The following is a 57,671-nucleotide window of genomic DNA, read 5'->3' as shown; positions in this document are numbered from 1 at the left end:
AAAGTTAGAGCAAGAAATTAAGCTAGCATATTTAACACAGAAGTATCAATATTTCTCTAATAAATTTTCTGATAATTTTAATTATGGAAAATCGAGAAGAGTAATAGCGTCTTACAACCTGAACTATAAACTTCCTAGAATTAAAGCAAAGATTTCGTCTTTTTCAGAGTATGAATCTGCTTTTGGTAGTACAGATGTAATTAAAGAGAAAAATAGAGAACAGTTTTCTCAGTATCTTGTTTATACTCAAGATGTACATAAAAATATTTCCTTCAATGTTAAGTTAAGAAAGGATTTTAATTCTGATTATAAGGTTCCGTTTGTTTATGCTGCTGGTATAAAAGTAACGCCTATTTCGAAATGGTATGTAAGAGTTAACGGATCGAAAAATTATAGAGTACCAACATATAACGACTTGTTTTGGCCAGGGCAAGGAAATGAAAATTTAATCCCAGAAACCTCTATTCAAGGAGAGGTAGGGTTAGGCTACTCAAACAAAGGTTTAAACTTCGATGCAGGTGCTTACATGATTAACACAGAAGATAAAATTGTTTGGACTCCTTCTGGCGATCCAAATAGACCAGGAGTTTGGACTCCAATCAATTTAAATGAAACTCAGAACAAAGGTATAGAAGCTAGTTTGAGTTATAAAGTTCAAATAGGAGAATATAAATTTAATGCAAGCTCTAACTATTCTTATGTTTTAGCTAAAGATAGTGAGACAGACAAGTATTTAACTTTTGTGCCTAAACATTTATTGAATAGTAACTTATCGGCAAACTATAAAAAAGTGAATTTGTTTGCTCAGTCACTTTTTAATGGAGCTGTGTATACTACAGAGGACAATTCTAATGATTTTATTGTTCCTAGCTTTTTTATAGTTAATGTGGGAACTGAGTATGAAATCTTTCAAAACCACAAAAAACAATTACTGTTAGGTGTTAAGGTAAACAATGTATTAGGAGAGAAGTATATGGTTATGTCTAGGAGGCCTATGCCACAAAGAAATTTTAACATAAACATCAATTATAAATTTTAACAAATGAAAATAACTAAATTATTAGGAGTATTATTCTTAGGAGGTATCCTTTTTACATCATGTAGTGATGATGAAGCACCTAGTTCACCTAAAGTAGATTATGGAAACGGAATTTTGATAAGTGGTGAAGGTACTCAATCTGTTTCAGGGTCTGTTACTTTTGTGTCTAACGATTTATCAGTTGTAGAAAATACAATTTATAAAAAAGTGAATGATGCTGAGTTTGGAGAGTATGTTCAGTCTATAGCATTTGACAATGATAGAGCTTACATTGTAGCTGATAACCAAAATACAGTAACAGTAGTAGATAAAAATACTTTTGATAAAGCTGGAACAATTACAACAGGTTTGTCAACACCAAGATATATGACTATAGTAGGTAATAAAGGTTATGTAACTAATTGGGGAGCTACAGATAACGATAACGATGATTTTGTTGCAATTGTAGATTTAAACTCTTTAGTAGTAGAAGAAAAAGTAGAAGTAGCTTTAGGGCCAGAAAGAATTATTGCTAAAGACGGGAAATTATATGTTTCTCACTTAGGAGCATTCGGATCTAACAACAAAGTAGTTGTAATTGATATCGCTACAAAATCAGTAGTAAAAGAAATAACAGTTAAAGACAATCCGGATGAATTGTATTTAGATAGTTTAGGTAATCTAGTAGTTTTATCTCAAGGAAATACTGTTTATGATGAAAACTGGAATGTAATAGAAAATACATTAGCAGCTATTTCTTTTATAAGCACAGCTAGTAATGAGGTTGTCTCAGAATTAGTGTTCAATGAAGGAGAGCACCCTTCTCAAATGGTTTTAGAAGGTAATGATATTTATTACAATTTAGGAAATAGCATTTATAAAACAGATGTGAATGCTACTACTTTACCAGCATCTGAATTATTCACTACAGATTCAGGATACCTTTATGGTTTAGGGGTAAGAAATAACGAAATTTTTGTATTAGACGCTAATTTTTCAGGTAATAGTAAATTGGATATTTATGATTTATTAGCTAAAACTAAAAAAGAAACGAAAGAAGTTGCTTTAGGAGCTTCAAAAATTTATTTTAATTAAGTCGTCCCCCAAAAAAAGGGAAATATTGCTATGTGTAAGCTCACCAAATTGGTGAGCTTATTTTTTTATAAAAACTTTTCTTGTATTTCTTTAGAAGGTAGCATACAAGCTTCTTTTTTTCCAAACCACTTGTAACGATTTTTAGCAATGTAATCGTATACAATGTTTCTGAGAGCCTCTGGAAAGACCAAAACAACTTGCGTTAACTTCCATATTCCGCCAAAATCATTCATAATTTTTAAGGCAGCAGTAGACTTAATATAATAAGCAACATTTGGCTCGTATAAAATAATAGAATCAACCTTGGAAGTGTCTATCCCTAAATATTGTGTTATTTCCTTTCCTATATCCGATTGAAGAGAAGTAAAAACAAACTGATTTTTGACATCATATTTTATAACTTTTAGCACACTATCGTTGCATAAATTACACACACCATCAAATAAAATCACTTTTTTATTGCTAGGTATATTGTTCATTTATAGGTTTTTGTGAAAAAATAAAAGATTATATTGTAACATTATTCAAAAGTAAGCGTCTTGTAAGAAAGTAAATAGCGATTTAACAATAATTTAGAAGTAATTATGTAAATCACTATGTGCTTTTATTTAAAAATTAACTAAAACTATGATTCGAATAGAAAATCTTCACAAATCTTATCCTATAGGAAAAGACTCACTTCATGTTTTAAAGGGATTGAATTTACATATAAAAGAAGGAGAATTTGTATCTATTATGGGATCTTCAGGTTCTGGTAAGTCTACCTTATTAAATATTGTAGGTTTATTAGATACACATGATGAAGGAAACTACTACTTAAACGGACAGTTAATTGAAAACTTAAATGAAAAGAAAGCCGCAGTATTGCGTAATAAGTTTTTAGGTTTTGTTTTTCAATCATTTAACCTAATTTCATATAAAACTGCTTTAGAAAATGTTGCTTTACCATTATATTATAAAGGTATAGGAAGAAAAGAACGTTTAGAAATAGCTATGGAATATCTAGAAAAAGTTGGTTTAAAAGACTGGGCAAATCATTTACCAAATGAACTTTCTGGAGGACAAAAGCAGCGTGTAGCTATTGCGAGAGCATTGGCAACAAAACCTAAAGTTGTATTAGCTGATGAACCAACAGGAGCATTAGATTCTGCGACAACCGATTCTGTAATGGATTTGTTAACAGAGATTAACAATGAAGGAATGACTGTTTTTGTAATTACTCACGAAGAAGAAGTAGCTGCACAAACCAATCGAGTTGTTCGTTTAAAAGATGGAGTTATCATTAGTGATGAATTAACAGAAATGGCAACCAAAGCAAAAAACTCTAAAGCGGTATAATATGTTTGATATAGATCGTTGGAGAGAAATTTTTCAAAGTATAAGCAAAAACAAGCTACGTTCTGCTTTATCTGGTTTTACAGTAGCTTTTGCAATTTTACTTTTTACCCTATTATTTGGAATTGTATCAGGATTACAAAATCAGTTTAAAACTGCTTTTGCTGATGATGCAACCAATGCGATGTTTGTAAGAGTATGGAAAACTTCAAAACCGTATAAAGGCTTACAAACAGGAAGAAGAATACAGCTAAAGAACAAAGATTTTGATTATGTTAAAGAGGAGTATGAAGATAAAATTCAACATTTAACTGCACGAATATTTAAGAGCGTAAACATAACGTACAAAAACAATCAAAATAATTATCAGTTACGAGCAGTTCATCCAGATCATCAGTTTTTAGAGAAAACAATTATTGATGAAGGAAGATATATTAACGAGTTAGATTTAAAAAATAATGCAAAGGTTATTGTTATAGGTCGTCTTGTTAAACAAGATTTATTTGGAGAAAAACCAGCTTTAGGAAAAAGAGTGAATGTTGATGGGATTTCATATAAAGTAATCGGTATTTTTTCTGATGAAGGAGGAGATAATGAAGAGCGTTTAACCTACATGCCAGTTACTACTGCTCAAAAATTATATGGTAACAATGATTATATCAATCAAATAAATATAGGATATGATCCAAAATTAAATCTTGACCAAGCAATTACGTTTGGTAATAGGCTAGAAAGAGATTTACGTAAAAAGTTAGATATTCACCCGGATGATCAAAGTGCTTTATCGGTTAGAAACATGGCAGAAGCAAACAAAGGAATTAACCAGTTTATGTTTGCCTTGTATTTCATCGTAATTTTTGTGGGATCTGGAACTTTAATTGCAGGAATTATAGGAATTAGTAACATCATGATTTTTGTGATTAAAGAACGTACTAAAGAGTTTGGAATCCGTAAGGCATTAGGAGCAAAACCATCTTCAATAATTGGTATGGTAATTCAAGAATCAATCTTAATTACAACCATTGCAGGATATTTAGGTTTAAGTTTAGGAACTTATATATTAAGAGCTATAGGTGATAGTCTTGAAAAATACTTTATCAAAGATCCAAGTGTGAGTCCTGGTATTGTAATAGGAGCTACTATTATTTTGATTTTATCAGGATTAATTGCTGGATACTTACCAGCAAAAAAGGCAGCACAAATTAAACCAATTGTAGCACTAAGAGCAGACTAATTATGAAGTTTTTATTTGATTCAGACACTTGGCAAGAAATTTACGGAAGTATTCGTAAAAATAAATTAAGAACAGGTATTACTATTGTAGGGGTACTATGGGGAATTTTCATATTAGTAGTCTTATTAGGCGCTGCTCGTGGTATGGAAAATAACTTTAAAAGAATTTTTGGAGATTTTGCTACCAACAGTGTTTTTTTATGGACACAGAGAACAGACATGCCTTTTAAAGGGTTTCAAAAAGGAAGAAGATTTGATTTAACATTTAAAGATATTGAAGTTCTTGAAAAAGAATATAGTAATGAAATAAAGTTATTGGCGCCTAGAAATCAAACTAATGGTACTGTTGTTAAAGATTTTAAATCAGGTGATTTTCAGGTTAGTGGAGATTATCCCGTTTTAGATCGTGTACAAAAGAAAGATTTGATCTATGGAAGATTTCTCAATCAGAATGATATAAAGAACAACTCTAAAGTTTGTGTTATTTCGGAAGATATGTACAAACAACTCTTTGATAAAAAAGAAGTACCTATTGGGCAGTATGTAAAAATTAGTAACGTAAATTACAAAGTTGTAGGTGTATATAAACCTTCAAATACTATAGATATTGATGGAGATACAGCTTACATTCCATTTACAACCTTTCAAAAAGTATACAACACATCTAATAAAGTAGATTGGATGATGATTACAGCTAATGAAGGAGTAGATATCAAGCAGATGGAAAAAGATATTTTGTTAACCTTAAAAAACTTGCATAAAGTACACCCAGAAGATAAAAGAGCTTTTGGAAGTGTAAATTTAGGAGACCAAATAGATAAATTAATGGGCTTTTTAACAGGAATGCAGTTTTTAACATGGTTTGTTGGGATTGCAACCTTAATAGCAGGAGTTTTTGCCATTGGTAACATTTTATTAATTACCGTAAAAGAGCGTACGAAAGAAATTGGAATTAGACGAGCTTTAGGAGCAACTCCAATAAGTATTAAAAGACAAATAGTATTAGAGTCAGTGTTTTTAACCACTGTGGCAGGAATGCTAGGAATTATTTTTGGAGGACTTGTTCTATTCCTATTAGATCTTTTAGTAGGAGGAGGAGACGATCCAACATTAGTAAATCCAACCGTAAATATACCCATAGTAATGCTAGCCTTTTCAATCCTAGTAATTTTAGGAACTTTAATAGGATTAATACCAGCACATATGGCAACAGTAGTAAAACCAATCGAAGCATTAAGAGAAGAATAAAAAAAGAAATAATCAATTAATCATGAGCAAAAGAGCAAAAATTATTTTAGGAATCGTAGCACTATTATTTGTAGTCATCCTAATTTGGTTAGGAAAGAAAAATCAAAAAAGTGTGGTTACTTACGAAACGGAAAAACCATTTAAAACAACTATTGTAAAAAAAGCAGTAGCCACAGGAAAAGTTGTTCCTTTAGAAGAAGTTGAAATCAAACCTCAAATAGCAGGAATTATAGATAAAATTGTGGTTGAAGAAGGAGCCATTGTAAAAGCAGGAGATTTGTTAGCAACGGTAAGAGTTGTTCCTAACGAGCAATCGTTACAAAGTGCAAAAGGACGAATTAACTCTGTGCAAATTCAGTTGAACAATGCTCAAATTCAATACGAAAGAAATAAAAAACTTTTTGATAAAGGAGTTATTTCTAGTCAAGAGTTTGAAAACTCACAATTATCGTATAACCAAGCAAAAAATGATTTGAGAAATGCTCAAAACGATTATCAAATCATTAAAAAAGGTTCTGTTGGTTCAGCAGGAGCGAATACGAATATTAGAGCAACAACTTCTGGTATGGTGGTAGAAATTCCAGTAAAGAAAGGATACCAAGTTATTCAGTCTAACAATTTTAACGCAGGTACTACTATTGCTACAATTGCAGATATGGAAAAGATGATTTTTGAAGGACAAGTTGATGAGTCTGAAGTAGGGAAGTTGGTAAAAGGATCTAACATTGAAGTTTCATTAGGAGCTATTGAAAACAAAAAGTTTCCTGCGATCTTAAATTTTATTGCACCTAAAGGAACTGAAGAAAACGGAGCAGTACAGTTTAAAATTAAAGCAGATGTAAGCCTTGACGATAATTATTTTGTTAGAGCAGGGTATAGCGCCAATGCAGATATTGTTCTAGAAAAGAAAGACAGTGTTTTATCTATCAAAGAATCATTATTACGTTTTGACAAGAAAACTGAAGAACCTTATGTAGAAGTGAAAAAAGGAGAAGATGAATTTGAAAAGCGTGAGTTAAAATTAGGCGTTTCAGACGGAGTAAACATTGAAGTATTAGAAGGTGTTACTGCCGATGATGAGATCAAAATTTGGAATAAAGCATCGAAAGATGATGAAAAGAAAAATAACTAAGAAATTAGATAAGTAAAATAATCAATAAAGCAGTTCTTTTTTAGAGCTGCTTTTTTTGTTTTAAGTTGATGAATAGCGAGTTATGGTGAATTGAAAAGTTTGTTTAAGCTATCGCAAAAGAAATAAGATGCATCTTTAAATACTATAAGTAATGTTTATCACTAATCAAGTACTTAAATTAAAGCGGAATTAAATATCTTATTTAGAGGTATAAAAAAAGCAGCTATTAAAGCTGCTTTTCTTTTAATCTATATTCTAGATTAGTTTTTTGTTTTGTTTTTGAAAGCATCAAACTTGTTAGTCGTTTGCTTTGGCCAACTGTTGTTAGAAGTATCAATATCAGCTGTTTCTAAATCAGGATCTACAACAAAGCTTTTAATTTCTTTTGAAGAAGTAAATACTCTAAACACTTGATGCTCATTTTTATTCCATATTTGAGCAGGAAAAGTTTGACGCTCTTTTGTTCCGTCAGCATAAGTCATTTCAACAATAATAGGCATTACTAATCCTCCAGGTTTTTCAAACTCAACTTCATAAATGTACTGAGGTAATTCTTTTAAGCTAGCTTTTTTGTCTTTCGGTAAACTGTTGATATACGCTTCTACTTCAGACTTATCAGCATCTTTTTTATCAGTAGTTAAGTAGACTAATTTTCCTAATTGAGCAAAGTAAGAAGGATACTGTGCTTGTAACTTCTTTGTTTCTTCGTTAGGTTTGTTAGTTAAGTATAAAGGCTTCACTTCTTTAATACCAATATCAGTATAATCAGTTGTGTAGAACCAACCTCTCCAGAACCAATCTAAGTCCATACCCGAAGCGTCTTCCATAGTTCTAAAGAAATCAGCAGGAGTAGGGTGCTTGAACATCCATCTTTGTGAATAAGTTCTAAAAGCGTAATCAAACAATTCAGGTCCCATAATGGTTTGGCGTAACATGTATAAACCAGCAGCTGGTTTTGTGTATGCATTTGGCCCGAAATTATGAACGTAATCACCTTGAGACATGATAGGGCTTAATTTACTTTGGTCTAAGCTCATGTAACGAACAATGTCTTTTGGTAAGTTACCTGTATTAAAGTTTGGATCGTAATCTAATTCAGCTAAAATTTCTACAAAAGAGTTTAATCCTTCATCCATCCATGTCCATTGACGCTCATCAGAGTTTACAATCATAGGGAAGAAGTTGTGACCAATTTCGTGAGTAATTACACCAATCATTCCGTTTTTAACTCTATCAGAATACGTTCCGTCAGGGTTTGGACGTCCGTAATTAAATGAAATCATAGGGTATTCCATTCCTTGGCGTTTTGCGTGTACAGAAATTGCTTTAGGATACGGATAATCAAAAGTCATTTTAGAATACTCTTCTAAGGTGTTTGCAACCACACGAGTTGAATGCTCTTCCCATAACGGATTTCCTTCTTTTGGATACATAGAAACTGCCATTACAGTTTTACCGTTAATGTTAACAGCCATAGCATCCCAAATATATTTTCTTGAGGAAGCAAACGCAAAATCACGTACTTGGTTTGCTTTAAAGTGCCAAGTTTTTGTTTTAGTAGTACCTTTCTTTTCGTTTTCTTCAGCTTCTTTTTGAGAAACGATAAATATTGGGTTTTTAAAAGATTTTCTAGCCTCAGCCCAACGGTTACGTTGTTCTTTTGTTAATACATCTTTTTCGTTTTGTAAAACACCAGTAGCATCTAAAATATGATCTTCAGGAACCGTAATTTTTACATCGTAATCACCAAATTCAAGAGCCCACTCACTACGACCCCAAAATTGCATGTTCTGCCATCCTTCTACATTATCATACACACATAATCTTGGGAAAAATTGAGCAATTGTATAGTTTTTATTTCCGTCAGGGAATAACTCAAAACCAGAACGCCCGCCATCTTCTACAGAGTTGTTAATCAGGTAATTCCACTTGATTTTAAACTTGAAAATTTCACCTGGAGCTAAAGGTTTTGGCAAATTAATACGCATCATTGTACGGTTAATAGTGTGAGATAAATCTCTACCATCAGCATATTTTACCGCTTCTATTTTAAAACCAAAATCTTTTGGTTTGTCCATATTCTCAGCAACGAACTTATCTGGAGTTTGAAAACCACTCGCTTTTTTAGATTGGGCTAATGGAGATTTAGAATCTGGAGCTCGCATATTTTGATCTAGCTGTAACCATAAATACTCTAAATGATCTCTAGAATTGTTGTGGTATGTAATATCTTCTTCACCATAAAGTTTGTTAGCAGCTTCATCTAAACGCAAATCCATTACATAATCAACTTTTTGTTGGGTGTACGCATGACCAGGTGCACCAGAGGCGGTACGTTGATCATTAGGAGTTGCTAGTACATCTTTTAACTGTCGGAATTTGTTTTGGTCGGTATGACCTTGTTGACGTTCTTTTTTAGGTGCCTCTTGGGCGAATAAAGAAGCCGATACAAATAGTGCTGAAAATAGTAGCGTAGAATATCTTCTCATTATATGCTTATTAGTTTTTTTGAATAAATAAGCGGAAAGTTAATGAAAACTTATTATTAAGAAAGCGTGAATGTTAAAATTTTAACAAACCTTTATCATTAGTATTAGACAAGAATAAACTTTTTCGTTTTTTATTGACGGTAGCTTTTATCAAATTTTGTTGATCTGGAAAGTGATCAACTAAAACATCGTTTTGAATTTCGATAGAAGTAGGTATTTCAATATTTTCTATTTCCAAATAAAAATAAACAATATCACCATCGTATTCTTTTCCAATGAATTTATAAGAAGCTTCTTGATTGTTGATAATTACTTTAAAATGTTGTTGTAAGTATTTATAAAAGTAATCATCAATATTAGAAAGCTGATTTTTAGAAGCTATTTGTAAATTAGTGTTGTAGTCTTTATTAATAGCCAATTCTATATCATCCATAAAAACATTCATAATCATTTGAACGCTTTTTGAGTCTTCTTTATATTCTATTTCAGTTAAAGCTACGTAGTACTTATGTAGTGTAAACGATAGTAACGGAAGTACTAAAAGGATGATAATAACTTTTTTCATGGAGTTTTTTAAAACAATTATAGCGCCAAATTACTGTTTTTTGATAATTTCTAAATAGCTAATGTGCTCTTTTCTTAAAATTTTAATAACCTCTAATACTTCACGGTTTTGATAGAGCTTTTCAATACCTAACGGATTACAGTATTCAAGAAAATGGTAATAATTATTTACAGGAATTTTTAGTTCAACAAAAAAGAAATCTTCCCCTAATTCACTTAATAGTTTAGCAGGTAAACTTTCTTTAAAAGCTAATTCTTTACGAAGTTCTTGTATTTTTTCTGAATCTTTTACAGGAAATGTATTGGTAGTTCCAAATCCTTCAAAATCTTTAGTAGGATCAACTCTAACTACATTGGGTTTTACATGTAAGCTAATATGATCATCGGAAGCATAGTTGTTATAATTTACTTTAGAAAAATCAGTAGCGTTGCTAGCGATTTCTAGATTTTTATCACGTTTTACTTTTCGTAAATCTTTGGTAAGCTCTCCTGAAAGTTCGTTGTTTCGTAGTAAAATTTCATCTAATTCGTAATCTTGTTTTTCTAAAGTGGTTCTTTTTCGGTAGGTATTAAAATCTTCTTTGGTAAGAGTTTCAAAAATAGTTTTATATCCGATAGAGGTATATCTTATTGAATCGTTAGGTTTAGCAAAAATTCGATACTCACCATTTTCGTTAGAAAAAGTAGCTTGATTTGTAGAAAAGTTAACAATATGAGCATTTTCTAAAACACCATTTTCATCATAAACAATTCCGAAAAGTGTTTTTCGCTCTTCTTGTGAGAATGCAACTTGTGATAAAAGAAGTAAGGCTAAAAGAAATCGCTTCATAATGGTAAGTGTTGTAGGTTAGTGCTTACTTATAAAGGTACAAAATATTTTAAAATCAGCGATTTAAATTCTAGTTTACTATTGTTGTTATTGTTTATAATTTTGCGGGTTTAATTTTTTAAATTCATCAGATTTTAATTTTAAGAATGAAATCATCATTATTTCATCAGCTAATAATGAAGGAGAAAAATCATTGGCATTTTCAATAAAGTAGATAAACCTTGTAAGATCTTCCGATATAATTTTTAATTCATGTAGTATATAAACTCGATAATTGTTACGTATATGTTGTATTCTCTTTTCAGAATCCTCAATAGCTTTTTCTTTTTTTAGCTTTTTCAGTCTACCTGAAATGGAGTTAATAATATAATCTGTTGACAGAATAAAACCAAAACCTTCAAGTTTTAAAGGGCGTCCACCCATTCCTGTGTATAAACGCCTTTCGGCAGGAGTTAAAATTCTTGAGCCAGCGTAAGGAAGGTTTAAACTTTCTGCATTAATCTCTTTTTCAGTTTTAATATGTTTAGTGTCAGAAGAAATATATCCAAGTAAGTTATGCTCTTTTATTTCAATTTCATCGAGCTCTATTGCTACTTTTTTTAGTTCTATTGTATGTTTTTCAATTCCGAAGTGAGTCGTTTCAATTTTAATAATTTTCGTTTCGTAGCCGACAAATGAGATTTGTAAAGAGTCGTTTGGTTTTGTTAAAATCCTAAATTCACCATTATCATTCGTAAAAGTACCTTGTTGGGTGTTTAAATTGATAATATGTGCATTGGGTACAGATGCTACTTCATCATGAACCGATGCATATAAGAATTTTCGTTTTTCTTGTGCGGTTATTTGTAGAGTAAGTAATAAAAGTAAAGTGATGGGTAGTTGTTTTATCATGCAATTATTTTTGAGAGAGTCTTATATGTTCATTTTCTAATAGATAAGGAGAGTGTTTACTGTTTTCAATTAAAACGGAAGTTAATTCAAGAACTTTATCCTTTCGATACAGATTGATAATACCTTTTGAAATACAACTTTCTAAAAATGAATTAATATGTTCTTCTTTAATTTTTAATTGTCTTATAAAAAAGCCATCTGTATAATGTTTTCGAATGTTAGCTATGTTTTGATCTTCTATTTTTAGTTTTTTTAGTAGTTTTTTCTTTTTATTATTTCCGTTAAGTGCGTTTACAAGTCCTGAGAGTCCTATAGTTATTCCCGATTCAATTTTTATAGTTTTATCACCTTTGGGGATTACGTTGGCGTAGGGGAGTTTTAATGTTTTAGCATTAACTACTGGAGCATTGGTAAGAATATCATCATCTGTTTCAAAAAATCCTCTTTTTCTTTCTAAAACAACTTCATCTAACATATGAGTTTTACTATCAACATAAATAACAATGTTTTTAGCTCTTATATTTTCTTCATTCACAGTAATTTCTTTGTACTCTAAATTTAGATGAGAAATTAATAGGATGTTGTTTTCTTCTGCTAAAATTTCAAATTGTCCGTTTTCGTTTGAAATAGTTCCTAAAGCTAGTTTTTTATTGATGATGTGCACATCTTGAGTAGGGATACTGTCGATAAAAACAGTTCCCTTAATAATTTTAGGAGGAGTCTGTGCAAAAACGACACAAGAAAATAGCGTAAAAAGAATAAGTAAAAAGTTTCTCATATCACAAATAAACCACCTACTTGTCTTAAAAATGTTTTAATGACATGGTAAATTTTTGTTAATTTGAAAAATAATAGCACTAATTATTTTTTGAAAATTTAGAGCTGATACTAAGAATAATAGCATTTAAATCAGATGAAACCGACATGTTTAAAATTATTATCTTAAACATTTAAGGTTACATTTGACCGTTGAAAAGCAATTAAAAATATCAAATGAAAAAACTTATCGTAGCAAGTACATCTACAGTACATGGAAGTGGATATTTAGCATATATTTTACCAACGTTGATAGACTTTTTTAAAGAAGCGTCTACAATTTTGTTTATTCCGTATGCACGTGCAAGTGGTAAAACCTATGATGAATATACTGAGATAGCTCGTAAGGCTTTTGCTACCATTAATAAAGAGGTAAAAGGGATTCATGAGTTTGATAATCCGAAAGAAGCAATACAGCAAGTGGAGGCAATTTTTACAGGTGGAGGTAATACGTTTGAATTGGTAAACCAACTATATAAAAATGATATTATTCCTGCTTTAACCAAAGCAGTTGAAAATGGTACTCCGTATTTAGGTACGAGTGCTGGTAGTAATATTTGTGGAGTAACGATGATGAATACCAATGATATGCCTATTGTGTATCCACCAAGTTTTAAAACTTTAGGGTTTATTCCGTTTAATATCAATGCACACTATTTAGATCCGAATCCAAATTCTACGCATATGGGAGAAACTAGAGAAACCCGTATTAAAGAATATCATATTTTTAATGAAACTTCTGTATTAGGCTTACGTGAAGGAAGTTGGCTAGAAGTTAACGGAGACTCAATTGTATTGCGAGGAAACTATACAGCACGTTTATTTCAACAAAACAAAGAAGCAGTAGAGTTAGAGAGTGATACAGAGATTGGTCAGTGTTTTTAGTGAAGAAGAAAAATAGTTTAAGAAATTAAACTAATATCTTTTGTAGATTTTTTTATTCAGGAATTCTATTTTTTAAATCCATTCGACCATGTAAAATTCTTGTAATTTCAATTGGTTGGTTAACTCGTTTGCGATAAAAAATAATGTGTCTGCTAGTTTTTAGTCCGAGTAAGTCACTTGTTACGCCGTCATAATTTTTTCCTAATTCAGGATTATTGGCAATGTCTTGACAGCTATTCAATAGTAAATTATAATATTTGTCAGCTTGTTGTTCAGACCATTTTCTAAAAGTGTATTCCCAGATATAAGTTAAATCTTCAACTGCTTTGTTGGTGAGTTCATATTTAGCCATTTTTTTTATGTTTAGCTTTTAACTCTTGAAGATGTTTTTCTGGGTCAAAATTGTGAGCAATACCACTGTCAATTCCTTCTTGGATTGCATTTCGTAAAGCAATAACCTTACTTTCTTCGTTCTCTAAAAGTCGAAGACCAGCTCTAATAACTTCACTTACGTTTTTGTATCGTCCAGCAGAAACTTGAGATTGTACGAACTGATCAAAATAATTACCTAACGATATTGATGTGTTTTTACTCATAATTTCTAATGTTTATTCAAAAGTACCAAAAATTGGTAAGTTTTGCAAACTTCCTTAAAACGTCTGATATAATTGTAAGTAATGGGTTTTTAGTTAGTGTTTTTCAGTAAGGCAAATTTTAAGGATGTTTTTAAGCAGTTCAAACTTTAGAAATAAGTTTAGATTAGTAATTTTTTAGTTTTTGAATTGAGTTTTTAATTTTTTAATTATTGATGAAATGTATAATCTATCATTTACTTCTAAATAAATACTTGTAACATCTTCAATTTTTTTTCTTAAAGTATTATCTAGTTTAGAATTATTTTTTAAATAAACATCTTCAATGATAGCTAAGTCTTTATTAGAGAACCCAGTAATTTCTTCAGAATCAATTAAATTATCTTTTTCAAATTGATAAAAGTATTTAGGATTATCTATTTCTACAACATTTTTTATCTGGTTAGAATATTTTGCGTATAAATAAGAAGAAATGTCAAGATCAGGTATAATGTTTTGATTAGCTAATACAAATAAATTTGTTGAAGATCCATCTAATTTAAAAATCATTATTCCTTTGTCAATAAATAAATTATTGTATAGTCTCTTTTCTTTATTTATTTCTAGTAAAATTGAATTTGAATAAGAAACCAATTCCCAATATCCATCTGTAACTTTTCCGTCTTTTGATATTATTAACTTCTGGTTTCTCTGAAAAATAAGCTTAACAAAATCATTTGTATCATCGATTGTGATCCAAGGTTGATTATATATTTTAGAGAGTTTATTTAGTTTTAAACTTAGATGTTGTATTTCATAAACCCAATTTGTAATATAATCTTTCATTTTTTTTTGTTTTTTTGTTGACGTGTTACAACGTGTTTGTGTATGATTTCGTTGCGTGTTTCAGCACTAAAGTTAGCAAATAAATCACAGATAGAAAGTCCGAGAGGACTTTCGTAAGTAAGCTATAACTAGCAATAAATTATACACGGCTTAAGTTAGCAATTGTTTAACTTTAGTAATAAAAACCAGAAAGAAAAAAGCGTAGAGTAAGGTTATGATATACGTTGAAACCTAGATTTCGTCAACATTGATAATCCCTACGCTTTACTACTTTAAATTCGTTCAGTTCTGTGAGACCAAGATCTCGATTTCAAGTTGTTGAATTGATAGTAGTTATTTTTCTTTCCAATCCTTTTTTCTTATGAGTAAAAATAAACAATTTTTAGGAATCGATGTAAGTAAAGATGTTTTAGATGTGTATGATTATCAAGGTAATTGGTATCAGTTTAAAAATGATACATCAGGCTTTAAAGAGCTGTTGTTAATCACAAGTGATTTAACTCATTGTATAATGGAAGCGACAGGTTATTATCATGTACGATTAGCTTATTTTTTAACAGAAAAAGGAGTTTTGGTATCAGTAGAAAATCCGTTGAAGATAAAACGTTTTATTCAAATGAGTTTATCAAAAGTAAAGACGGATAAGAGTGATGCAAAACAGTTATATAATTATGGCGTAAGTCAAGCTCCTTCTATATGGAAAGGAGAAAGCAAGGATCAACAAGAATGTTTACAAATAGTACGTTTGTTGAGTGTTTACACGAAACAATCTACTCAATTAAAGAATAAGCTTCATGGCGAATCAGTATTAGGAACTCCATCGAAATTGGTAGTTAGTTCCTTAAAAATACAGCTAAAAAATATACAAAAAGAGATGATTAAATTAGAAGATTTGTTGCTAGAGAATGTGAAAAAGAGCTATCAAGAAGAGGTGACTTTATTAAAGTCTATTCCAGGAATAGGAGGTAAAACAGCATTAATGTTATTAGTTTTTACCGATGGATTTAAGCGCTTTACTTCGGCAAAGGAGCTGTGCAGTTACGCAGGTATAACTCCTGTTATTAGAGAGTCAGGCAGTAGTATAAAAGGAAGACCTCGAATAAGTAAAATGGGTAATCCAAAGCTTAGAAATTTATTGTTTATGTGTAGTTTTAATGCTTGTAAATACAACAAAACATGTAGAGAACTTTATGACCGAATTGTAGCTAAGGGTAAGAGTAAAAAACTTGCTTTAATAGCGGTGTGTAATAAGCTACTAAAACAAGCTTTTGCAATAGTAAAAAGTGGTTTGCCTTATGATGCAAATTATAAAAGTACTTTGGTTTAAAAAAGTATAAAATTTACTTGTTTTTTACCTCAGTTCTTTGTTGTGCACTGGCTTTTAAATCGAAGTGGCTTCCATTTTACATAATTCAATTTCCATTTTACCAAATGCTGTTTGAAAATAGTGAGTCCTTTTTCCAGCACTTAATTCCAAATCAATTAACGGAGGCCTTGATTTCATTACTCTCACCTCCAAATCTTCTTTTGTCGTTTTTTGAGAAACAATTGTAGGATTCGAAATACTTAAAATTTGCCAAGAAATTGATTCAGTCATTTTTGTTTTTTTAGCAAGATTTGTGCAAATACCCTCTTTTTGAACAACTTTTACAGGCAGGACATAATTTGCGTGTGAACCAAATCCTTTAGTGTCTTCTGGTAAAATTCTAGTGGACATATATTTTATACCATCTAGTTCGTGAGTTGTTGAAAGCCATTGCAATAGTAATTGAGGAATTATATGCTCTGGCTTAAAATCTCCATTGTCATTTGAAGTTACGATAGAACAAGAAGTCATTAATGGCCAAGTAATAATATAATTTATAAAGAAAATTGAAAGCCCATCACAAGTTTGCTCTTTAAGCCTTTCGTATGATTGTATAAAACCGTCTGGTAAAAAAGATAGGTCTAAAAATTTCAATTCGTTTATGTCAATTTCAAACCGAGAAACTTGCATTTGATTAATATCAGGTCTACGTAATTCTTCCCAACATATATAAATACTATTTCCTAAATAAAGACAAGGCAAGCCAGGTATACTATATCTTTGAGTTTTTATTATTTCTCTTTTATCAAATGGAATATGAAACATTTCTTTTTTTGAAAACATTCGATTATTTCCATTTCTAACTCTGAAAAGTGTTTCTGTACTTGGGCTTATAAATGCATTTCCTTTAGGAATGTGTAAAAATTCCTCAACTAAAGCAAGTCCTTGAGCTAATTCCTCAAAAGCCTTTACTGTATGACCATTAAGGTAATGTTCAGTTGATGAAATAATTTTATCGCAGAATTCTGATATTTTCTCGTGATGATTTTCCAGTAATTTTTGCTCATCTCCATTAAATTCTTTGATTGTTTTTAAATATTCGCCGAAAATTTCTCTTAAAAATTCGGGTAGGTAACTACTGCCTCTTTTTTTTGGAAGTTCGAAAATTGGTTTTCTTAAAATATCAAAATTATTCATTCAATGAATATGTTTTTCAGCTTGTACACAACACGTTTTAAGAGAACAAAAACTACTTTTATCCGGAGTATTAAAGGTGATAAACGGAAGTTCTTAGCAATTTTTTAGTTCTGTTTTAATAGAACTAGAAAGATAGAATAAAATTTATAATTAAAAAATAGTTTTTGAGTACAAGTCATAAAAAAAGACCGCTTGATAAGCAGTCTTTTTTATATACGAGTTGTATGGTTATACTAACTTCTTTTCTTGTTTTCGTTCACAAGCTAATAAGGTGTTTTTTAATAGCATTGCAATAGTCATAGGGCCTACACCACCAGGAACAGGCGTAATGTGCGATGCTTTTTCTGCTACTTCGTTAAAAGCAACATCACCAACTAGTCTGAATCCGTTTTTCTTAGAAGCATCCGCAACACGTGTAATTCCTACATCAATAACTACTACGTCTTCTTTTACCATATCACCTTTTAAAAACTCTGGAATACCAATAGCAGCTACAATAATATCTGCTTTTTGGGTAATTTCTTTTAAGTTTTTAGTTCTACTATGTGTTAAGGTAACGGTAGCGTTTCCTACTTTTCTTTTTTGAGATAATAAAATACTCATTGGGCTTCCTACAATATGGCTACGACCAATAACTACTACATCTTTACCAGAAGTTTCAATGTTGTAACGATCTAATAATTCTAAAATACCAAAAGGAGTCGCTGAAATAAAAGTTGGAAGATTTAAGGTCATTTTACCAACATTCATTGGATGAAAACCATCTACATCTTTATCAGGATCAATTGCCATTAAAACTTTTTGCTCATCAATATGATCGGGTAGAGGAAGCTGTACGATAAAACCATCAATATCATTATCGATATTTAAAATAGCAATTTCGTTTAATAATTCTTCTTCAGTAGTTTCTTCAGGAAGACGAAGTAAAGTAGATTCAAACCCAACACGTTCACAAGCTTTAACCTTTGCGTTTACATACGTTAAACTAGCACCGTCGTTACCAACAATAACAGCTGCTAGGTGAGGAGTTTTTTTGTCATTTGCTTTTAATTCTGCTACTTCTAAAGCAATTTCTTCTTTAATGTCTGCTGATGTTTTTTTACCGTCTAGTAAAATCATAGTCTTGTTAAGTTTTCAGTATACAGTTTTCAGTATACAGTGTTGTAATTGTTGTGTTGTTATATTCCAAATTTATCAGGATTCTTAATCATATAATTGATTAGTTTCCCAACTTCTTTGCTTTTATTTTCTAATAGTAATATTTTAAAAGTTCTTTCAGTAGAAGTGTTATTTTAGTTCAAATACTATATGTCAGTTCGAGTATCGACCGGAGGGAGATGTATCGAGAACCAGTTCCAAATGTCTCGATACTCCCGAAATTTCGGGATTATTTCCTTTTAGTCAGAAAAATCACTCGACATGACATGGAAAGAACTTAATAGTTTTAAAACTCATAAATACAGCTTACTGAATACTGTTTACTTTGGTACTGTAAACTAAATAAAAAAAGACAGGCAAAGCCTATCTATTTTTTATATTATCTCATACCTTTCATCATTTGCATCATTTTTCTTCCGCCACCACCTTGCATCATCTTCATCATCTTGCTCATTTGGTCGAATTGTTTCATCAACTGATTTACTTCTTGAACCGACGTTCCCGATCCTTTTGCAATCCTTTTTTTACGACTCGCATTAATCATAGAAGGAGTACTTCTTTCCGCAGGAGTCATAGAGTGTATAATAGCCTCAATTCCTTTAAATGCATCATCATCAATATCTACATCTTTTAGAGCTTTTCCAGCACCAGGAATCATTCCAACTAAATCTTTCATGCTACCCATCTTTTTGATTTGATTGATTTGATTTAAGAAATCATCAAAACCAAACTGATTTTTAGCAATCTTCTTTTGTAGTTTTCTAGCCTCTTCTTCATCGTATTGTTCTTGGGCACGTTCTACTAACGAAACAACGTCTCCCATTCCTAAAATACGATCAGCCATACGACTTGGGTGGAATACATCAATTGCATCCATTTTTTCACCCGTACCGATAAATTTGATTGGTTTATCTACTACCGACTTAATCGATAAAGCAGCTCCACCACGAGTATCACCATCTAACTTGGTTAATACAACTCCGTCAAAATTCAGTACATCATTAAAGGCTTTAGCTGTGTTTACAGCATCTTGACCTGTCATAGAGTCAACCACAAATAAAGTTTCTTGTGGGCTTACAGCTTTGTGGATGTTAGAAATCTCCGTCATCATTTCCTCATCAACAGCTAAACGACCAGCGGTATCGATAATCACCACATTTTTACTGTTAGCTTTTGCATGCTTAATAGCATTTAAAGAAATTTCTACAGGATTTTGATTTCCTTCTTCAGCATAAACCTCTACACCAATTTGCTCACCAACTACACGTAACTGGTTAATTGCCGCAGGACGATATACATCACATCCAACTAATAAAACCTGTTTTGATTTTTTAGTTTTAAGGTAGTTAGCTAATTTACCAGAGAAGGTTGTTTTACCCGAACCTTGTAAACCAGACATTAAAATAACGGTAGGAGACCCTCCTAAGTTAATACCAACGGTATCGCCACCCATTAATTCAGTTAACTCGTCTTTAACAAGTTTAACCATTAATTGTCCTGGGTTTAACGTAGTTAATACGTCTTGTCCTAAGGCTTTCTTTTGTACAGTTTTGGTAAACTCTTTTGCTATTTTAAAGTTAACATCGGCATCTAATAAAGCTCTACGAACTTCTTTTAGCGTTTCTGCAACGTTAACTTCGGTAATTTTTCCGTGTCCTTTTAGCGTATGTAACGCCTTATCTAACTTTTCGCTTAAATTATTAAACATGTATCGGCTTCATTTTTTAGAGGCACAAATTTAGTTATTAGTTGTTAGTTTTTAGCATTTTGTTGATAGAATTTTTTAGCTAAACCTTACTATTTATGATTGATTCTAGTTATAAGTAGGGAATTAGAGAAGAAAACGTTTTTTTAAATTATACATCAACAGTAAAATGTCACGTAATTTTTCTTGATTCTAAACGTAAATCGGTCTTGTATTTAAATCTTATTTCTTTGGAATAAATTCTAAAGCAACTCCGTTAATACAATGACGTTTTCCAGTGGTTTCTTTTGGACCATCATCAAAAGAATGACCTAAGTGTCCACCACAATTCGCACATTTTAATTCAGTACGCGCATATCCAAGATTATAATCAGTATCTACGTCAACATTGCCTAAAATTGCCCTATCAAAAGAAGGCCAACCACTACCTGAGTCATACTTATTTTCAGATTTATAAAGTGGAGTTTTGCAAGCAGCACACACGTACACTCCTTTTTTATGATTAAAGTTTAAAGGGCTAGAATTAGGTCGCTCAGTACCTGCTTCTCTGAGTACAAAATACTGTTGTGGTGTTAATAGTTTTTTCCATTCACTATTTGGCTTGTTGATTTTATATTTTTTATGCTTCTGAGCACTTGCAGAATAAGATACGAATAAAGCTAAAACGAATAGAAAGACTGTTTTTTTCATGATGGTTGTATAATAAAATCGACAATTTTAGAAGCTACTTTTGCATCACGAAGAATTTTGGTATGTCCTAGTCCTTCAGTAATTAAAAGCGTTCCGTTCTGTAAGTTTTGACGAATTTTTATAGCGCAACTTACATCGACATCACCATCAAAAGAATCATGAACAACCAAAGTAGGAATATCTACATTTTTAGCTTTTATACTCGATGAATGTACATCGATATCACGTTGCCATTTTTTATCAAAAAAACGTTTCATTTTGTGGGCTATAATAGGTTTTACGTGTAGGTTTTTAGTGAAGTTTAAAATAACGTCTGATATTTTATCAGCAGCACCAATAGTTACTAGTTTTTTTACAGAGAAACCTTCAGAAAGAGCATTGTATAAACATACACCACCAAAGGAATGACCAATAGCTGCTTCAAAAGGGCCATATTGCTTGTCTATTTCAGCAATGGTTTCTAAAAAATCAGGCATTTCTGTTGTTTTTCCTGTAGATTTTCCATGTGCAGGACCATCAAAAGAAATAACCATATATCCTTTTTCTAGTAATTTATCAGCAATCATGTATAATTGCGTACTTCTTCCAGCCCAACCGTGTACCCATAATACTTTTTTGGTAGAGTACCCGTAAGATAGCAACTGAACATCTCTTGAAATAGTAGGGATATTTATAGTTTTAGTTTGAGCACTTTCTAACATCACTTTCTCTCTTTTTGGCATAGGAAAGCTAACAGGAGTTGTAAATAATTTTACTCCAAATTTTGTGGTTAAATTGTTAGAAATAAACTGTAAAAATTTAGCGGATAAAATAATTGGTTTCGGAATTTTAATACTAGGTAAAGTGTTTTTTGAATGTATAAAATCCATGAATTAGTTTTTTAGATAAAGATATAATTTGTAGCTTTAAACTCATAATTTATTGCCAGTTTTGTGACAAATAAATTAATTTCGTGTCATAAAATATACAACCAAGGATATAGAACTTTAAACTATTAAACAATGAAAAAAATCATAGGTCTAACACTTTTAGCTATTTTTTTAGTGGAATGTAGTACTGTACCAATTACAGGAAGAAAAAGATTAAACTTTGTAAATGATGCTGAAATACTACCAGCTAGTTTTGCTCAATATAAAGGATTTTTAGAAGAAAATAAATTGTCTACTAATACCAAACAAACGAATCAGATAAAACGTGTAGGTAAAAATATTTCGGAAGCGGTTGATCGTTTTATGCGTGCTAATGGAATGAAAACCGAAGCTGATGCTTATGAGTGGGAATTTAACTTAGTAGATGATAAAACAGTTAATGCTTGGTGTTTACCTGGTGGTAAAGTAGTTTTTTATACTGGTATTATGCCTATTTGTGCTAATGAAGATGGAGTAGCTGCAGTAATGGGACACGAAGTAGCACACGCATTTGCAAAACACGGACAAGAGCGTATGTCTACAGGTCAATTACAACAATTAGGAGGAGTTGCTTTAGCTTTAAGTACTCAAAATAGTAAGAATGCTGAAATGTGGAATATGGCTTACGGTTTAGGAACACAAGTAGGGATTATGTTGCCATTTAGTAGAGAGCATGAAACGGAAGCAGATAAATTAGGTTTAGTCTTTATGGTTATGGCAGGATATAATGGAGAAGAAGCTGCTGAAGTATGGGTACGAATGAGTGAGCGTTCTGGAGGTGGAGCACCACCTGAGTTTATGAGCACACACCCTTCTAACCAAACACGTATTCAAACTTTAAGAGCATTTTTACCAGAAGCTAAAAAATTAGCAGCTAAATACAATGTAGCTCCCGCTAAGTAAGATTGATAAATTATAGTATATTGCGAACCGTTCATGAAAAATGAGCGGTTTTTTATTTTAAGAATATGTATAAAATAGGTGATAAGAAATTAATAAACGGATGGGCATTTTACGACTGGGCAAACTCAGTATATTCCTTAGTAATTAGTACTGCGGTTTTTCCATTGTATTACAGTGCTGTAACAGAAGGAAAAGTAGTACGTTTTTTAGGACAAGATTGGGAGCACCCAGATAGCTTGTATAGTTACGCCTTATCATTTTCATTTTTAGTAGTCGCTTTTATATCGCCAATATTATCAGGTATTGCAGATTATACAGGAAGCAAGAAAAAGTTTATGAAGTTTTTCTGTACGTTAGGATCAATATCAGTGATGAGTTTATACTTTTTTGAAGGGATTGATACTGTTTGGATAGGTATTTTATTTACCATTTTAGCAAGTATTGGTTTTTGGGCTAGTTTGGTTTTTTACAATGCTTATTTGCCTGAAGTTGCTCACCCTGAACAACAGGACAGAGCCAGTGCTAAAGGATTTGTATATGGTTATATAGGTTCTGTAATTTTACTTTTAATAAACTTAGGCATGATTATGTTTCCTGAAACATTAGGAATCAGCTCGGGTATGGCATCTAGAATTTCTTTTGTGATGGTAGGTTTATGGTGGCTAGGATTTGCTCAAATAACTTTTAAACGTTTACCAGAAAATGTGTATAACAAAAAACCAGAAGAAGACTATATCTGGAAAGGTTATAAAGAGTTACAAACGGTGATTAAAGAAGTTATGAACTATCCAACGTTAAAACGGTTTTTAATCTCTTTTTTTCTATTGAGTATTAGTGTACAGACTATTATTTTAATGGCAGCAATTTTTGGCTCTTCAGAACTTGGATTATCTTCAACAAGTTTAATTATTACTATTTTACTAGTACAAATAGTAGCAATAATAGGTGCAATTATTTTTTCTAGATTATCAGAAAAGTGGGGAAATATTACTGCTTTAAAAGTAACAATTATTGTGTGGATGTTGGTATGTTTTTGTGCTTTCTCTTTAGATAAGTCTCAAGAGTATGTAGACATCTACTTTTATGGTTTAGGAGGATTATTAGGGTTGGTACAAGGAGCAATTCAAACATTAACACGTTCTACCTATTCGAAATTATTACCAGAAACTGAAGATCACGCAACGTATTTTAGTTTTTATGATGTTACTGAAAAGATAGCCATTGTATTAGGTACAGCTGTCTATGGAATATTAAATGCCATAACTGGTTCTATGCAGTGGAGTGTATTGTGTTTAGCAATTTTCTTTTTAGCATCATTTATTATTTTAAGCTCATTAAAAAAGACAAAATACGTAGTATAAGTTAAAAGGGAGCAGGAGCAGTAAAGCTCACTTCTATTTTTGATATAGGATGCTTAAATGTAATTTTTTCAGCGTGAAGGTATAATCGGTCAGATTTCTTTCCGTATAAATCATCTCCAACTATGGGAGTATTTAAACCTAATTGATGAGCAGCATGCATTCGTAATTGATGCGTACGTCCTGTAATAGGGTAAAAATATACTTTGGTTTTTGCACCTATAACTTCAATTGTTTCCCATTGAGTCAGAGCTTTCTTTCCGTGTTCATAACAAACAAGCTGTTTTGGGCGGTCATTTAAGTCTACTCTGAGTGGTAGATCTATTTTTCCTTCACCTTCTTTTAAAACACCATCTAACAAGGCTACATACCGTTTTTGTATAGTTTTATTAATAAACTGTGCTTGTAAAGCTTTATAAATAGCTTCACTTTTGGCAATTAAGAGAATTCCAGAGGTAGACATATCTAAACGATGTACAACTAATGGTCCTTTTGCATTAGGATATAATTTTTGAATACGACTATACACAGAATCTTTGATTTCTTTTCCAGCTACCGATAATAAATCATGCGGTTTGTTGATGACTAATAAATCGGCATCTTCATACAGAATTTCAATTTCTTTTTTCTCTTTCAATTGTGCTTCTAACGGATTCTTATCAATAGAAACTCCTTCTAACATGTGTGTTAAAATTGGTTTGCATTTTCCTATGCATGCAGGATAAAAATATTGATGTTTTCTTATGGAAGTTTTTAGCGGTTTTCCCCACCAAAACTCAGCCATACAAACAGGTTTCAATTGATGTTTGAAAGCATATTGCAATAGTTTAGGAGCACAACAATCACCAGCTCCTGCGGGAATATTTTGAGTAGAATCTTTAAAAATAGTTAATAGGTTAGCAGTTTTATTTTCTACATTTAAAAATTGATATTGTTTAAATATTTCTTGTTGAGCCCAAGCAGAAAGATTTGCTCGCTGCTCTTTTAATTGATCAATTTTATTTTTTAGCTGAAAATATGCTTTTTTTAAAGGTTCAATTTTATCAAGTAAATACACCTCGTATTCACGTAAATAAAACTCTTCGTTAATATTTAATTGATTGTTTTGTTGAGCAGATTCTTTTCTGAGTTTTCTGCGTTGCTTTATTTTTGATTGTTCTTCTGATAGGAGTTTTTCGTGTATTTTTTGTGTTCTTTGATATATTTTTTCAGCTTTCTTAAATTCCGTACTATTTTCTAAAAGAGTAATTTCAGAATTTAAAGTATTAAGTTGCTCTTCTGTTTTGGGATAGAATCCATTTATATCTAACACATCAAAAACAGGAGGGATAAAATGTTTGTGCTGCGTGGTTTCGGCTAGTTTTCCTGAAAAAGCAGCCAAATATCCTAAGGTTCCATTTTGCTGTTGTACAACCAAGACACCGAACATTTTTCCAAGAGCATTTTCATCATCAGGATTCTTAATTCCGAAATTATGTATAAAATCAGTTTGACTACTTAAGTATTCTTGTAGTTCTTTAGTGGCTATCTTAGCAAGAGAATGAGGCGAATAATTATAGGGATAATCGAATTTTTTAGGCAATTCAATATTCGAAATATCTGAAGAAAAAGAAATAAATTTAGTCATACTTAAAAAGAAAAAAGTGTTGCTTTCACAACACTTTAAACGATTATTCTCTAAAAATTTTATCGTATAAGTCTTTATACATTTCCTTAATGATATTTCGCTTCATTTTCATGGTAGGGGTAAGCTGACCTCCGTCAATAGACCATTCTTCAGCGGTTAACTCAAACTTTTTAATGGTTTCCCATTTACCAAATTTAGTGTTGGCATAATCAACTTCTTCTTGAATGCGTTCTATTACTTTAGGGTTGCTTACTAAGTCTTTATTATCTCCTACAGTAACGTTATGTCTTTGTGCCCATTCACGAACAAACTCAAAGTTTGGTTGAATAAATGCAGCAGCCATTTTTTCGCCTTCACCAATCACCATAACTTGCTCAATAAAACGAGATTGTTTTAATTGACCTTCTAACAATGGCGGAATGATATATTTACCACCAGAAGTTTTAAACATCTCTTTGGTACGTCCTGTGATTTTTAAGAATCCGTCTTCGCTTAATTCTCCTTTATCACCTGTGTGGAAGTATCCGTTTTGTAAAGCTTCAGCAGTTTTTTCAGGATCTTTGTAATATCCTTGCATTACGTTTGGCCCTTTTACTAAAATCTCTCCATTATCGGCTATTTTAACCTCAACACCATCAATCAATCTACCTACAGTTCCTAATCGGAATCCACCATCACGCATATCGTTTACAGCAATTACAGGCGATGTTTCTGTTAGTCCATAACCTTCCATAACAGGCATTCCAGCAGCTGTAAATACTCTCGTTAAACGTGGTTGTAAGGCTGCAGAACCTGAAACCATTATCTTTAATTCACCTCCAAGAGCAGCTTGCCATTTAGAGAAAATTAACTTTCGAGCGATGTTTAATCTTTTTTCATACCACCATCCGTTTGCTCCGTATGGTTCGTATTGTAAACCTAATTCTATAGCCCAAAAGAATAACTTCTTTTTAATACCTGTTAAGTCAGCTCCCTTGGCATAAATCTTATCGTAAATTTTTTCATACAACCTTGGAACGGCAGTCATTACATGCGGCTTTATTTCTTGAGCATTTTCACTTAATTTGTCAATAGCCTCAGCAAAATAAATAGAAATACCACAGTATTGATATAAATACAAAATCATACGTTCAAAAATATGGCAAACAGGTAAGAAGCTTAAAGCTCTACCTTGACCATATTCTAGTGGAACGCGTTTTTCACTGCTCAGTACATTTGAAACTACATTTTTATGACTTAGCATAACACCTTTTGGGCGTCCAGTAGTACCTGAAGTATAAATTAAGGTAGCTAAATCATTTGTAGTGATAGCATTTTTGCGTTCTTCAACTTCATTTTGGTTGCTTTCGTCTTCTCCTAATTTTAAAACTTCTTCCCAGCTTTTTTCACCAGCAATATCGTCAAAAGTATATATTTCTTTAAGTTGAGTATTACCTTTAATTTGGTTTAGTTTTTCTAAAATAGTTTCATCAGAAACAAAGCAATAAGTAGCTTCAGAATGATTTAAAATATATTCGTAGTCTTCTTTTGAAATTGTAGGATAAATTGGCACATTTTGCGCCCCAGTTTGTAAAATTCCTATATCACAGATATTCCACTCGGTACGGTTGTTAGTAGAAATGACAGCTATTTTATCATTAGGTTGTACACCTAATCGCAATAAACCTCTACTTATAGCGTTTGCTTTGTTAATGTACTCGTTTGTAGAGATAGATTTCCATTCACCATTGTATTTTGTAGTGAACGCTTTGTCTAAATTATAATTTTCTTGTTGATAATAAGGAAAATCAAACAGGCGTGTGATTTCAATCGACATATATTCAAATTTTTGTGCTCTGCAAAGTATGAAAAATACCCCGATTGCACAAGTTACACTTTACTGGTTGATTTATTGAGGATTATATATTTTTAGATATAGATCGTTATATTTTTCTAAGATAATTTTTCGTCTCATTTTTAATGTTGGAGTCAGATGTCCCTCATCAATAGTCCATTCGTCGGGAGTAATTTCAAAGCGTTTTATTTGTTCCCATTTTCCGAATTTTTTATTGAAATAATCAATCTCTTTTTGAATTCGCTTACTAAGTTTTTCATCGGTAGTAATATCTGTAATGGTATGTTGATGTCGCTTAGCCCATTCTTGTACAAAATCGAAGGAAATTTGAATAAAAGCTGCTGGCATTTTTTCGCCTTCACCAATAACCATTACTTGTTCAATAAAACGTGATTTTTTCAGTTCACTTTCTATAATAGCAGGAGCAATGTATTTTCCTCCAGAAGTTTTGAAAATTTCTTTTTTTCTATCTGTAATTTTTAAAAAACCTTCTTCATCTAATTCACCTATATCTCCAGTATGAAAAAAACCATTTACAATAGCTTCTTTAGTTTTTTCAGGGGCTTTGTAATATCCCAACATAACATTAGGTCCTTTAAATAAAATCTCTCCATCATCTGCTATTTTTACAGTGGCTTTTTCTATTACTTTTCCAACTGTACCTAATTTAAAGCCTTTATTTCTCATGTCGTTTACTGAAATGGCAGGAGAAGTCTCAGTAAGTCCGTAACCTTCAAAGACAGGAATTCCCGCAGCAGTAAATATTCTTATTAATCTAGCTTGGGTGGGAGCGCTCCCCGCTAACATAAATTCTAATTGTCCGCCTAAGGCTTCTTTCCATTTAGAAAAAATAAGTTTACGAGCTATAGCTAGTTGAAATTCATACCACCAACCGTTTTCTTTGTATGGTTTATAATGTTCTCCTAATTCTAAAGCCCAAAAGAATAACCGTTTTTTTATGCCAGATAAGTCACTTCCTTTATCTACAATTTTATCAAAAACTTTTTCTAATAGCCTTGGTACAACTGCCATGAAATGAGGCTGAATTTCACGTAAATTTTCACCTATTTTATCAATACTTTCAGCAAAGTGAATTTCAAAGCCCATGTATTGACAGTAATAAGAGGCAGCACGCTCAAAGATGTGACAAATTGGAAGGTAACTTATCACTTTTTTTTGATTGTCTTGTAAATTTACTCTATTGCCTACAGCAAACACATTGCTAACAATATTACTATGAGAAAGCATGACTCCCTTTGGAGTTCCTGTAGTACCAGAAGTATATATAATGGTAGCCAAATCAGATGGTTGCACTGCTTTTTTTAATTCGTCAACTTTAGTTTGAAATGTTTCATCACTACCATGATTTAAAAATGAATTCCAACTGTAATCTGTATCTAATTCTTCAAAAGTAAATACTTTTTTAAGTTGCGTATGTTCTTGAACTTTAACTACTTTTTGGTACAAATCTTCATCAGAAACAAAACAATACATACTATCAGAGTGGTTCAGAATGTATGCATAATCTTTTTCAGAAAAAGTAGGGTAGAGAGGAACATTCACAGCTCCAATTTGCATAATACCAATATCAAGAAAATGCTATTTAGGTTGATTTACCGAAGTAATTAAAGCTATTTTATCTCCAGGCTTAACTCCGAGTTTTAGTAAGGCTTTACTTACAGTATTAGCATTATTTATATACTTATTTGTAGAAAAACTTTTCCAAATAGTATTCTCTTTAGAAACAAGACAGTTTTGTTGTGGATAATTTTCTAGTTGGTGATATGGAAAATCAAAAAGACGAGTAATTTTTGTGGGTTTATGCATGTAAATGGTTTTGTTGATGCATAAATCTAAGAAAAAAATAATAGAAAACCGCTGTGACTTTTTTAGTTAATTTTCACAACGGTTTATACTTTAAGTATTTAAAAAATCTTTCAATTCTTGGTAAGAGCTAATTTGTATCGCTTTCTTTTGTTTGTCTATTACTGATACTATTTGAGGTGGAATTTCAACAGTTAAATTTAACACATCTTCAACAACATCTAAAAATTTTACTGGATGTGCTGTTTCTAAGAAAATTCCGAACTCGTTTTGTAATCCGTATTTTTTTAAGCCTAAATATCCTACTGCTCCATGCGGGTCGGCGATATAATTAGAGTTCTTATGGATGTTTTTCATAGCTTCACGAGTTTCATCATCAGAAAAAGAAAAAGAAGAGAATATTGATTTTAAAGTATTTAAATCATTATCAAATAATTCTTGTATCCTGATAAAATTACTCGGGTTTCCAACATCCATCGCATTTGATATGGTTGCTTTAGATGGTTTAGTGTGATATTCACCACTAGCCAAATAATTAGGAACAGTATCATTTACATTGGTCGAAGCCACAAAATGTTTGATAGGTAACCCTAGTTTTTGCGCCATAATTCCTGCGCAAATATTCCCGAAATTTCCACTAGGTACTGAAAAAACTACTTCTTTATGTTGTTTGTATACCTGTTTGTAAGTAAAGAAAAAGTAAAACATTTGTGGTAACCAACGGGCAATATTAATAGAGTTTGCTGAAGTTAACACTCGATTGATATCAGCATCTAAAAAAGCAGTTTTAACCATGTCTTGGCAATCGTCAAAAACACCATCAACCTCTAAAGCAGTAATGTTTTGTCCTAAGGTAGTCAATTGCTTTTCTTGAATGTCACTCACTTTTCCGCTAGGGTAGAGGATGACCACATCTACACCTTTAACTCCTAAAAAACCATTAGCAACAGCACCACCAGTATCGCCTGAAGTAGCGACCAATACTGTTACTTGTTGGTCTTTATCGCGATTAAAATATCCTAAGCAACGTGCCATAAAACGAGCACCAATATCTTTAAAAGCCATGGTTGGTCCATGAAATAATTCTAACGCACCGATGTTTTCTTCAATAGATACCACTGGAAACTCAAAGTTGATGGTTTCTTTGATGATTTTTTGTAAAATGCCTTGCGGAATTTCATCACCTACAAATTGTTTAATGGCTTCGTAAGCAATCTCTTCATTAGAATATTCACCAATATTATCAATAAATTCTTTAGGTAATGGCGTAATATTTTCAGGAAAATACAACCCTCTATCTGGAGCTAATCCGTTTACTACAGCTTCTTCAAAGCTAACGTTAGGTGATGTATGATTGAGACTATAATAGTTCATAAATTGGAGTTTTGTTGTTTATGGTTTAGAGTTTTTTGTTTAGGTGTAATATGTAGCCTAAAGCATAATGCATATAGCTTATAGCTTATAGCTTATAACTTAAAATTTTAATTCCTTCTGTGTTGATTTTAGAAAGAATCATGTTAAAATCAATTTGTTTGTCTTGATAGGTATTGTGAATGGTTTTGTAAACATTTTCAGCGGTTTCATCACCTCTACATAAAGTAAAAATTGTCGGGCCAGAACCTGAAATTCCTGCTCCTAAAGCTCCTGCCTTAATTGCTTGTTGCTTCACTTCATCAAAATGTGGAATCAGATGTTTACGAGCAGGTTCAACAATGATATCGGTTAAGGAGTCTGCGATTAATTGATAATCATTGGTATGTAGTCCGCTAATCAATCCGCCAACATTCGCCCATTGTGTAACTGCATCTTTTAAAGGAACTTCTTTCGGTAATACGTCCCTGGCATCTTTGGTTTTCACTTCAACTTGAGGATGGATTGCCACCACTCTTAAATCAGCAGGTACAGGAATTTTTACAATACTTAAAGGTTCGTAACTACGTACCAATGTAAAACCACCATAAATAGCCGCAGAGACATTATCAGCTATTGGAGTTCCGCAAGTGGCTTCTTCTCCTAACATTGCAAACTGTGTCAATTCAAGAGGAGAGAAGCTATTTCCTAATAACTGATTTACACCAAACGCAGCTCCCGCTGCACTGGCAGCACTACTTCCTAAACCACTTCCTGGAGTATATCCTTTGTGAATGGTGATGTCGATACCAAAATCAACTGGATGCTTTTCTAACATTGCTAGCGCAACCACTCCCGCAGCATTTACTTGTGGATCAGAAGGTAAATCAGCCCCAGTTATTTGGGTAATTTTGACACCTTTTATAGCTGTTTTGGTAAAAGTCATGGTATCTCCAACAGTTTCGAGTGCTAAACCTAAAGCATCAAATCCGCAGGAAACATTAGCAACAGTTGCAGGTGAAAATATTTTTATATAATTCATTTTTTTGCGATTAAAAACAAGTCGGTATCACCACCTTCTTGATATAGTTTGGTGTAATTTTCTAAAATTTTGAATCCTTGTGCTTCTAGAGTATCTATCAAATATGCTGGTTCATGATAATGAATAAACATCAAGTTTTTTCCATCTGAGCTAGAAGTAATACGAGAGTCTTTTTCGTAATCTCCAATCATGGTGCTGATGTATAATAATCCATTAGGGTTTAACATCGTAGCAGCATCCTTTATAAGTTTTAGAGCATCCTCTTTGGTAAGATACGGAAAACAAAATCCGAAGATGATTACGTCAAAACCTTCTTGTAAACTAGTAATATCTCTGCAATCTAGTACCTTAAATGAAGCATTTGGATTGTTTTGTCGGGCTAAATTTACCATGTTTTCAGCAGCATCCACTCCTAAAATGCTAAGTGTGGGATTTTGATCTAAAAGATAATTCGTGATCTTCCCAAAACCACAAGCTACATCCAACACATTATGGTGAGTTGACTCCATATGTTTTAAAAGGAGATTATAACTATGATTGTACACGGTATCATTGGCAAATTTATCTTGATACGCCTTTGCTACATTGTTATAGATTTGTATGATATTTTGATAATGATTTTCCATGTACTATTGATTTCCAATTCGTATCACGTCAGCAAAAATCCCAGAAGCAGTTACTTCAGCACCTGCACCCGCACCTTTTATTTGTAGTGGATTTACAGGATACCTATCTGTAAAAAACAATACGATGTTGTCGCTTCCTTCTAAATTATAAAAAGGATGGTCAAACGGAATATGCTGCAAGCCTACACTCGCTTTTCCATTGTTAAATTCAGCTACATATTTTAAGCGACAATTTTTATCGGTAGATTCTTTGTATGCTTGTTGAAAATGTGCCTCAAACTCAGTTAAAGAAGCGTAAAAATCATCATTATTGGTAGTTTCTAAACTCTTTTTAGGTAAAAACGAATTGTTTTCAATATCAGAAAGTTCCAAATCATAACCACTTTCACGTGCTAGAATTAATATTTTTCGAGCTACATCCACACCACTTAAATCAATTTTAGGGTCCGGTTCAGTGTATCCTTGTTCTTGTGCTTGTTGTACAACATCGTGAAATGAAGTATTCTCATTAAAATTATTGAACACAAAGTTTAAAGAACCCGATAACACCGCTTGTATTTTATGTACTCGATCACCAGAAGTAATTAAGTTTTTAAGCGTATCAATAATAGGCAAACCAGCACCCACATTGGTTTCATATAAAAATGGTACGCTGTACTTTTGAGAGATGTATTTTAACTTTTTGTAATTATCTAATTCAGAAGCACAGGCTATTTTATTACAAGTAACCACCCCAATATTGTTGGCTAAATAGTGTTCATATATCTCAGAAACTTTCTGATTAGCCGTATTATCAATAAAAACCGAATTACGAAGGTTCAATGCTTTTGTTCTTTCAAAAAAGCGCTCTAAAGTACTTGCTTCTCCGTTTTGTAATTGTTCTTTCCACGATTTTAAGCTGATACCACCTTCATCAAAAACCATTTGTTTAGAGTTGGAAATCCCAACCACACGCACATTTAGTTTTAACTGCTCTTTTAAGTACTTTTTTTGTTGATGGATTTGTGCTAAAAAGCGTTCACCCACATTTCCTACACCCGTAACAAACAAGTTTAATTGTTTTATTTTTTCTTCAAAAAACTGTTCGTGTAGCGTATTCAATGCTTTTTTAGCATCTGAACTATTGATAACAGCAGAAATGTTTTTTTCTGAAGCCCCTTGGGCAATAGCACGGATGTTTACATTGTTTTTGCCTAAAGAGCTGAACATTTGTCCGCTTAACCCTTGGTGATTTCTCATTTTATCACCTACCAAAGCAATAATTGCCAAGCCTTGTTCTACAATAATCGGATCTATTTTATGACGCTCTATTTCAAAAGCGAAAGCTTCGTTAATTTTTAAGGCTGCTTTTTCAGCATCTTCATCATAAATACCCACACAAATAGAATGTTCTGAAGAAGCTTGCGTGATTAATACCACATTGATGTTATGTGTCGATAAAGTTTCAAACAAACGTTTAGAAATGCCAGAAACACCTACCATGCCACTTCCTTCTAAAGTTAGCAATGTAATATTCTCGATATGAGAAATTCCTTTTACAGGTTTTCCGTTTTCGGTAATTTTAGAAATGAGTGTTCCTACATTTTCAGGTTCAAATGTATTCTTTATTCGAATAGGAATTTCCTTTTCCAATACCGGTTGAATGGTAGGAGGGTAGATAACCTTTGCCCCAAAATGTGATAATTCCATGGCTTCTTGATACGAAATATGAGGAATAGGAAATGCCTGCTTCACCATATGCGGATTTGCAGTGTACATACCACTAACATCTGTCCATATTTGTAATTCATCAGCATTTACAGCAGCCGCATAAATAGCCGCAGAATAATCGGAACCTCCACGTCCTAAAGTAGTTGATTTCCCTTCTTTTGTACGAGCTATAAATCCAGGTAACAAAGTTACTTGGTGCTTATTATTGTCAAAATACTCCTTACAATTGGAGTTGGTTAGTTGAAAATCAACTTGTGCTTTATCAAAAGCGTTGGAAGTAATGATCAATTCTCTACTGTCTTTATATACCACATCGAGTTTCTTACTAGCTATGCTTGCAATAATGTATGAAGATAATAATTCACCAAATCCACTAATCGTAGCTAGTGTTTTGGGGGTAATTTCGTTTAGTAACAAACAACCTTCTAACAAAGTTTTTAATTGTTTAAAAAGGGAAGTAATATACGTTTTAACTTCTTCTTGCTGATTATCAGGAACTAATTTTTCAATTACTTCAAAATGCAATTGTTCAACTTCTTTATAGTTTTCAAGGTAATTAGCATTGTTTTGGGCAGCTTGTTCTGCCGATGCGACGAGTTTATTAGTTGTTTTTCCAAAAGCAGAAACTACCACAATAAGTGGACTGTTTACAGAGGCATTGGCAACGATTTGTACTACTTTTTCTATATTTTGAGGATTGGCTACAGATGAACCACCAAATTTTAAAACGTTCATTTTAAAAAGGATAATAAATTAAAAATAAGATTTTTTAAGCTATTTATCTGTTTTCAAGTCTTTTGAAAAAATAAATATATACGGAAATACTATGTAGAAAAATAACCCCTAAAGGGTTGTAGTAATAATTGTGGTTGTAGTGCCAACAAAAGAAGCCGTAATATTTACAGCTGGAATAGAGATGATATTTCTTTTGTTGTTAAACATTTGGGTAAAATTATAAATTATTTTTAAAAAACAAGTGCATATGTTCTTTTTTTACAAAAAACCTTTTTTGATTGTACATAAAATACAACTATATTGCTAAAAAAATAAAAAGAATAAAATTGCTAAGAAATTTTGCATATCCTGCCAAAAAAGGAGTATCACGGTAAGTTTATTCTGTATATAAACTAGTTGTAAAGCATTTGACCGAATCGAATGAAAAGAATATTAATCATACTACCAATCATAATTTTATCAATGGGATTTTCTCTATTCAATAAACAGCCGAAAGAAGACAAATTTTGGAGTTGGTTTTCAAAAAATCAAGAAACATATTATAACGAGATTGAGAACCTTGAAATACGAGAAAAAATATTTAACGATTTATCGTCAGAATTAAAAAAAGTTCATCAAGATTTAGTTTTTGAATTTAGCCCAATTCACGAAAACGGAATTAGAGAATTTACGGTTTCAGCAGAAGGAATTAAGGAACTTTTCCCAACAGTTGAGAAATTAATAGAGAGGGCACCTAAAATTGAGAATTGGCAATTTAATGCTTTCAGACAAAGAATACCTGGAGATGAATTTGAAATACAATATGGAGATTTTAAAATCGGATATTCGGACATATATTTCAGATATGTAGATGGAGAATATGGAAAGCTCGGAATTGAACTAAATATTCGAGATTATAACGGAAATGGCCAAACCCAAAATGCTATTTACATCCTTTTAGACGGTTTAATTGGAGAATATGACATAACTATGGGAATTGATTGGATTGAATGGGTGAAATTGGACGAATCTAACATTGAGAATTTGAATCCAATAACAAGTTTAAGAACATTAATTGACCAAAAGAAAAATTAATAAAAACGCTTTACAACAATGGCTATACGTAATGCGGGGTAAAGTACTAAATTAAAGTTTCGGCTTATTTATCCACTCGCAGTTTAGATATTTATGAAACAAAAATTAACAAATATAAAAACGGCTCGCTACCGTTCGTGCAAGATTGAAAACTTCCGCTTTTCAATCCCGCACAAAGCCTAGCCAAAACCGTTAGTGGCAATGGCAGAACAACCGTATCCCTGAAATTAAACGGCTGAAAAATGACAACCTGACACAGAAAAAAATAATAAAAATCTACCACACAGGATTTTTTGCAGTACAAAATTCAACCTTGCTTCAACACCTTTTTCCTTTTAAAATACAAAGCTACATAAGACAAAACCGCACAAACAAGTCCAATCCAAATCATAGCCCAAATTGCACCCGAACATTGGGACAACGTTCCTTCTTCTATCAGCAAAATTCTGAATGCCTGTAAGAAATGCGTAAGCGGAATTACATTGGCAACAGCCACAACCCAATCGGGCATTTGCGAAAGCGGCCACGTAAATCCGCTCAAAATAAAGCTCGGAGTGGCTATAACCATCAGGACTTCGGTTGCTTTGAGCTGACTCGGAATCAATATGCTTACCAATATCCCGATAAAACATACCGACAACACGAAAATTCCCGCTACAAAGGTCAAAGCTCCCAGATTTTCATAAAACGGAATCCTGAACCAAAATGTAAACAGATAATACAAAATCCATATTCCGAAACTCATTATCAGATACGGAATTATCTTAACTGCCATTATTTTAAGTATGGATTTGTTTTCCGAAACCAATGTTCTGAAAGTTCCGTTTTCATATTCCGAAGCAAACGACAAAGCCAAGCCTAACAGCAAAACCTGTTGTAAAACCGTTGCCAAAATGCCAGGCCACAAAAAGTACATATAGTTCGTGCTTCGGTTGTATTTTTTAATAAATGTGGTTTTGAACGGCTCATATTGCGACATTGCCACACTTTCAGGCATTCCTTGTTTTTTAAGAGCTTCAATCTGAACTCCCGCTTTAAGTGTTCCTAAACAAATCTGAATGGCTGTCGAAGCATAATTGGCTGTTAAAACATTCGAAGTATTTACAATGGTAAGCACTTCGGGATACTTTTTGGTCATAACCTGCTTTTCAAAATCTTTCGGGATAATCACAACCGCAGGAATATTATCGTTTTCCGCTACGATTTTAGCTAAATCGTTCTGGTCATAACGGATAAAAGCCACATTTAAAACCTCATTATCCTGCATCATTTCAATAGCTTTTCGGCTCATCTGACTTTGGTCTTCATCAACCACCACAACAGGCAAATCCGTAACTTTTCCTTTCTGATAAACAAAACCTAAGAGTATTCCGTACATAATCGGAGCCCCGATAAAAAGCAACCGAAGCACACTGTTATCCCAAAACAAACGGAATTCCCTTTTTATAAGCGAAAAAAAGTTTTTCATAATTTCTTATTACAATTCTAAAGTAACCGTAGTTTTCGTAAACAAATCTTTAGCTTGTTCTATATCAATCGGACTGATTTTTATCTCAAAAAGACTCTCCTGAATTTCATAATCGGGATAAGCCGTTGCGATGTTTGCATAAGCTCCCAAAGCCTTAACCGAAGTTATTTTTCCCTTAACCTGACTTTTGTTATAGACTATATTGACGGTTACTTCCTGTCCTTTCTGAACCTTTGAAAGTCGGCTTTCGGGAATCGTAAAACGGAAATAAGTCGATTCCGAAATCGTTCCGCTAATCAAGGTATAACCGGGAAGAGCCAATTCTCCTGCTTTAAGCGTAACGGACTCTACCGTCATATCCTGTGGAGCAATGATATACCGCTCGGAATCCGCAACCGAAACTTCCTGTAAAGCTCCCAAAGCTCTTTCCTGTTGTCCCAAAGCCATTTTTTGCTGTTCGATTCTCGCTCCGTATTTCACATCCGAAATTTCAGCCTGAACAGCCAGATACTGCGATTGAGCTCCCTGATATTTGGCAAAAGCCTCGTCATACATCTGTTGCGAAACCAAAGAATCTTTAAGCATATTGGCTAATCGGTTAATGGATTTTTGAGCCAGTTCGTACTGTTCTTTGAGTGCTTTTTGTTTGGCATCAAGCTGTTTCAACTGATTATCGGTTGCTCCTTTCAAAGTCATATCATATTGGGCTTTTGCCGACTGAACAGCACCCTCTGCCTGACTTTTTTTGGCATCGACTTCGGGAATGTCCAAAATAGCAAGCGTATCGCCTTTCCTTACAAAATCTCCCTCCTGAATACGGATTTCAATGATTTTTCCCGGAATTTTCGATACGATTCCGATTTGTTCCCTTTCGATTTTTCCCTGAATAACCTCGGTTTTCGGCTTACTGCAACCGATAACGGAAATCACTACAACTAATAATAAATATATCTTTTTCATCACTTTTGATAATTTAGTTTAAAATGGTTTTGGTTAATTCTCCTGTTATGGAAAGTGTTTCTAAAGCGGACAGCCTTTGCTCTACTAAAATCTGAATTTTATTGGCTGATGCTTTAAACAAATCGTTTTCTGCTTCCAATCTTTCAGAAATGTTGATAAGCCCTTCCTGATATTGCCTTACAGCCATATTCAGATTGTTTGAAGCTACTTTTTCCTGTTCCAGACCGATTTGGTATTTCTGATTCTGAATCCTGTAATTCGCCAGGTTATTTTCCAAAAGCAAAGCAAATTTCTCTTTCGCGTCATCTAATTGATTTTGTACCTGTTCCGTATTTATCTTGGCTTCGTGAATTTTGTGCTTACGTTCAAATCCGCTGAAAATCTCCCACTTCATCGAAAGTCCTACCATCCAATTCGGACTCAACGTAAGTTCATTCATTCTTCCGTAAAGTCGGGAATTTACCATTGGAATTTCGGGAGTAATCATCGTAGCGTCAAAAAGGCTCGCATAAGTAACACCTCCGAATGCTCCCAAAACAGGAAGATAACTCCCTTTTTCTTTCTTAATCATATAATCCGATGCTTTTTTGAACGATTCCAAAGCTTTTAGCTCCTGTTTATTTTCAACCGATAAATCTTCCGAAATCACATAAGGAACAAGTAAATACTCTACTTCTTTGATTTGGTTTTCGGAATATCCCGTGAGGTAATTTATTTTTTGGTAAAGGACTTTTCGTTTTCCTTCCATTTCTATCTTTTTGGATTGTAATTCGAGATTTGCCAATTTGATTTTGTCCCTGTCATACGGAATGGCAAGTCCTTCTTCGATAGCTCTTTCTACTCTTTTGGTTTCTGTAGCCAAGCGTTTTTCGCTGTCATTCAGTAATTTTTCGACTTCGTTCAACAAGTGTACTTGGTCAAAGGAATGAATCACTTCTTTAATTAAACTTTCTTTTTCAGCCTCGGAAAGATAAGCCGTTCCGATTCGTTTTTGCTCCAAAGCCTTTGCTCCGTTTTCAATCTGAAAACCACTAAACAAAACCGTTTTTGCCATCAGGCTACCCATCAATAAGTTTCCGTAACTGTCAAACGATTGCTTTCCGTCAAAAACCGGCTGATTGATAACCGGAATGTTTCCTGTCGGTAAATCGAGCGTTATTTTCGTATCGAAATACATATAATTTGCCGAACCCTCTACTTTCGGAATGTATTTGTTCCAAACGCTTTTCTTTTCCGTACTGATTTTTTCCACTTCCAAATCTTTGTTTCGGATAGATGCGTTTTTGTCGATTGCTTCCTGAATTGCTTCCTGCAAAGACGAACTCATATCAATTTGAGCCTTTCCTTCAAAAGCCAAAAAACAGACAAGTATAGGCAGTAATTTTTTAATTTTCATTTTACCTCTAAATTTTGATATATTTTATGGAACACTTCTTTTACTGTCAATATATTTTCCACACTGATTCCTTTAATAGATTCTTCTACGGTAGCTTTGACAAGATTCATAACTTTTTCCTGTATTTGCTTCCCTTTTTTTGTCAGAAAAATCAAATTAGACCTTCTGTCGTTTACATCGGGTTTTCGCTTGACCAAACCGTCTTTTTCCATATTGTCAATCAAACGGGTTACGCTTGGTCTGTCCCGAAAGCTCTTATTTGCCAAATGCTGTTGCGAACAACCGTCATTTTCCCACAAAACAGCCAAAATAGACCATTGTTCCTTGGTTAATTCTACTTCATTCTGTCTGAAATTCTTATTCAAAATACGATTAAATGCCTGTGGTGTTCTACCCGTAAGCAGATTGTAAAAATCCTGATATTCTAAAATTGATTGCATAACCAACTGTTGTTTATGCAACAAAAGTATAACAAGTTTTTCAAACGAAACTGTTTTTTGAAAAAATTAACTTTTGGAGAAAAAGCAAAAGTTTTTTTAGTCTTTTGATTTACAGATAAATGAATCAAACAAAGAGTAAACAAACAGCCACAGCCACTAAAAAGGGTTTTGCTACGTTGGTGCTAAATTGAAAGTTTGTGCTTTCTAATCCTCTCCTTCGCAAAGCCCCGAACCGTTGTGTTTCATACTGATCAACCGCATATTTTAGCACTTTCGGTTTTTGCCAACGCTCAATTCTGCCACAAAAAACCAAAAGAGCTAAAATCCCCAACTCTTGAATTAAATATTCCATACAAAATCAAAGAATAAGTATAAAATTCCCATAGATAAAATTACCCTAAACGTATAGTAAAAGCCTTTAAACGTCTATTATACTTTAATAAGGTAGCTATTTGTTTCACTTTTGATGTGTAATTTAAAACACGCGTCAAATGAAACAACTACATACAATAGTAATACTTTTACTTGTTCAAATAGGGTTTTCGCAAACAGAAGACCTTTCAACTAAAAAAGTTTGGACACTAGAAGATTGCATTACCTACGCAATTGAAAACAATATCACGATAAAAGATGCAGCTTTAGACAAATCTCAAGCAGATGTAAATTATTTTGAAACCAAATCTTCAAGATTACCAAACCTAACAGGTTCGGCATCGCAAAGTTTTACAAACGGAAATTCCATAGACCCAATTACCAGCGATTATGTAAGCGACCAAAAAAATGGAACAATAAATTCCCATTTCTGTTTTTTGGTGGAGTTGCTTTAACCTTTGGACTTATAATTTTAATATTTCTAAAAGGATTTGATATTATGCCAAGAAATTCATTACCCGATTGTAAAAAACAATATGCTAATACTAAATATGAGAATATTGGAAATGAATTTTGTGAGTGTATTCATTCAAAAGGCAATGAGTTAGATGACTGTTTAGAAAATTTTTCGGAAAATAAAAAAAGAATGGAAAAGAATTAAAAGCGGAAAAGACTACGCGTAGCAACGTATATAGTTCATAGCTAATAAGTTGCTTAATCGAAGTTAAGCCATATTTGCAAAGTCGCCAAATTTTTAAATTTGATAATTTCCAATAAAAAAGATAAATAGCAAAATTTAAAAATCTGACTTGTGCTTAACCGAAAAACAGTAATTTAAAACCCGTAACTGACGGTTATACGAGCCGTCAGCTGTAATTAAAGATGAAAATTGAAACAATCTTCAAAGATTTAAAGGAAGACCTTCAATCGATAAACGAGAGGTCAAACGAAAGACTGCTAAAAGAGGAACAAGTTAGATCGAGTATTTACTATTCTTTGAGAAATCAAGGATATATTGTTGCTGCCGAGAGGAATTTTGATAAAAACTCTGAAATCGAATGTGATTTAGTTTTCTGGAACGATTCTAACAAAGAATCTTGGATGGAAATTAAAACTGCGAGATACTTTAATCTTAAAGGAGATGTAAGACGATTAGATAAAAATGGAAAAGATACTTGGAATAATAATCAAAGAGGACAATATCAAAGCTGGATAAAAGATATTGAGAAACTAAAAAAAATAGAAAACAAGGAGTTCCCAAAATATTTTGTGCTGGTCGAACAATGTAATGAAGAGTCTCTTTTTGACAAATTGTTAAATAAAAACTTATATGACATTAGGAATTATTTTGAGAATATCAACTATAATAAAATAGTGTTTGACCTAAAATGGAACAAAGCTCCAGTTGACAAATGCATTGTACGGATATTTGACTTAAAAAACTACAGCTAACAAAGTATCTTATGAAAAGCACTAGTCCAGTTTTTCAAAGTTAGTATTTCTCTCTGTAATTGTCTATTTTATAGAGGTGAATCGTGGATAAATTATAACTTATCCAACTCACTTACAATAAGATCACACCCATTTTTTAATTCTTCATCAGAAATGGTTAGTGGAGGAGTAATACGAATTGCTTTTCCTTCAAAAAGTAACCAGAATAAAATTAGCCCTTTATCTAAACAGTTTAAAATCACTTGCGAGGCTGCTTCAGGAGTATCTACTAATAAAGCAAGCATTAATCCTTTTCCTCTAATTTCTTTAACCGCAGGATGATTCTTAAAGGCATCACGAATAATTTTTTCTTTTCGTAAGGCTTCTTCCATTAAGTTAGAGGAAGTGATTTCTTGTACGGTAGCTAAACCAGCACTTGCAATTACAGGATGCCCTCCAAACGTAGTAATATGTCCTAATTTTGGGTGTTCTTTTAAACAGTTCATTATTTCAAAAGAAGCTATAAAAGCGCCGATTGGCATTCCGCCACCCAAACCTTTACCCGTAATTATGATATCTGGAGTAACGTTGTAATTTTCAAACCCCCAAAAGGTTCCTGTACGTCCAACTCCAGACTGGATTTCATCTAAAATTAATAAGACACCAACCTCTTCACAGCGTTGTTTTACTTTTGTTAAGTAGTTGTTTTTTGGCTCGATAAATCCTGCACCTCCTTGAATGGTTTCTAATATAACACCTGCTGTATTGGTAGTGATTTTTTCTAAATCTACTTCGTTGTTATATTCAATAAACTTAGTTCCTGGAATTAACGGACGAAATGCACGGTTTTGTTGCTCTGCTCCGCAAACACTCATAGCACCTTGCGTATTTCCGTGGTAGGCGTTTTTAGCGGCAATAATTTCACTTCTACCAGTAAAACGTTTGGCTAATTTTAAAGCACCTTCAGTAGCTTCGGTACCAGAGTTTACCAAATAAACAGACGAAAGGTTAGGAGGTAAGGTCGTGGCTAAGGCTTTGCACAATTCTACTTGTGGTTTTTGAATGAATTCTCCATACACCATTACGTGTGTATATTGTGCTAACTGATTTTTTATTGCCTCGTTTACCTTTGGATGATTATGTCCTAAACTATTGGCAGAAACTCCCGCAACGAAGTCTAACATAGCTTTTCCGTTGCTGTCATAAATATAACTACCGTTAGCATGTGAAATTTCAATAGCTAAGGGATGCGGAGTAGTTTGTCCTTGGTGTTTTAAAAAATCGTCTTTCACAGGAATTATTTTAATTCTTTAAGATTTGGTTTTTTTCGTTCTTTGCTCTCTTTTTTAGAAGATTCCTTTAAAAAGTTTTCTTTTGCTTCTTTTACAACATCTAACTCCTTTTTTTCTCTTGTTGGAGCAGTGTTAATCGTGTCTTTTACAAAAATGTCTTCAACAGTTAAGGGTTGTTCATCACCACGCCATAAAAATCCTTTAAATTTATGTTCTTCTGAAGGAAATTCAGAGGGAGGGTAGGTGGTTCCTTCCGATTTTTTAAAGTATTTGGTTTGCGCAATTTGTCCGTCTTCTAAAATAAACTCAATATCACTTGCTATTTCTTTGGTAATGGTTTCAAGCTTATGCGTTTTATCATTATTATTGAAGTATAACGATTCAGCATTACCAATAACCATCATCGTGCGTAGCTCATCATCTTCAAACTTTCCATAGATATTTCGCCCTTTTATTTGGTTGAAGTTTTCTTTATGAATTGAATCTTGTTGAATCATAAACGCATTTTGAAGTACTTTTAAGGAATCTAACTTATTGGTTTCTTTATTGGTTAATAATTGAATGCTATCTCCTGTAATTTGACTGTTTTTTGACCATAAAATAGGTCTTTTAAACATTCTTGTTAGCCCTGTTTCTTGGCTGGTGTGAATAGAATCGCACTTTCCTTGTAGGTCCGATTTGAATATTTTTACGTTGTTAAAAATACGTGCAATTCGTTTTTCAGGCTTTCCGGTAAGTAAAATTTTATCACCAGCAACGTGCATCGAATCTTTTTCAAAAACAGAAATAGCAACGGCTCTATCAATAATGAATAAAGAATCTTTCTGCTCGTATAACTCTGCATAGTTTCCTTTTGCAACCATGTTCTGAACAGTATCAACCACTTTGATGTTGTTGGTAGCAGAAGCAAAGCCTTTTCGTTTATCATAATATAAACTGTCGGCAGAAACAGTACGTTCTTTTAAGAATAACTTGGCATTTTTTACGAAGTAAGAAATATCGGTATTGGTGTCGTAAAAACCTCTTTCAGAATATACTTTGGTACTGTCTTTTAAATTGGTAATGGTACTAGGCCCATATAAATAGGCTAACTGTGTGTTGGTATAATAATCTAAATGATCAGATTCTAAATGATTTTCAGGGTTAAGAACTGTTACTTTTGATTGCGCTGTAAATTTTTTATCCCTTAAAAGATAGGTTCCTTTTACACTTTTTAGCGTGTTTTTGGTGTCTTTAATCGTTCCGCCACTAGGATAATATAATATTTGGTTGATTCTATCGAAATGAAGCGTATCGGTTTTTAGCGTCATTTCTTTATCGTTAATTTCTACATTTCCCCAAGATTTCGCTTTTTTCGTATTTCCGTCATAGGTAGCAAAATCACTGTATTGAATAATCGTGTCTCCTTGTTCAATTACTACTTCACCAATGGCTTTAAATAAGTTTTTGTCTTTATATAATAAGGCTCTTTGGCAGTCTAGCGTAGCACCTTCGTGCGACATTTTTACCTTTCCAATTAATAAGGTTGCCCCAGGGTACTTGCTTTCATCAGCGGTACTTAGTTCGGTAGAAAGGATTTTGATTTTTTTTGTTTGAGAAAAACTTACAACAGAGAATAATATAAAAGCTAGTAGAAATAGTTTTTTCAAAATAATACGATTTAATGCACAAAAATAATGAAAAGAACATGCCAAAAATCTTAATAAAGAAATAAAATTATCAAGATAAATAAAAGGCTGTCTTTTAGTAAATGGTTAATTTTGCAACAAATTAAAAAAATATAAAGATATGAGCGCTCATTTTGATTTATCAAAAGAAGAGATGAAATCTTACGGATATAAAATAGTTGATATAATTGCTGAACACTGGGATACTCTAGATCAGCAAAAACCTGTAGCAAGTGCTACCAGAAAAGAAATGGATAGTATTTTCTTACAAGAAGCACCTGCAGAAGGTATGCCTGCTGAAAAAGTGTTAGACTTTGTGATGGATAACGTAATGCCTAATAGTACTGTTGTTTCGCACCCTAAAGCTTTTTCATTTGTACCTGGTCCTAGTAATTTTATTAGTACGATGGCTGATAGTTTAGCTACAGGATTCAATATTTTTTCTGGTGGATGGATGGTTTCTCCAGCAGCAGCTGAGTTAGAAATTGTAACGATGAACTGGTTACTTAAAATGTACAATTTCCCTGTTGAAAAAGGAGGGGGAATTTTTACTAGTGGTGGTTCGATGGCAAACTTAACTGCTTTGGCTACAGCAAGACGTTTAAAGTGTGGAGATGATTTTTCAAAGGCAGTTATTTATTTGTCAGATCAAGCACACTCTTCAAACATTAAAGCGATTCGCGTTTTAGGATTTAAGAAAGAACAAATTCGAATTTTACCTACAGATATCGAATTCAGAATTAGTATCAACAAGTTAAAAAATGCGATAGCAAAAGATAGGTTAGAAGGATTACAGCCATTTTGTTATATAGCTTCAGCAGGAACAACGAATACAGGTACTGTAGATCCTTTAAATGATATTGCAGATATTTGTGAAGAAGAAAACCTTTGGTTTCATATTGATGGAGCTTATGGTGGAGCAGCAATCTTATCTGAAAAAGGAGCTAAAGCTTTACGAGGTATAGAACGAGCAGATTCGTTAACGGTAGACCCGCATAAATGGTTTTATCAACCTTATGAAATAGGTTGCTTATTAGTAAAAGATTCTTCTTGGTTAAGTAATACGTTTAGTGAAAAACCTGAGTATTTACGTGATATTGAAGGAAATGAATCTGAAATTAACTTTTATGACTACGGAATTCAGTTAACGAGACGTTTTAGAGCGTTGAAATTCTACATGTCTATCAAAACTTACGGATTAAATGTTTTTAAAGAAGCAGTAAGTTATAATATTCAATTAGCGGATGATGTAGAAAAGATGCTGCGTAAAAGTAGAAACTGGGAAATTATTTCACCAGCTACCTTGGCGGTTATCAATTTTAGATACAACCCTATCGGATTAAACTTATCAGAAAAAGAATTAGATGAGTTAAATCAGAAAATATCTCAAAGAATTATGGATTCTAGAGAAGCATTATTAGTAACTACAATACTTAATAAACAAGTAGTATTAAGGATGTGTTTAATTAATCCGAAAACTACGATGGAAGACATTAAAGAAATACTTTTACTGTGTAATAAGTTTGGAGAGGAAATATTAAATAATTAATAATAAAAAAGGGCATAATGCCCTTTTTTTGTTTCATGATAAAAATCATATTTTAATTTTATAACTTGTAGTAATTTCGTCAATATAAAAGATAAAAAAATCTTTTATTGAAAATTAATATTAACAACTACATCAATAAAAACAAAATGAGAAAAGTAAAATCAATTGCAGTAGTATTAGCAGCGATGTTAGTTTTAACAAGTTGTAAAAGTGAAAAGCCAAAAGATTTAGCAATGGTAGATACTTCTACAATTGCTATAAAGGGTACTATGGAAGCTGAATTAACAGCACCACCGTACGTTCCTGCACCAGTAGGTGACAGAACAGCTAAAAAGCTGATAGTAAAAATGGAAATTCTTGAAGAAAAAGGAACAATGACCGATGGGGTAGAGTATGTTTATTGGACTTTTGGAGGAACCGTTCCAGGAAGTTTTATTCGAACTAGAGTAGGAGATGAAGTAGAATTTACTTTATCTAATCACCCTGACAACAGATTGCCTCATAATATCGATTTACATGCGGTTACAGGACCAGGAGGAGGAGCAACTTCTTCATTTGTAGCTCCAGGACAAGAAAAAACATTTTCATTTAAAACATTAAATCCTGGATTGTATGTGTACCACTGTGCTACTGCACCTGTTGGAATGCACATAGCAAACGGAATGTACGGATTAATCTTAGTAGAGCCTGAAGGAGGTTTGCCTAAAGTAGACAAAGAGTACTACATTATGCAGGGAGATTTCTATACGAAAGGAGAAAACGGAGAACCAGGTTTACAAGCTTTTGATATGAGAAAAGCAGTAGATGAAGATGCAGATTATGTAGTGTTTAACGGAAGTGTAGGAGCTTTAACAGGAGATAAAGCCATTACAGCTAACGTTGGAGAAACAGTACGTTTGTATGTAGGAAACGGAGGTCCTAACTTAACATCATCTTTCCATGTTATTGGTGAAATTTTTGACAGTGTTTATATAGAAGGAGGATCTTTAGTAAATAAAGACGTTCAAACAACATTAATTCCTGCTGGTGGAGCAGCGATTGTAGATTTTAAAGTAGATACTCCAGGAACATTTATTTTAGTAGATCACGCTATTTTTAGAGCCTTTAACAAAGGAGCTTTAGCAATGCTAAAAGTAAATGGAGAAGAAAACAAGAAAATTTATTCAGGTGTAAAACAAGAAGGAATTTATAATCCAGAAGGAGGTACTATTCAAGAAATGCCTAATGGTAAAAAAGAGGAAGTTAAGAAACCTCAAGAAAAAACATTGGCTCAAAAAATTGAAGCAGGTAAACAAATATACACTCAAACATGTTTTGCTTGTCACCAAGTCAATGGAGAAGGAATTCCGAATGCTTTCCCTCCTTTAGCAAAATCTGATTACTTAAACGCAGATGTTAAACGTGCTATTGATATTGTATTGCATGGTATTTCAGGAGAAATTACTGTAAACGGTCAAAAATACAACAGTGTAATGACCAAACAAGCTTTAAGTGATGAAGAAGTGGCAGACGTACTTACTTACGTATATAACTCTTGGGGTAACAACAAAACAAATGTTAGTGTTAACTCTGTAGTAGAAGTAAGAAGTACTCACTAAAAGTATAGTAAAAACTAAAATTTAAAGAAATGAAGACTATTTTAAGATTGACAATTTGTATATTTTTCTTTGGCATTTCCAATATGAATTGTCAATCTAAAATGGTTCAAATTAAAGGAGGAACTTATATTCCTCTATACGGAAGAGATTCTGCACAAGTAACCATTAATGATTTTTTTATAGATGTTTATCCTGTAACTAACGAAGATTTTTTACAGTTTGTAAAAGAAAATCCGAAGTGGAAAAGATCTAAAGTAGTAAGGCTTTTTGCAGACAAAAGTTATCTTATCGATTGGAAAAGTGATATTGAAATAGGAGATAAGCTTAAATTAAACTCACCCGTAACCAATATATCTTGGTTTGCTGCGAAATGTTATTGTGAAGAGCAAGGTAAAAGATTAGCAACTGTTGATGAATGGGAATATGTAGCTATGGCAAACCAAACATTGCCCGATGCACGAACTTTAAAAACCTACAACGAATACATTTTAAGCTGGTATGAAAAACCAAGAACTTTTGACGATGAAATAGGATCAACATTTAAAAACTATTGGGGTGTATATGATATGCATGGTTTAGTTTGGGAATGGACATCTGATTTTAACTCGGTATTAGTATCAGGAGAATCTAGAAAAGATGTAGATAACGATAGCAACTTATTTTGTGGTAGCGCCGCAGTAGGATCAACAGATTTAATGAATTATGCAGCCTTTATGCGTTATGCAACACGAGGTAGTTTAAAAGCTAAAAACACTATGAAAAACCTAGGCTTTAGGTGTGTAAAAGATAAAAATATAGAACAATGAAAGTAGTAAAAATAGTAACAATAATTCTTTTTTCAATACTAGTATTCAATTCTTGTAAAACTGAAAAAAGCAAGATAAGTTCAAGTGTAGTTTATGAATGTCCTATGTTTTGCGAAGGAGATAAAACTTATACAGAAGAAGGAAGTTGCCCCGTTTGTAAAATGGATTTAGTGCCAAAAAAGAAAAAAGAAGCTAAAGAGTTAGCGACTGATATTTCTGAAAGTTCTATATTTAATTTAACCTCTGTTTGGAAAACAGAAGAAAATGTAAGTATTCATTTAGAAGATTTAAGAGGAAAAACCTTGGTTATGGTAATGATTTACACAACGTGTAAAGCTGCTTGTCCGAGATTGGTTGCCGATATGCGTAATATTGAATCAAAAATACCAGAAGAATATAATGATGATTTACAATATGTTTTAGTAAGTATTGATCCTAAAAATGATACTCCTGAAAAATTAAAAGCTTTTGCCATAGAAAACTTTATGGATGATGAATATTGGACTTTTTTACAAGGAACAGAAGAATCTGTCAGAGAATTTGCCAATGTGTTAGCTGTGAAGTACAAACAAATTTCTCCGTTAGATTTTTCACATTCAAATATCATAAGTGTATTCAATCCGGAAGGAGAATTAGTGCATCAACAAGAAGGTTTGGGTGTGGATAATAAAGAAACGATTGCAAGTATTTTAGAAACTGTTAAAAAATAGTTTTACAATAGTTCTTCTAAAAGAACATAAAAAAAGGAGCTCTAATTGAGCTCCTTTTAAATTTATCTATTAATTGTCTGCTTTCTATCAGGTCCTACTGAAACGATCTTTACAGGTACTCCTGTTTCCTTTTCAATAAAAGAGATATACTCTAATAAGTTTTGAGGTAACTCATCAGCAGAAGACATTTTTGTTAAATCATCTTCCCAACCTTTAAACTCAGTATAGTTAACTGTTACATTTTCTGGCTCGATGTTATAAGGTAAATGAGAAATCTGTTCACCTTTATAGTTGTAAGAAGTACATACTTTTAAAGTGTCAAAACCAGATAATACATCACCTTTCATCATCATTAATTGCGTAACACCGTTTACATCAACAGCATATTTTAAAGCAACTAAATCTAACCATCCACAACGACGAGGACGACCAGTTGTAGCACCAAATTCATGACCAACTTTAGCCATAGTAGCTCCGTCTTCGTCAAATAATTCAGTTGGGAAAGGTCCTGAACCTACACGAGTAGTGTATGCCTTAAAAATACCAAATACCTCACCAATTCTGTTAGGAGCAACTCCTAAACCAGTACAAGCACCAGCAGCGGTAGTGTTTGAAGAAGTTACGAATGGATACGTACCAAAATCAATATCTAATAACGATCCTTGGGCTCCTTCAGCTAAGATAGTTTTACCTTCTTTAATAGCGTTGTTTAAAAACTCTTCAGAATCGATAAATTGTAATGTTTTTAATTTATCAATACCTCTAGAAAATTCAGCTTCTAACTCATCTAAATCGTAATCGATTTGTACATCAAAGTATGCTAACATACTTAAATGCTTTTCAGTTAAAGCTCTATATTTTTCTTTCCAGTTGTCTAATTCTAAATCACCAACACGCATTCCGTTTCTACCAGTTTTGTCCATGTAAGTTGGTCCAATTCCTTTTAATGTAGAACCGATTTTTGCTTTTCCTTTTGAAGTTTCAGAAGCTGCGTCTAATAATCGGTGTGTAGGTAAAATTAAGTGTGCTTTACGAGAAATTAATAATTTAGATGTATAATCGATATTGTGCGTATCTAAATTTTCTAATTCTCTTTGAAATATAACAGGATCGATAACTACTCCGTTACCCACCACGTTTAAAGCTGTTTTATGAAAAATTCCTGAAGGAATTGTGTGTAATACGTGCTTGTTTCCGTCAAAAATTAAGGTATGACCTGCGTTAGGACCTCCTTGAAAACGAGCAATAATATCGTAGTTTTTTGTTAATACGTCTACAATTTTACCTTTTCCTTCGTCTCCCCATTGTAAACCAAGTAATAAATCTACTGCCATTTAGTGTGTTGTTAAGTGTATGTTTTTATTTGTTGTTTCTTTTTGTTCCGTAGAAATAAAGTGAGTGATTGTGAATATCAATATCAAAAACCTCTTCAATTGTTTTTTTGATGATTTGAATTCGTGGGTCACAAAATTCTTTTACCTCACCAGAATCTGTAAGAATTACATGATCATGGTTTTTATCGAAGTAACTTTTTTCATAACGCGCCATTGATTGTCCATCAAACTGATGTTTACGAACCAATCCACAATCTAATAACAAATCCATCGTATTGTATAGCGTAGCTCTACTTACACGATAGTTTTTGTTTTTCATTTTAATATACAAAGATTCGATATCAAAATGCTCATCAGCATCGTAAATCTCTTGTAAAATAGCATAACGTTCAGGTGTTTTACGATGCTTGTTTTCTTCTAGAAAAGAAGTAAACACTTTTTTTACAATTTCTTGATTTTCTGCTGAATTACTCATTTATTTTAAAATTTTACTCACTAGGTGAGATATACGATTCAAATATTTGTACTTATTAAAATGTATCTTTAATAAAAATCACATACGCTTATTTGCGATTTGAATTAAAGGGCAAATTTACGTTTATTTCTTGATAAAAAAACAACGATATTAAAATGATGTTTATAAAGTATTAACACGTTCAACTTTTTGTACACCTTCTACTTTTTTCATGCTACCTATTAACTTCTCTAATTGGTTTTTATTTTTTACACTTAACGATAGTTTTCCATCAAAAACTCCATTATCTCCAGAGATGTTAATGCTATGGATAAAAACATCCATACTGTTAGAAATTATTTTGGTAATGTTGTTAACAATTCCTTTATTATCAATACCTGAAAGGTGTAAAATAGCAGTAAATTCTTGCTTAGTAGAATCAATCCATTTTGCAGGCATGATTCTGTAGGCGTAATTTGACTGTAAAGAAATTGCATTCGGACAATCATTTTTATGCACTTTAATTCCTTCATTAATAGTAACAAAACCAAAAACTTTATCACCAGGAATAGGAGAACAACATTTTGCTAGCGTGTAATCCAACGTTTGTTCTTCTTTACCAAAAACTAAAGCATCATATTTATTAGTAACTTCTTCTTTTTCTAAAATTTCTTTAGAAGGATTTCTACGGAAGGTATTTTTGATAAAGCCCATAAAGCTACTGCTTCTTTGAGCAACAAACTGTTTAAGTTGTGTATTATCTATAGCGCCATTACCTACACGATAAAATAAATCGAAGCTGGTTTTTAAACCGAAATAACTAGCAAGTTCATGTACTACCTTTTCGTTATAATTAATTTTTAAATGACGTAGTTTACGTTGTAAAATAGCTTTTCCTTCTTCAGCTATTTTCTTTTCTTCTGCTTTTAAGGCAGATTTAATTTTAGCACGTGCTCTGGCAGTTAACACAAAATCTAACCAACGCACATTCGGTTTGTTGTTAGCAGCAGTAAGAACTTCTACCTGATCACCACTTTTTAATTCATGACTTAAAGGCACTAATTTACCATTCACCTTTGCACCACGACATTTTAGCCCTACATCGGTATGTACAGAAAAGGCAAAATCTAGCGCAGAAGCTCCTTTAGGAAGTGATTTTAGTTCTCCTTTAGGAGTGAAAACATAAATTTCTTTAGCATAGAGATTAAGTTTAAAATCTTCAACAAAATCTACAGCATCTAAACTTTGGTTTTCTAAACTTTCTTTTAAACGGTTTAGCCAACCATCTAAACCATTTTCTTGAACATTTCCTTGTTTGTATTTAAAATGGGCAGCATATCCTTTTTCAGCAATTTCATCCATTCTATTTGAACGGATTTGTACTTCAACCCATTTTGCTAGTGGACCAATTACGGTAATGTGTAAAGCTTCGTATCCTGTAGATTTAGGCTGAGAAATCCAATCGCGTAAACGAGCAGGGTTTGGTTTGAAAAAGTCTGTTACAATAGAGTATATTTTCCAAGCATCAAATTTTTCATCACCCGAAGTAGGCTCATAAATAATTCGAATAGCAAATTTGTCGTAAACCTCGTCAAAAGTTACGTTTTGCTTACGCATTTTTCTACGAATAGAGAAAATTGATTTAAAACGTCCTTTTATATCGTAGTTAAATCCTTCTTTATCTAGAGCTTCTTTTAAAATACCAGTAAAGCTATCAATATACTTTTGTTGATCTTCTTTGCTTTCTTTGATTTTAGTTAAAATATCTTGATACACATCTGGCTCAGTGTATTTTAAACCTAAATCTTCCAACTCAGTTTTAATGTTGTATAAACCTAAACGGTGGGCAAGAGGCGCATAAATGTACAAGGTTTCAGATGCTATTTTTACCTGCTTATGAGGAGGCATCGAATCCATGGTTTGCATGTTGTGCAATCTATCCGCAATTTTGATCAAAATTACTCGAACATCATCATGTAATGTGAGTAACATTTTTCTGAAATTTTCTGCTTGTATAGAGTAGTCTTGCTCTTGTTTTAAATTCGATATTTTAGTTAAACCACTAACAATACGGGCAATGTTTTCTCCAAACAAACGCTCCATATCATCAATCGTATAATGTGTATCTTCAACAACATCGTGAAGTAAGGCTGCAGCAATAGAAGTAGCACCCAAACCTATTTCGTCAGCAACAATTTTAGCTACGGCAATAGGATGGTAAATATAAGGTTCTCCTGTTTTTCTTCGCTGTTTAGAATGTGCTTCTACAGCAATATCAAAAGCTTTACGAATCAGTTTTTTATCGTCTTCTGATAATGTTTGATACGTACCTTTTAATAATTTTTTATACCTACTAGCTATCTCTTTGTTCTCTTCTTCTATCGTTACATTATAACTCATACACTAAAAGCTCTTGTTTGTTTTATTATGATCTAAAATAAAAGTAGTACAAAGAATTATATTGAGCAAGTTTTGAGAGTAAATGTTTACGGTTAGTTTTTGCTTTTATAAACGATAATAACTACTAGAAGTAGAAATAATAATTATAGAGAAAAACTAAAAAAATGTGCTAAACTAGGTGTTGTTATTGTTTGTTTTTTCAAATTATTGATTTTTAATGGAATACAATTTAATAAGAGGTTTTTCTAGTTCAGTAGTTGTTGAAGTAGAAGTAAGCTGGTAAAACACGTAACTATATATTAAAATAATCTTAAAATTAGTAACATCTAGGTTTTTTCCTGTAAGAATATTTATAGATAAGGTATAAATTTGCGTTATAATTCAGAGGAGCTGACGTTACAGTATAAGTCCCCCTGAAATATCATTTAAAGATGATATTCGAACCTCCAGCATTAAAAAAAGCTGGAGGTTTTTTTCTTTTTAAGTTTTATTTTCTTGTTTGTTCTCCCATTCCCTGCGTAAATCGGTAGAAAGTTTTCCTGTTCCGTCATGTTTCCATCCAGGGGGTTTTATAAAATATAAAAGCCTTTTTCCAATAGAAGTTTTACTTTTAAATACATCGGTAAACATGTTGTACCATTCAATAAAAGCAACCTTTATAGGGTTATAGGTGTTAATATTTGTTACCAAACCATATATAGGTTTTTCAACTTCTGGTTCAAAAGTACCAAAGAGTTTATCCCAAATAATAAAAATTCCAGCGTGATTTCTGTCTAAATACTGTGGATTGGTAGCATGATGTACTCGGTGATGACTAGGCGTATTAAAAACAGCTTCAAACCATTTAGGCATTTTGTCAATCAATTCAGTATGAATCCAGTATTGATATAGTAAACTAATACTCATTTGAGTTAATATCATAAGAGGATGAAAACCAATAATAGCTAACGGAGCCCAAAAGATAAAGGTATAAAAGCTTCCAGACCATGTTTGACGTAAGGCAGTACTTAAATTGTATTTAGTTGAAGAATGATGTACTACGTGACTTGCCCAAAATAAACGGCTTTCATGTGCAATTCTGTGATTCCAATAATAAGCAAAATCTTCAGCAAATAATAAGATAATCCACGACCACCAAGCAAATGGAATGGTAAATAAACGATATTGATATAAAAAAACAAATACACCTAGAATAATTCCTTTAGTAAGCAATCCTACAAAAACATTACCCAATCCCATAGTAATTGAAGTAGCAGCATCTTTAAATTCATAATCTTCTAATTTCACTTTAACGGTTAAAATAACTTCAATAATTACTGTTATAATAAAGAAGGGAATTGCGTAATGAATTAGATTAGGGATTTCAGGAATTTGCATAAATAAGTTCGTCTAGTTACAAACATACACAAAATCATGAAATTATTTAAAGTTAAGAGTTTGTTTATGGATTTAAAAACAGTATATTTGCAGGCTTAAAAATAAATTTTAAATAATTTAATTATGAATCATTACGAAACTGTTTTCATTTTGAATCCCGTTTTATCTGAAACTCAGATAAAGGAAGCAGTAAAGAAGTTTGAGGACTACTTACTTTCTAAAGGTGCAGAAATGATTTCTAAAGAAGATTGGGGCTTAAAGAAGTTAGCTTACCCAATCGAGAAGAAAAAAAGTGGATTTTACCACTTATTTGAGTACAAAGTAGCAGGTGAAGCAATCGCTCCGTTTGAATTAGAGTTTAGACGTGACGATAGCGTTATGCGTTATTTAACTGTAAAGTTAGACAAACATGCTGCAGCTTGGGCTGAAAAGAGAAGAGAACGTGTTAAATCAGCAAAAAAGTAAGAAATGGCATCTATAGAACAACAAGCAAAAGGAAATAAGCAAGGAGAAGTACGTTACTTAACTCCGCTTGATATTGAAACTAAGAAAGAAGCTAAATACTGTCGTTTCAAGAAAAACGGTATTAAGTACATCGATTACAAAGATGCAGACTTCTTAATGTATTTAGTAAACGAGCAAGGTAAAATTTTACCAAGACGTTTAACAGGAACATCATTAAAATATCAACGTAAAGTGGCTCAAGCTATCAAAAGAGCTCGTCACTTAGCTTTAATGCCATACGTTGGAGATATGTTAAAATAATAAAGAAGTAGAAACATGGAATTGATATTAAAACAAGACGTAGAAAACTTAGGTTTTAAAGACGATATCGTAACTGTTAAGAATGGTTACGGACGTAACTACCTAATACCTCAAGGATATGCAATTTTAGCTACTTCTTCAGCTAAAAAAGTATTAGCAGAAAACTTAAAGCAACGTGCTTATAAAGAAGCTAAATTAATTGAAGATGCTAACAAGTTAGCTGAAACTATTAAAGGTTACGAATTAAAGATTGCTTCTAAAGTAGGTTCAGGTGATAAATTATTTGGTTCAGTTAACAACATTGATGTTGCAGAAGCTTTAGTAAAAGCTGGTACTGAAATCGATAAGAAATTCATCAAAGTTACTGGAGGTAACGTAAAAAGATTAGGAAAATACAACGCTGCTGTACGTTTACACAGAACTGTTGTAGCTGACATCGTATTTGAAGTAGTTGCTGAATAGTAACTAAATTGTTAAATACCTGTTAATAAAGTATAAATCCGCTCAGTCGAGCGGATTTTTTTATTTCTTAAATTATAGAGATATTAGATTTCCAGATGTTACCCCTACTAGTTATGTGCCTGATTATTAACAAGCTTCAATATATTTATTTACATCTAACTCAAACAAAACGTTTGGTTATGATTCAAGTTTATTATCTCAATGGCAAATGCAGTTAGGTTTACGATATATTTTCTAAATTAAAACTTTAATATACCTTAATTTAAATACAAAATGGCTTTCAAAATTAAAGGCTGTTTGTTATTTAGGGTGTTATTCTTATAGAAAAGGGGATTTTCCTATGATAATTATAAAATATTTCAATGATATTTGTAGTGTAAATAAAGATAGGGGACTTTAATTACAACGTTTTAAAATATAGTCTTTGAGGGGTTGATTATATTTTAAAAAAGCTCTGACCTTTTTGGGTCAGAGCTTTTAATTTTTATTATAATGTAATGTTTTCTTGATTTCTAAGAATATCTTCTATAGTTTCTCTTTTTCTAATTAAGTAATCTTTTCCTTTATAAATCATTACTTCAGCAGGTTTGTATCTAGAATTGTAGTTAGATGCCATCGAGAAACAATAAGCTCCTGCATTATGGAAACATAAAATATCTCCTTCAGAAATTTCATTAATTCTTCGGTTAGAACCAAAAGTGTCTGTTTCACAGATATAACCTACTACACTATAAAAACGTTCTCTTCCTTTCGGGTTAGAGATGTTTTCTATGTGATGGTATGAATTATAAAACATTGGGCGAATTAAATGATTTAAACCGCTATCAATACCAGCAAATACAGTAGACGTAGTTTGTTTAATCACATTTACTTTCGCTAAGAAATAACCAGCTTCACTAACTAAAAACTTTCCAGGTTCAAACATTAAAGTAACATCTTTACGATAATCTTTACAAAATTGATTAAATCTAACCGATAGTTTTTCTCCTAACTCTTCAATATTAGTAGAAATATCATCTTTTTTATAAGGAACTTTAAATCCACTACCAAAATCTACAAAATCGATATCTTTGAATTGCTTAGCTACGTCAAATAAAATTTCAGAAGCACGTAAAAAAGTATCAATGTCTAAAATATCAGAACCCGTATGCATGTGTATTCCATTAATATGCATTCCTGTATTTTCTACT

Annotated in this window: 53 protein-coding genes and 1 pseudogene (2 of these 54 only partly in view); 21 read left to right on the top strand and 33 right to left on the bottom strand. The window is 32.5% G+C overall.

Annotated features, from left to right (window positions below; translation table 11 throughout):
• Window positions 1-1,039: the 3' portion of a TonB-dependent receptor plug domain-containing protein gene (locus ACR9ES_RS02170; RefSeq protein ID WP_435254929.1), read on the top strand. Its footprint begins 833 nt before the window's first position; 1,039 of the gene's 1,872 nt are visible here — the last part of the coding sequence; its start codon lies off the left edge, out of view; its stop codon occupies window positions 1,037-1,039.
• Window positions 1,040-1,042: 3 nt separating this feature from the next.
• A complete protein-coding gene (locus ACR9ES_RS02165) occupies window positions 1,043-2,113 on the top strand; it encodes a YncE family protein (protein ID WP_435254928.1) in 1,071 nt (356 codons plus the stop codon).
• 65 nt (window positions 2,114-2,178) lie between these two features.
• Here ACR9ES_RS02165 and ACR9ES_RS02160 read toward each other — a convergent pair whose 3' ends face one another.
• Window positions 2,179-2,592: a thiol-disulfide oxidoreductase DCC family protein gene (locus ACR9ES_RS02160; protein ID WP_435254927.1), complete on the bottom strand. Its 414-nt coding sequence runs from the start codon at window positions 2,590-2,592 to the stop codon at window positions 2,179-2,181.
• A 148-nt stretch (window positions 2,593-2,740) separates the two neighbouring features.
• Between ACR9ES_RS02160 and ACR9ES_RS02155 the strand changes: the two genes are divergently transcribed.
• From ACR9ES_RS02155 to ACR9ES_RS02140, 4 genes are read left to right on the top strand one after another with little or no spacing between them, the layout of a single operon-like run.
• A complete protein-coding gene (locus ACR9ES_RS02155; protein ID WP_435254926.1) occupies window positions 2,741-3,451 on the top strand; it encodes an ABC transporter ATP-binding protein in 711 nt (236 codons plus the stop codon).
• 1 nt (window position 3,452) lies between these two features.
• On the top strand, window positions 3,453-4,682 hold the full coding sequence (locus ACR9ES_RS02150; protein ID WP_435254925.1) for an ABC transporter permease: 1,230 nt from the start codon (window positions 3,453-3,455) through the stop codon (window positions 4,680-4,682).
• Window positions 4,683-4,684: 2 nt separating this feature from the next.
• Entirely contained in the window at window positions 4,685-5,929 is a 1,245-nt protein-coding gene (locus tag ACR9ES_RS02145; RefSeq protein WP_435254924.1) for an ABC transporter permease, read from the top strand.
• 22 nt (window positions 5,930-5,951) lie between these two features.
• Window positions 5,952-7,061, top strand: coding sequence for an efflux RND transporter periplasmic adaptor subunit (locus ACR9ES_RS02140; RefSeq protein WP_435254923.1), 1,110 nt, complete (start codon window positions 5,952-5,954; stop codon window positions 7,059-7,061).
• 260 nt (window positions 7,062-7,321) lie between these two features.
• Here ACR9ES_RS02140 and ACR9ES_RS02135 read toward each other — a convergent pair whose 3' ends face one another.
• The 5 genes from ACR9ES_RS02135 to ACR9ES_RS02115 all read right to left on the bottom strand — a co-directional run bounded on the left by ACR9ES_RS02135 (window position 7,322) and on the right by ACR9ES_RS02115 (window position 12,612).
• Window positions 7,322-9,550, bottom strand: coding sequence for a M1 family metallopeptidase (locus ACR9ES_RS02135; RefSeq protein ID WP_435254922.1), 2,229 nt, complete (start codon window positions 9,548-9,550; stop codon window positions 7,322-7,324).
• Between the two features lie 73 nt (window positions 9,551-9,623).
• Entirely contained in the window at window positions 9,624-10,115 is a 492-nt protein-coding gene (locus ACR9ES_RS02130) for a DUF6702 family protein (RefSeq protein ID WP_435254921.1), read from the bottom strand.
• Window positions 10,116-10,145: 30 nt separating this feature from the next.
• A complete protein-coding gene (locus tag ACR9ES_RS02125) occupies window positions 10,146-10,943 on the bottom strand; it encodes a carboxypeptidase-like regulatory domain-containing protein (protein ID WP_435254920.1) in 798 nt (265 codons plus the stop codon).
• An 87-nt stretch (window positions 10,944-11,030) separates the two neighbouring features.
• Window positions 11,031-11,834 (bottom strand): carboxypeptidase-like regulatory domain-containing protein, encoded by an 804-nt coding sequence (locus ACR9ES_RS02120; RefSeq protein ID WP_435254919.1) that lies wholly within the window; start codon window positions 11,832-11,834, stop codon window positions 11,031-11,033.
• Window positions 11,835-11,838: 4 nt separating this feature from the next.
• Window positions 11,839-12,612, bottom strand: coding sequence for a carboxypeptidase-like regulatory domain-containing protein (locus ACR9ES_RS02115; RefSeq protein WP_435254918.1), 774 nt, complete (start codon window positions 12,610-12,612; stop codon window positions 11,839-11,841).
• Between the two features lie 215 nt (window positions 12,613-12,827).
• Here ACR9ES_RS02115 and pepE point away from each other — a divergent pair, with 215 nt between their 5' ends.
• A complete protein-coding gene (pepE, locus tag ACR9ES_RS02110) occupies window positions 12,828-13,535 on the top strand; it encodes a dipeptidase PepE (protein ID WP_435254917.1) in 708 nt (235 codons plus the stop codon).
• Between the two features lie 52 nt (window positions 13,536-13,587).
• On the opposite strand, the gene ACR9ES_RS02105 is transcribed toward pepE, so the two are convergent.
• The 3 genes from ACR9ES_RS02105 to ACR9ES_RS02095 all read right to left on the bottom strand — a co-directional run bounded on the left by ACR9ES_RS02105 (window position 13,588) and on the right by ACR9ES_RS02095 (window position 14,953).
• Window positions 13,588-13,887, bottom strand: a complete 300-nt coding sequence (locus ACR9ES_RS02105) for a type II toxin-antitoxin system RelE/ParE family toxin (RefSeq protein ID WP_274635216.1) — start codon at window positions 13,885-13,887, stop codon at window positions 13,588-13,590.
• Window positions 13,880-14,131 carry a type II toxin-antitoxin system ParD family antitoxin gene (locus ACR9ES_RS02100; RefSeq protein ID WP_299033919.1) on the bottom strand — a complete coding sequence of 84 codons (252 nt, stop codon included), beginning with the start codon at window positions 14,129-14,131 and terminating at the stop codon, window positions 13,880-13,882. The genes ACR9ES_RS02105 and ACR9ES_RS02100 overlap by 8 nt, the downstream gene beginning before the upstream one ends.
• A 174-nt stretch (window positions 14,132-14,305) precedes the next feature.
• Window positions 14,306-14,953 (bottom strand): hypothetical protein, encoded by a 648-nt coding sequence (locus tag ACR9ES_RS02095; protein WP_435254916.1) that lies wholly within the window; start codon window positions 14,951-14,953, stop codon window positions 14,306-14,308.
• Between the two features lie 361 nt (window positions 14,954-15,314).
• On the opposite strand from ACR9ES_RS02095, the gene ACR9ES_RS02090 reads away from it, so the two are divergent.
• A complete protein-coding gene (locus ACR9ES_RS02090) occupies window positions 15,315-16,280 on the top strand; it encodes an IS110 family transposase (protein ID WP_435254915.1) in 966 nt (321 codons plus the stop codon).
• A 54-nt stretch (window positions 16,281-16,334) separates the two neighbouring features.
• Here ACR9ES_RS02090 and ACR9ES_RS02085 read toward each other — a convergent pair whose 3' ends face one another.
• From ACR9ES_RS02085 to ACR9ES_RS02065, 5 genes are all read right to left on the bottom strand, one after another.
• Window positions 16,335-17,456 (bottom strand): hypothetical protein, encoded by a 1,122-nt coding sequence (locus tag ACR9ES_RS02085; RefSeq protein WP_435254914.1) that lies wholly within the window; start codon window positions 17,454-17,456, stop codon window positions 16,335-16,337.
• A 228-nt stretch (window positions 17,457-17,684) separates the two neighbouring features.
• A complete protein-coding gene (gene folD, locus ACR9ES_RS02080) occupies window positions 17,685-18,575 on the bottom strand; it encodes a bifunctional methylenetetrahydrofolate dehydrogenase/methenyltetrahydrofolate cyclohydrolase FolD (protein WP_274634854.1) in 891 nt (296 codons plus the stop codon).
• A gap of 418 nt (window positions 18,576-18,993) precedes the next feature.
• Window positions 18,994-20,322, bottom strand: coding sequence for a signal recognition particle protein (gene ffh, locus ACR9ES_RS02075; protein WP_028892076.1), 1,329 nt, complete (start codon window positions 20,320-20,322; stop codon window positions 18,994-18,996).
• Window positions 20,323-20,541: 219 nt separating this feature from the next.
• Window positions 20,542-21,009: a peptide-methionine (R)-S-oxide reductase MsrB gene (msrB, locus tag ACR9ES_RS02070; RefSeq protein ID WP_435254913.1), complete on the bottom strand. Its 468-nt coding sequence runs from the start codon at window positions 21,007-21,009 to the stop codon at window positions 20,542-20,544.
• Complete coding sequence (locus ACR9ES_RS02065) at window positions 21,006-21,878, bottom strand: alpha/beta hydrolase (RefSeq protein WP_435254912.1); 873 nt, start codon at window positions 21,876-21,878, stop codon at window positions 21,006-21,008. Before ACR9ES_RS02065 ends, msrB begins: the two co-directional genes overlap by 4 nt.
• Before the next feature lie 132 nt (window positions 21,879-22,010).
• On the opposite strand from ACR9ES_RS02065, the gene ACR9ES_RS02060 reads away from it, so the two are divergent.
• Window positions 22,011-22,820 carry a M48 family metallopeptidase gene (locus ACR9ES_RS02060; protein ID WP_435254911.1) on the top strand — a complete coding sequence of 270 codons (810 nt, stop codon included), beginning with the start codon at window positions 22,011-22,013 and terminating at the stop codon, window positions 22,818-22,820.
• A 65-nt stretch (window positions 22,821-22,885) separates the two neighbouring features.
• The gene (locus tag ACR9ES_RS02055) at window positions 22,886-24,181 is read left to right on the top strand and encodes an MFS transporter (RefSeq protein WP_274634859.1); all 1,296 of its coding nucleotides are present in this window, start codon (window positions 22,886-22,888) and stop codon (window positions 24,179-24,181) included.
• Window position 24,182: 1 nt separating this feature from the next.
• Here ACR9ES_RS02055 and ACR9ES_RS02050 read toward each other — a convergent pair whose 3' ends face one another.
• The 7 genes and pseudogenes from ACR9ES_RS02050 to thrA all read right to left on the bottom strand — a co-directional run bounded on the left by ACR9ES_RS02050 (window position 24,183) and on the right by thrA (window position 34,926).
• On the bottom strand, window positions 24,183-25,805 hold the full coding sequence (locus ACR9ES_RS02050; protein ID WP_435254910.1) for a pseudouridine synthase: 1,623 nt from the start codon (window positions 25,803-25,805) through the stop codon (window positions 24,183-24,185).
• 43 nt (window positions 25,806-25,848) lie between these two features.
• Complete coding sequence (locus tag ACR9ES_RS02045) at window positions 25,849-27,621, bottom strand: AMP-dependent synthetase/ligase (protein WP_274634861.1); 1,773 nt, start codon at window positions 27,619-27,621, stop codon at window positions 25,849-25,851.
• 72 nt (window positions 27,622-27,693) lie between these two features.
• Window positions 27,694-29,466: pseudogene (locus tag ACR9ES_RS02040) on the bottom strand (AMP-dependent synthetase/ligase).
• 90 nt (window positions 29,467-29,556) lie between these two features.
• Window positions 29,557-30,837, bottom strand: a complete 1,281-nt coding sequence (gene thrC, locus ACR9ES_RS02035) for a threonine synthase (protein ID WP_435254909.1) — start codon at window positions 30,835-30,837, stop codon at window positions 29,557-29,559.
• An 85-nt stretch (window positions 30,838-30,922) separates the two neighbouring features.
• Window positions 30,923-31,855: a homoserine kinase gene (locus tag ACR9ES_RS02030; RefSeq protein ID WP_435254908.1), complete on the bottom strand. Its 933-nt coding sequence runs from the start codon at window positions 31,853-31,855 to the stop codon at window positions 30,923-30,925.
• Window positions 31,852-32,481 (bottom strand): class I SAM-dependent methyltransferase, encoded by a 630-nt coding sequence (locus ACR9ES_RS02025; protein WP_435254907.1) that lies wholly within the window; start codon window positions 32,479-32,481, stop codon window positions 31,852-31,854. The genes ACR9ES_RS02030 and ACR9ES_RS02025 overlap by 4 nt, the downstream gene beginning before the upstream one ends.
• Window positions 32,482-32,484: 3 nt before the next feature.
• Window positions 32,485-34,926: a bifunctional aspartate kinase/homoserine dehydrogenase I gene (thrA, locus tag ACR9ES_RS02020; RefSeq protein ID WP_435254906.1), complete on the bottom strand. Its 2,442-nt coding sequence runs from the start codon at window positions 34,924-34,926 to the stop codon at window positions 32,485-32,487.
• A gap of 420 nt (window positions 34,927-35,346) precedes the next feature.
• Between thrA and ACR9ES_RS02015 the strand changes: the two genes are divergently transcribed.
• Entirely contained in the window at window positions 35,347-36,000 is a 654-nt protein-coding gene (locus ACR9ES_RS02015) for a hypothetical protein (protein ID WP_435254905.1), read from the top strand.
• Between the two features lie 307 nt (window positions 36,001-36,307).
• Here ACR9ES_RS02015 and ACR9ES_RS02010 read toward each other — a convergent pair whose 3' ends face one another.
• The 5 genes from ACR9ES_RS02010 to ACR9ES_RS01990 form a co-directional block, all read right to left on the bottom strand.
• Entirely contained in the window at window positions 36,308-37,468 is a 1,161-nt protein-coding gene (locus ACR9ES_RS02010) for an ABC transporter permease (protein ID WP_435254904.1), read from the bottom strand.
• Between the two features lie 9 nt (window positions 37,469-37,477).
• Window positions 37,478-38,428 carry an HlyD family secretion protein gene (locus ACR9ES_RS02005; protein WP_435254903.1) on the bottom strand — a complete coding sequence of 317 codons (951 nt, stop codon included), beginning with the start codon at window positions 38,426-38,428 and terminating at the stop codon, window positions 37,478-37,480.
• A gap of 13 nt (window positions 38,429-38,441) precedes the next feature.
• Window positions 38,442-39,824: a TolC family protein gene (locus ACR9ES_RS02000; RefSeq protein ID WP_435254902.1), complete on the bottom strand. Its 1,383-nt coding sequence runs from the start codon at window positions 39,822-39,824 to the stop codon at window positions 38,442-38,444.
• The gene (locus ACR9ES_RS01995; protein ID WP_435254901.1) at window positions 39,821-40,264 is read right to left on the bottom strand and encodes a MarR family winged helix-turn-helix transcriptional regulator; all 444 of its coding nucleotides are present in this window, start codon (window positions 40,262-40,264) and stop codon (window positions 39,821-39,823) included. Before ACR9ES_RS01995 ends, ACR9ES_RS02000 begins: the two co-directional genes overlap by 4 nt.
• Before the next feature lie 124 nt (window positions 40,265-40,388).
• Window positions 40,389-40,616, bottom strand: coding sequence for a hypothetical protein (locus ACR9ES_RS01990; RefSeq protein WP_435254900.1), 228 nt, complete (start codon window positions 40,614-40,616; stop codon window positions 40,389-40,391).
• 139 nt (window positions 40,617-40,755) lie between these two features.
• Between ACR9ES_RS01990 and ACR9ES_RS01985 the strand changes: the two genes are divergently transcribed.
• The 3 genes from ACR9ES_RS01985 to ACR9ES_RS01975 all read left to right on the top strand — a co-directional run bounded on the left by ACR9ES_RS01985 (window position 40,756) and on the right by ACR9ES_RS01975 (window position 42,088).
• Window positions 40,756-41,091 carry a hypothetical protein gene (locus ACR9ES_RS01985; RefSeq protein WP_435254899.1) on the top strand — a complete coding sequence of 112 codons (336 nt, stop codon included), beginning with the start codon at window positions 40,756-40,758 and terminating at the stop codon, window positions 41,089-41,091.
• Window positions 41,092-41,135: 44 nt separating this feature from the next.
• Entirely contained in the window at window positions 41,136-41,297 is a 162-nt protein-coding gene (locus ACR9ES_RS01980; RefSeq protein ID WP_435254898.1) for a hypothetical protein, read from the top strand.
• Between the two features lie 221 nt (window positions 41,298-41,518).
• Window positions 41,519-42,088 (top strand): hypothetical protein, encoded by a 570-nt coding sequence (locus ACR9ES_RS01975; protein WP_435254897.1) that lies wholly within the window; start codon window positions 41,519-41,521, stop codon window positions 42,086-42,088.
• A gap of 92 nt (window positions 42,089-42,180) precedes the next feature.
• Here the strand turns inward: ACR9ES_RS01975 and ACR9ES_RS01970 are convergent, their stop codons facing one another.
• Together ACR9ES_RS01970 and ACR9ES_RS01965 are read right to left on the bottom strand one after the other, a co-directional pair.
• The gene (locus ACR9ES_RS01970) at window positions 42,181-43,359 is read right to left on the bottom strand and encodes an aspartate aminotransferase family protein (RefSeq protein ID WP_435254896.1); all 1,179 of its coding nucleotides are present in this window, start codon (window positions 43,357-43,359) and stop codon (window positions 42,181-42,183) included.
• A gap of 5 nt (window positions 43,360-43,364) precedes the next feature.
• Window positions 43,365-45,008, bottom strand: a complete 1,644-nt coding sequence (locus ACR9ES_RS01965) for an OstA-like protein (RefSeq protein ID WP_435254895.1) — start codon at window positions 45,006-45,008, stop codon at window positions 43,365-43,367.
• Window positions 45,009-45,147: 139 nt separating this feature from the next.
• On the opposite strand from ACR9ES_RS01965, the gene ACR9ES_RS01960 reads away from it, so the two are divergent.
• The 4 genes from ACR9ES_RS01960 (at window position 45,148) to ACR9ES_RS01945 (ending at window position 49,689) form a co-directional block, all read left to right on the top strand.
• The gene (locus tag ACR9ES_RS01960; RefSeq protein WP_435254894.1) at window positions 45,148-46,575 is read left to right on the top strand and encodes a pyridoxal phosphate-dependent decarboxylase family protein; all 1,428 of its coding nucleotides are present in this window, start codon (window positions 45,148-45,150) and stop codon (window positions 46,573-46,575) included.
• A gap of 185 nt (window positions 46,576-46,760) precedes the next feature.
• Window positions 46,761-48,173, top strand: a complete 1,413-nt coding sequence (gene nirK, locus ACR9ES_RS01955) for a copper-containing nitrite reductase (protein ID WP_435255613.1) — start codon at window positions 46,761-46,763, stop codon at window positions 48,171-48,173.
• A 29-nt stretch (window positions 48,174-48,202) separates the two neighbouring features.
• A complete protein-coding gene (locus tag ACR9ES_RS01950) occupies window positions 48,203-48,979 on the top strand; it encodes a formylglycine-generating enzyme family protein (protein ID WP_435254893.1) in 777 nt (258 codons plus the stop codon).
• A complete protein-coding gene (locus ACR9ES_RS01945; RefSeq protein WP_435254892.1) occupies window positions 48,976-49,689 on the top strand; it encodes an SCO family protein in 714 nt (237 codons plus the stop codon). The genes ACR9ES_RS01950 and ACR9ES_RS01945 overlap by 4 nt, the downstream gene beginning before the upstream one ends.
• 62 nt (window positions 49,690-49,751) lie before the next feature.
• On the opposite strand, the gene ACR9ES_RS01940 is transcribed toward ACR9ES_RS01945, so the two are convergent.
• The 4 genes from ACR9ES_RS01940 to ACR9ES_RS01925 all read right to left on the bottom strand — a co-directional run bounded on the left by ACR9ES_RS01940 (window position 49,752) and on the right by ACR9ES_RS01925 (window position 55,254).
• The gene (locus ACR9ES_RS01940; RefSeq protein ID WP_435254891.1) at window positions 49,752-51,023 is read right to left on the bottom strand and encodes an adenylosuccinate synthase; all 1,272 of its coding nucleotides are present in this window, start codon (window positions 51,021-51,023) and stop codon (window positions 49,752-49,754) included.
• A 25-nt stretch (window positions 51,024-51,048) separates the two neighbouring features.
• A complete protein-coding gene (locus tag ACR9ES_RS01935) occupies window positions 51,049-51,498 on the bottom strand; it encodes a Fur family transcriptional regulator (protein ID WP_435254890.1) in 450 nt (149 codons plus the stop codon).
• A gap of 162 nt (window positions 51,499-51,660) precedes the next feature.
• Window positions 51,661-53,877, bottom strand: coding sequence for a RelA/SpoT family protein (locus ACR9ES_RS01930; RefSeq protein ID WP_299001641.1), 2,217 nt, complete (start codon window positions 53,875-53,877; stop codon window positions 51,661-51,663).
• A 480-nt stretch (window positions 53,878-54,357) separates the two neighbouring features.
• Window positions 54,358-55,254: a sterol desaturase family protein gene (locus tag ACR9ES_RS01925; protein WP_435254889.1), complete on the bottom strand. Its 897-nt coding sequence runs from the start codon at window positions 55,252-55,254 to the stop codon at window positions 54,358-54,360.
• 123 nt (window positions 55,255-55,377) lie between these two features.
• On the opposite strand from ACR9ES_RS01925, the gene rpsF reads away from it, so the two are divergent.
• From rpsF to rplI, 3 genes are read left to right on the top strand one after another with little or no spacing between them, the layout of a single operon-like run.
• Window positions 55,378-55,719, top strand: coding sequence for a 30S ribosomal protein S6 (rpsF, locus tag ACR9ES_RS01920; protein ID WP_028892049.1), 342 nt, complete (start codon window positions 55,378-55,380; stop codon window positions 55,717-55,719).
• 3 nt (window positions 55,720-55,722) lie between these two features.
• On the top strand, window positions 55,723-56,019 hold the full coding sequence (gene rpsR, locus ACR9ES_RS01915) for a 30S ribosomal protein S18 (RefSeq protein ID WP_028892048.1): 297 nt from the start codon (window positions 55,723-55,725) through the stop codon (window positions 56,017-56,019).
• A 15-nt stretch (window positions 56,020-56,034) separates the two neighbouring features.
• Window positions 56,035-56,481 carry a 50S ribosomal protein L9 gene (rplI, locus tag ACR9ES_RS01910; RefSeq protein ID WP_274635017.1) on the top strand — a complete coding sequence of 149 codons (447 nt, stop codon included), beginning with the start codon at window positions 56,035-56,037 and terminating at the stop codon, window positions 56,479-56,481.
• A gap of 487 nt (window positions 56,482-56,968) precedes the next feature.
• On the opposite strand, the gene lysA is transcribed toward rplI, so the two are convergent.
• Window positions 56,969-57,671 carry the 3' portion of a diaminopimelate decarboxylase gene (gene lysA / locus ACR9ES_RS01905; protein WP_435254888.1) on the bottom strand. It continues 503 nt past the right edge of the window, so only the last 703 of its 1,206 coding nucleotides appear in the window; the start codon falls outside the window, past its right edge; its stop codon occupies window positions 56,969-56,971.

The sequence above is a fragment of the Tenacibaculum sp. A30 genome (assembly GCF_051200845.1).
In the GTDB taxonomy this organism is placed as follows: Bacteria; Bacteroidota; Bacteroidia; order Flavobacteriales; family Flavobacteriaceae; genus Polaribacter.
This window is presented reverse-complemented; position numbering and strand designations above follow the sequence as displayed.

Bases quoted from the DNA above. Each gene is read 5' to 3' on its own strand.
- ACR9ES_RS02165 (WP_435254928.1), top strand. From the start codon at position 1,043: ATGAAAATAACTAAATTATTAGGAGTATTATTCTTAGGAGGTATCCTT.
- ACR9ES_RS02160 (WP_435254927.1), bottom strand. From the start codon at position 2,592: ATGAACAATATACCTAGCAATAAAAAAGTGATTTTATTTGATGGTGTG.
- ACR9ES_RS02155 (WP_435254926.1), top strand. From the start codon at position 2,741: ATGATTCGAATAGAAAATCTTCACAAATCTTATCCTATAGGAAAAGAC.
- ACR9ES_RS02150 (WP_435254925.1), top strand. From the start codon at position 3,453: ATGTTTGATATAGATCGTTGGAGAGAAATTTTTCAAAGTATAAGCAAA.
- ACR9ES_RS02145 (WP_435254924.1), top strand. From the start codon at position 4,685: ATGAAGTTTTTATTTGATTCAGACACTTGGCAAGAAATTTACGGAAGT.
- ACR9ES_RS02140 (WP_435254923.1), top strand. From the start codon at position 5,952: ATGAGCAAAAGAGCAAAAATTATTTTAGGAATCGTAGCACTATTATTT.
- ACR9ES_RS02135 (WP_435254922.1), bottom strand. From the start codon at position 9,550: ATGAGAAGATATTCTACGCTACTATTTTCAGCACTATTTGTATCGGCT.
- ACR9ES_RS02130 (WP_435254921.1), bottom strand. From the start codon at position 10,115: ATGAAAAAAGTTATTATCATCCTTTTAGTACTTCCGTTACTATCGTTT.
- ACR9ES_RS02125 (WP_435254920.1), bottom strand. From the start codon at position 10,943: ATGAAGCGATTTCTTTTAGCCTTACTTCTTTTATCACAAGTTGCATTC.
- ACR9ES_RS02120 (WP_435254919.1), bottom strand. From the start codon at position 11,834: ATGATAAAACAACTACCCATCACTTTACTTTTATTACTTACTCTACAA.
- ACR9ES_RS02115 (WP_435254918.1), bottom strand. From the start codon at position 12,612: ATGAGAAACTTTTTACTTATTCTTTTTACGCTATTTTCTTGTGTCGTT.
- pepE (WP_435254917.1), top strand. From the start codon at position 12,828: ATGAAAAAACTTATCGTAGCAAGTACATCTACAGTACATGGAAGTGGA.
- ACR9ES_RS02105 (WP_274635216.1), bottom strand. From the start codon at position 13,887: ATGGCTAAATATGAACTCACCAACAAAGCAGTTGAAGATTTAACTTAT.
- ACR9ES_RS02100 (WP_299033919.1), bottom strand. From the start codon at position 14,131: ATGAGTAAAAACACATCAATATCGTTAGGTAATTATTTTGATCAGTTC.
- ACR9ES_RS02095 (WP_435254916.1), bottom strand. From the start codon at position 14,953: ATGAAAGATTATATTACAAATTGGGTTTATGAAATACAACATCTAAGT.
- ACR9ES_RS02090 (WP_435254915.1), top strand. From the start codon at position 15,315: ATGAGTAAAAATAAACAATTTTTAGGAATCGATGTAAGTAAAGATGTT.
- ACR9ES_RS02085 (WP_435254914.1), bottom strand. From the start codon at position 17,456: ATGAATAATTTTGATATTTTAAGAAAACCAATTTTCGAACTTCCAAAA.
- folD (WP_274634854.1), bottom strand. From the start codon at position 18,575: ATGATTTTACTAGACGGTAAAAAAACATCAGCAGACATTAAAGAAGAA.
- ffh (WP_028892076.1), bottom strand. From the start codon at position 20,322: ATGTTTAATAATTTAAGCGAAAAGTTAGATAAGGCGTTACATACGCTA.
- msrB (WP_435254913.1), bottom strand. From the start codon at position 21,009: ATGAAAAAAACAGTCTTTCTATTCGTTTTAGCTTTATTCGTATCTTAT.
- ACR9ES_RS02065 (WP_435254912.1), bottom strand. From the start codon at position 21,878: ATGGATTTTATACATTCAAAAAACACTTTACCTAGTATTAAAATTCCG.
- ACR9ES_RS02060 (WP_435254911.1), top strand. From the start codon at position 22,011: ATGAAAAAAATCATAGGTCTAACACTTTTAGCTATTTTTTTAGTGGAA.
- ACR9ES_RS02055 (WP_274634859.1), top strand. From the start codon at position 22,886: ATGTATAAAATAGGTGATAAGAAATTAATAAACGGATGGGCATTTTAC.
- ACR9ES_RS02050 (WP_435254910.1), bottom strand. From the start codon at position 25,805: ATGACTAAATTTATTTCTTTTTCTTCAGATATTTCGAATATTGAATTG.
- ACR9ES_RS02045 (WP_274634861.1), bottom strand. From the start codon at position 27,621: ATGTCGATTGAAATCACACGCCTGTTTGATTTTCCTTATTATCAACAA.
- thrC (WP_435254909.1), bottom strand. From the start codon at position 30,837: ATGAACTATTATAGTCTCAATCATACATCACCTAACGTTAGCTTTGAA.
- ACR9ES_RS02030 (WP_435254908.1), bottom strand. From the start codon at position 31,855: ATGAATTATATAAAAATATTTTCACCTGCAACTGTTGCTAATGTTTCC.
- ACR9ES_RS02025 (WP_435254907.1), bottom strand. From the start codon at position 32,481: ATGGAAAATCATTATCAAAATATCATACAAATCTATAACAATGTAGCA.
- thrA (WP_435254906.1), bottom strand. From the start codon at position 34,926: ATGAACGTTTTAAAATTTGGTGGTTCATCTGTAGCCAATCCTCAAAAT.
- ACR9ES_RS02015 (WP_435254905.1), top strand. From the start codon at position 35,347: ATGAAAAGAATATTAATCATACTACCAATCATAATTTTATCAATGGGA.
- ACR9ES_RS02010 (WP_435254904.1), bottom strand. From the start codon at position 37,468: ATGAAAAACTTTTTTTCGCTTATAAAAAGGGAATTCCGTTTGTTTTGG.
- ACR9ES_RS02005 (WP_435254903.1), bottom strand. From the start codon at position 38,428: ATGAAAAAGATATATTTATTATTAGTTGTAGTGATTTCCGTTATCGGT.
- ACR9ES_RS02000 (WP_435254902.1), bottom strand. From the start codon at position 39,824: ATGAAAATTAAAAAATTACTGCCTATACTTGTCTGTTTTTTGGCTTTT.
- ACR9ES_RS01995 (WP_435254901.1), bottom strand. From the start codon at position 40,264: ATGCAATCAATTTTAGAATATCAGGATTTTTACAATCTGCTTACGGGT.
- ACR9ES_RS01990 (WP_435254900.1), bottom strand. From the start codon at position 40,616: ATGGAATATTTAATTCAAGAGTTGGGGATTTTAGCTCTTTTGGTTTTT.
- ACR9ES_RS01985 (WP_435254899.1), top strand. From the start codon at position 40,756: ATGAAACAACTACATACAATAGTAATACTTTTACTTGTTCAAATAGGG.
- ACR9ES_RS01980 (WP_435254898.1), top strand. From the start codon at position 41,136: ATGCCAAGAAATTCATTACCCGATTGTAAAAAACAATATGCTAATACT.
- ACR9ES_RS01975 (WP_435254897.1), top strand. From the start codon at position 41,519: ATGAAAATTGAAACAATCTTCAAAGATTTAAAGGAAGACCTTCAATCG.
- ACR9ES_RS01960 (WP_435254894.1), top strand. From the start codon at position 45,148: ATGAGCGCTCATTTTGATTTATCAAAAGAAGAGATGAAATCTTACGGA.
- nirK (WP_435255613.1), top strand. From the start codon at position 46,761: ATGTTAGTTTTAACAAGTTGTAAAAGTGAAAAGCCAAAAGATTTAGCA.
- ACR9ES_RS01950 (WP_435254893.1), top strand. From the start codon at position 48,203: ATGAAGACTATTTTAAGATTGACAATTTGTATATTTTTCTTTGGCATT.
- ACR9ES_RS01945 (WP_435254892.1), top strand. From the start codon at position 48,976: ATGAAAGTAGTAAAAATAGTAACAATAATTCTTTTTTCAATACTAGTA.
- ACR9ES_RS01940 (WP_435254891.1), bottom strand. From the start codon at position 51,023: ATGGCAGTAGATTTATTACTTGGTTTACAATGGGGAGACGAAGGAAAA.
- ACR9ES_RS01935 (WP_435254890.1), bottom strand. From the start codon at position 51,498: ATGAGTAATTCAGCAGAAAATCAAGAAATTGTAAAAAAAGTGTTTACT.
- ACR9ES_RS01930 (WP_299001641.1), bottom strand. From the start codon at position 53,877: ATGAGTTATAATGTAACGATAGAAGAAGAGAACAAAGAGATAGCTAGT.
- ACR9ES_RS01925 (WP_435254889.1), bottom strand. From the start codon at position 55,254: ATGCAAATTCCTGAAATCCCTAATCTAATTCATTACGCAATTCCCTTC.
- rpsF (WP_028892049.1), top strand. From the start codon at position 55,378: ATGAATCATTACGAAACTGTTTTCATTTTGAATCCCGTTTTATCTGAA.
- rpsR (WP_028892048.1), top strand. From the start codon at position 55,723: ATGGCATCTATAGAACAACAAGCAAAAGGAAATAAGCAAGGAGAAGTA.
- rplI (WP_274635017.1), top strand. From the start codon at position 56,035: ATGGAATTGATATTAAAACAAGACGTAGAAAACTTAGGTTTTAAAGAC.